Here is a 57,671-nt window from a genome sequence, read left to right as displayed (position 1 = left end):
GTCATCATTCGCCAAGCAGATGGGCAGATCATCGGGAGCACGAGATTTTTAGGGATAGCGAAAAAGGATCGCGGATTGGAAATCGGGTTTACATGGCTGACCCCATCCGTCTGGAAAACGGGCGTCAATACAGAATGTAAATGGCTTCTCTTGCGTCACTGCTTCGAACAATTGGGGTGTATACGCGTACAGCTCAAAACAGATTCGCGCAATTTGAATTCGCAACGTGCCATTGCCCGAATCGGTGGCATTCGAGAAGGAGTCCTGCGCAATCATATGGTGTTGCCAGATGGATACATTCGCGACTCGGTATACTTCAGCATACTTGACTGTGAATGGCCAGAAGCCAAGCAAAAGCTGCAATTGTTGCTGTTTGGTGAATAAAGGCTTGGATTGATTGAAGGGCGTTCAGCGCATGTGTACAATAGGGGTGAACCAAGAGGGTTTACTCTGACAAGACCCGGAAAAGAGGGTATACATGAGACTGCGTTTGTCGCCACCGGGCTATTTATTGTTGCTCGGGGATCTGATCGCCTTTGTGCTTTTTGTTTATTACGGAAAAATCATTCATAGCTACCCTGTCACGGTCATGGGGATTATCGAAACATTAGCCCCTTTCCTGGTGGGATGGATCATCGCGATTCTGCTTTTCAAGAGCTACGGACAGCGAACGTATGATTCTGCGGGCCGACAATTGTTATCTGCACTGATTACGTGGACAGTAGCTGCACCAATTGGCTTACTGATCCGCTCCTGGTGGACAGGTGTACCGACTACGCTTATTTTTGCAGGTGTGACTTATTTCATTACGTTGGCCTTTTTGCTCGGGTGGCGTGTACCGTTCGCCATCGGATACGCGATCTACAAACGTAAGAGACTACTCGCAACCAGCTAATAAAGTGACCCGAATTGGTTACGCTATCCTATGAACGACTTAGGAGGTGAATCAATTGGGAAAGAACAACAACAGCAAGGACCTCGGAAAAAACCGTGGCAAAACGCTGGATGAAAAAGATCGCAACACAAATTTACGACAATCGAACCATAATGATCGAAATGAAGGAACTTCAAAAGACCGCTGAGCAATCAGCGGTTTTCTTCATTGATACAGGTCATGATGTGATATAATAGATTTTGTTTTTTTCTAGTGAGTGGAGGGAAACGTATGACGGAACCGATGCAGAATGTACAGCCGGTGACCTTGTCGTCACAGGCGTTTTTACTTTTGTGCAGACTATATGATGGCTGCTATGACGATTTGAAGCAAAATGAGCAGGTTCACGAACTCGTGGAGTCCATCGGTGATATTTTGCTGGCGGGTGTGGAGACATTGGAGAAACAGGAAGCCAAACCGAAAAATATTACCTTTCCACTTACCGTGCAGCAGGCATTTTTCTTGCGTCGGCTCGTGGTTGAGCTGTTGGCTCAGTCGCCGACGGACAAAGAAGACCGAACGACGCAATGGCTACAGGAGTGTGTGACAGCACTCGCTGGAGGCGGTGTCCAACCTGATGTCGAGCACTCGTGAGCTGCATGTGATTACGAGCGGTCGGCATTCGCTCGATGAGGCATTGCGAATGGCAGAAGCTGCTTATGCAGGTGGTATGAACTTTCTACACATACGGGAAAAGCAGCGTACCGCAAAGGAATGCATGGACTGGGTAAAGGCATTGGCGAATGTCATCCCCCTTTCGGCCTTGATGGTGAATGATCGGGTGGACGTGGCTGCTGCGTCAGGTTGTGCCGGTGCTCACCTGGCATACCATAGTCTGTCTCCTGCGGAAGCGAGAATGGTGCTGAAGAATGGTCAAAAAATAGGGCGTTCCGTCCATTCCGTGGAGGAAGCACAGCAAGCCATTGCCGCACAAGTCGATTATTTGCTCTACGGGCATATTTTTGCGAGTGGTTCGAAGTCAGGTCTAGCGCCAAGAGGAACAACAGAACTTGCGCAGATAACAGCACGATGGGATACACCGATCATCGGACTCGGTGGCGTCACACCGGATCGGACGGCGCAAGTTTTGAAAGCAGGGTGTGCGGGCATTGCTGTCTTATCGGGGATCACCGAAGCAACTGATGCCAAGTCAGCAGCCAGCGCTTATCGAGAGGCATTGGATCGTTGGGAGGGAAAATAAAGCATGCGAGATATACAAAAACTTCGGGAAAAGATGGGTGTCTACTTTGTCGTTGGTACGCAGGACTGCGGGTATTCCAGCGAAAAGACCGTGCAAATTGTGGAAGCAGCATTGCGCGGAGGAGTAGGCACGCTTCAGTTGCGTGATAAAGGAAGCAAGCTGACCGCTGAGGAACAATATGAGCTGGGCAGACAACTGCAACAGCTATGCCGTGACCATGATTCCGTATTTTTTGTGAATGACGATGTAGATCTGGCGATTCGCTTGCAGGCAGACGGCGTTCATGTCGGGCAAGATGACATGGCGTTGTCGGAGGTACGGGCTAAAGTCGGCTCCGAGATGTACATCGGTGTTTCGGCAGGTACGGTCGAAGAGGCGCTCACTGCCCAGAACGGTGGCGTTGATTGTATTGGTGTAGGAGCGATGTTCGCTACCCGTTCCAAGGCAGATGCTGGCGAGCCAATCGGACCAGATGGGCTAGAGGAGATCCGTAAGGCAGTCGGTCATGACTTGCCTATCGTCGGGATTGGTGGCATTACTTTGGAAAATGCTGCTGAAGTGCTTGCTGCCGGGGCCGATGGAGTCGCGATTATCAGTGCGATCAGCCAGGCCGATTCACCTGAAGAAGCTGCGCAAGCGCTACAGCGAATTGTACGATCTCGTTAGCACGGACAAAGCGACGATTACATATGGTAGGGTAATAGAAACAAACCAGGATGATGCAATATTGGTGATCAAAAGGAGGTGAAGCCGATGAAAAATCGGATTTACCGTATCGGATATGAATGGGTGAGCAAACGGGAATTGCTCGAGCGATTGTTCATGACCGATTGCATTCTTATCGAACACAAGCGAATGCATCCCCCACCGGAGGATCAAGATACGGAATTGCCACCAGAAAAGGAAGTTCATGCTGTTTTGGTTCGCAGCCAGCGCCGCCCGGGTGAATGGGTGACGTTTAACGGGCTATACGAAATACAGTCGAGAGAGCCCATCCCCTGGATAGATTCACCGCTGGAGTACCATCAATTCGGAGTAGAGTTGATTCCTGGCAATATTCGCAGGGAAAAGGCACCTCAAGGCAGGATACCCGCAAGAACCAAGCTGCAGATCGCAGCAGTGCGACAAGATACGGTATTTGTCACTGTTCCTGGGCATCCATCGCGGCGCTACGAAATGTCAATGGCTCACGCGCGTTTTGCCAAGGATAACCCGACAGAAATGGAAATGAAGCTGCAAGTATACGCTTTTCCTCCACGCAATGATATTTTTGTGGATTGGTTATTGAAAGAAGGGCGTAAAACAGGAATCATTACGCGCCCCAATCAGGAAAGGGTAGAGAAATCAGCTTTTCAGGTGTGGGAGGATCTACGCCAAGAATACGGCATTAGTGTCAGTGCGGCATTGATTGCGATTAAACAGGCACTCATTGTTCTGGATCGTGCTGGTGTCGAGACTGACTTCCCATACCCGGCCCAAGAACGATCGGATTTATCTTTGTTCAGCGAATCGGAGCGAGATGCCTTTTATTCCTACCAATCCGTTCGCTGCGCGATGGCCGCAGTCGCTGCGCTTCTGACGCTAGACCCCAAAGATCCATTGCAAGATACACTCTTGATGGATATCATGCTCGAGCAACAAATCAACCGCAGGCGCGAATAGCGTTTGCGGTTATTAGGTTTTTCACCAAAAGTAGTAGTATAATGGGAGTTGGTAGATGAACCCAATGAAAAGGATGTGTGACCATCATGTATGTATCCATGAACAGACTGACTGTACCAGCAGACTACCAATCCCATTTGGAACGCGCATTTGGTAATGGGGGAGAACGGATGAAGGAGGTTCCGGGTTTTTTGGAGTTCCTTTTCCTGGCACCAACGGAAGGTGACGAATACATCGTTTTTACGAAATGGACAGATGAGGAATCGTTTAAAAATTGGACAGAAAGCGAAGCTTTCAAGCGCGCGCATACAGGAACCAACCCAAATAGCCCGGTAAAATCAGATTTGCGCAATTACGCTGTCAAATCCCATTCATAAAGCGAAAGCATTTGTCTCTACGGGGGCAAATGCTTTTTGGATAATTGAATAATAAACATCCTTTACCATTTTATGCTCGATCGTGATATGATAGAAAATGTTGGGAAAGCGGTTTCAGTCAAACGTGATCAGGAGGTGAAGGGTCCGAAAAAGGTAATAGATAACGCGCGATAATAGGATGCTAGCCGAGATTGTTTGTCTGTAAGGATAAGAAGAGAACCAGATTGGATGGTGTCATTCTCTGCACGAGGATATCATCAAGCCGCTTTACATCTTGTCTCATTTACGTCCATAATAGAGCCTATACATACTTGGGAAAATAGCCTCAATGAAGCACGGAGAAAAGGAGCCAGAGTGTTTTGAAAAATCGAATAAGTAAGTATCTTACTCATTTGGTCCCTGCGGCGGTGGCCAAGACGTTTTCCTTTCTTTCAGATCATCATTACTCTGCTTTGCTTCTAGAAGACCGCGAAAATACAGAGGCTTTGTTTGTTCAGCAAATCACGAAATGGATTGAAGTAGTAAATGTAATCGACACGTATGCATTCGAACGAGAATTGAGCGAAATTGCGTATAAATTTTCGTTACTCGGAATGAATCTTACGTATTTACAGCAATTTTTGCGCAAGTGTCGCGACGTTATTATGGAAGAAATGAATATCAACTCATTTTCTCTTGCCACGACGGAAATGGAGCGAGTAGAGCTTTTGCAAGGACAGATTCGTCTCTATCAATCGATGGACTACATTTTGCATCAAATGGACGATGTCTTTAACAAAAATTCGCATCAATTTCCAGTTGAAAAAACACAAACTTCTCCTGAAACTTCGGCCAAAGGAGAAGATGTTACAATGCTCGCTGAACAGGAGCTTGTTCAATTGGTTCTGCAATCCAGCGATATTGCCGTCTTGATGATCGATCGCCAGTTAAGAGTCATTGAAGCGAATTACGCCGTCTGTCATTTATTTGGCGTAGATCGGAATCAACTCATTGGTCAAAACATTGATCATGCCCTCCGCCCGCATATAAGCGAGCGTTTTGTTCAGTGGGTAATTGAACGCGGGCAGTCCGGCCATTATGTTGCGGAATACAGAGGCAAATGGACGACAGTGAGTACGAGCCCCATTTATTACGGTGGAGAGATGTGGGGAGCGATCGCCGTTCTTCGGAATGTTACGGAAAGCAAAAAGTACGAAGAAGAATTGAGCAAGCGAGAAGCACTGGCAGCCGTTGGGCAGCTGGCTGCTGGGATGGCGCATGAGATTCGGAATCCACTGACAGCCATCAAGGGCTTCATTCAGTTGTTGCGGGAGCAAGGGGAAGCAAATCGTAGTGAATCTTATTTTTCAGTCATCTTAACGGAAATTGAACGCATTGATGGGCTATTGAACGATGTCCTTGTTTTGGCCCGGTACAGGGATGATAAAATCGTATCGGAACGTTTCTTAGTGATGGATGAGTTACATGGAGTCATTCGTTTACTGGAGCCAGAAGCAAATCGAAGAGGAATCAAGCTAGAGCTGGACATTGCACAAGGCGAGTGGCATGTGTTTGGTCATCGTTCGCGAATCAAGCAAGCCATCTTGAACATCTTGAAAAATGCCCTTGAAGCTTTGATGACCCAAGGCAACCTCGTTCAAGTGAAAGTGTACTCATCTCTCAATCAAGTCATCATTGTTGTGGAAGACAACGGACCCGGTCTATCAGATTCTTGCCTCCAAAATTTATTCGTTCCTTTTTATACGACCAAACAAGAGGGAACGGGGTTAGGATTGTCTACGACACAACGAATCATCGCGGATCACGGTGGCGAACTCTATGCGGAAAACTCTCCGAAACTGAAAGGAGCTCGTTTTGAGATTCGTTTACCTCTTTCCATTTCCTAAAAAAACAAAAAAGGATTGTGACTGTAGACGGATCGGATATCCGTCTTTTTTTATGTTCGATTGAGTAGATGGTCCTATTAGCAAAAAAGTTGCAAGTCTTTCGAATCAATCTCTTTGTAAGTTGTTGTCAAGGCGTGTCGATCAGTGGAATAATTTACAAAACGGTTACAATTTGAACGGAGTTGAACAACGGTGATTCGGATGCTGAAAAGAAACGAAACGAGGTGGAGCTACTGGGAAGTTTGGTATGAGGAAACGGAGCATCTTTACACCGTTCATTACGGATATGTCGGAGAAATTGGTGACTATTTTGCTGTAGTAGCGGAGCAGATCGAGGGAAGGCCTGACGAAGTTTTGCAGAACTGGGCAGAAGAGATGAAAGAACAAGGATATCAGGTCATGAAAGAGAACGATTTCCATCCGATGATCATTCGCTTTCCCCATTTATGTGAGTCAGAGATTGAGATGCGCTATTTGATCGAACAGCTGTTGGACGAATGCTTGGGAAAGACAGGGAATGGCCACAGCGACGGTGGGGAAGACAGCGAGAGGACGTTGGCAGTCATTTGCCGGGTGATCGATACAAAGAAAGCGGCTGCTGCTGTATTTGAAGCGATGTCCAGCGCACAGTTGGTCGGAGGGTTTTCTATCAGCATAAAGCAGGAGGATGGAAACTTGATTCCACTTAGTCCTCCTGCCTAAAACTGTCTGATTTATTTCACGATTTTGTGCCGTAGAGCTTTGGCCACTGCCTGGGTACGATCCTCGACACCCATTTTTTGCAAAATCCGATGCACGTGTGTTTTTACAGTGCCTTCTGATATAAACAAGTTTTGCGCAATCTGATCATTTCGATAGCCATCTGCGATCTGTTGAAGTACATCTAACTCTCGATCCGTCAATTCATCTAGTAAGACTGATTGGGAAGACGTAGTCGAATCAGGTGTCTCACGTTGACCTAGCAGAGCTTCGGCAAGGGCTTTTGCAGCTGTCACGGTGTGGAAGAGGGCTTCTCCCTGGTGGGCTCTGCGAATGAGGTCAAGCATTTCCTGAGAGTCGGCATCCTTTAGCATATAACCGACGGCTCCAGCACGAATCCCTTCCACCACATAATTGTGATTGTCAAAGGTGGTAAGAATCAATACCTTTGTGCGAGGATGCTGCTGCATGATTTCTTTTGTGGCCTCAATGCCAGATTTGTTGGGCATCTGAACATCCATCAAAACGACATCAGGTGCGAGGGCGCCAATCAATTCAACAGCTTCCACGCCATCGGAAGCTTCTCCAATTACTTCCATATCGGATTGCATTTGAATGACATAACCCAACCCTTGGCGAATCATGGTTTGGTCATCTACTAGGACCACGCGAATGGCTCCTTCTTTTTGTTTACCGGTCATGTTCGCATGCTCCTTTCAGGTTCAGTCTGGCGAATCGGAAAGCTGAAATCGAGTTGGAATCCGTGAGGCTCTCGAATGCGATACGCGAGAGTTCCGTTCAATAACTGAATTCGTTCAGATATGCCAGTTAGGCCAAAGCCAGGTTTGATTTTTTGGTCGCTCGTGATGCTTCCATCGTCTCGAATGGACAACAAAAGGATGTCCTTCTTTTGTTCAATGATGACGAGAATTTCTTTTGCGTCAGAATGACGTAGTGAATTGGTGATCGCTTCTTGCAAAATTCGATAAAACGTTATCGTCATTTCTTGAGAGAGCGGAATGTCCAGATCGGAGCATATCAACTCCATTTTTATTCCTGTATGCTTTTGAGCCTGCGATAAGAGAGCTCGCAGAGGCGTAAGCCCCAAGGAGGTTTTATCCAGGGCCAATGTATGGACAGACGTGCGAATATCCTCCAGACTTTGCTTGGCAACACCAAGCATGTTGCGCACGGCTTCTTGTGCGTTGTCAGGTCCATCTTGCAACATATACTTCAAGGCATGTAGCTGGACAATGAGTGAAGTCAAACTATGGCCCAATGCATCGTGAATATCACGGGCAATTCTCGTTCGTTCCTCCAGAACCGCTACTTGAAGGGAATGAAGTGCTGCTTCTTGAAGTTGTAAGTGCGCCTCTTGCAACTCTGTATGTGCTTTTTGCAGCTGCTCCAGGTGCTGTTGGTTGGTTTCGTACGCTTCAGTTTGAATCCGATAGCCACGTGCGCCGATATAGCAACCCACATACGTAAGGATATATGAGATGATGTGCGTGAATTTCAGGCTTTCTTCAAAATATAAAAAAAGCGTACTGCACGTACCAAAAAAAGTAGCATAAGCCAATGCACGGCGTCCATGAATGTGAAAACCGATAAAAACAGCGAGTGGGAGCATCAAGCCGAAGCCCTCTCCACCCAAGATGAGGGATTTTAGTAACGAGACAATTCCAAGCACGACTGTCACTAACTCGAATTGGAAAGGCTTCCATTTTTTCTTGGAAGTCCAAAATACCACAAGGTAACAAATAAATAGTACAATGGTAAGAGAAAATTGCAACGGAGTTTCCCGTTTAAATGAATCAGGAAGCAAAGCTAATACAATTAAGATGGAAAACCACATGATTAGTAAACGTTTTTGTATGGCTTTCATCATTATCTTCAACAATGAGAAGTCCTTCTTTCTCTGCCGAATAATCACTTAACTTCATTCTAGCATGCGTTGTCGTCTATCTCCAGATAGATAAATCCCTGTCAGAAATCTACCCCTGGGTAGACTTCACTACATATACATTTCAGTAGAATTATTTTTGGGAAATAAACGATTAGTTATGGGTGTGAAGTGGTTAAGTAAGGATGGCAAGGGAGGTTCTCATGAAAGAACTGATTCAGTTGGCAAAACTCCTGCAAGAAGCCAGTGTTTTGTTTACCACGATTTCTGAGCAAGAGCTGGATACAAGCGATGTAACTTGGCAACAGGTCTTGATTCTGGAGCAGCTTGGAAATGGGCCAAAAACGATGGGGGACATAAGTAAGACTGTCGGTCTTTCATACAGCACAACTTCCGGTCTCATTAATCGGTTAGAGCAGGAAAAACTGGTACGCAGGTTCCGAGACCAATCAGATCGACGAGTTGTGTGGGTGTCACTGACAGAGCGTGTATACCAACAGCGAGATGTGAAATGGGGAAATTCACAAACCGTTTAAAAATGGTTTGTTTCATCCCTTGATATTTCGTTAAACGAAATGCTACTACGAGGTTCACCTTATTCATTTCGTCATGCGAACTATTACTCACAAAGAATTAGCAGATATATAAAGAAGAGGTGAGTGGATTGAATCTTTCTGAACTATCGATTAAACGCCCGGTCACCATGATTATGTTGACTCTGGCCATGATGATTTTTGGTTTCGTTTCACTGCCTCGCTTGTCGATTGATCTCATGCCGGATCTTAACTTCCCGGTTGCTGTCGTGGTTACATCCGTTGACGGCGGATCTCCGAGTGAGGTAGAAAAACTGGTAACGAAGCCGATCGAAGACGCACTTGCAACGGTATCCGATTTAGATAGTATACAATCGGTATCGATGGAAGGCGCTTCGCAGGTTATCCTCATGTTTAACTGGGGGACAGACCTTGATCAGGCGACTCTCGACATGCGGGAGAAGGTAGATCAGGTTCGTGGCTCTTTGCCTGACTCAGCTAGAGCGCCACGCGTACTGCGCATTGACCCGAACAGTACACCGATCATTGAGTTTGCAGTGACGGGTGAGCAAGATATCAACAAATTGAAAAAGATGGCAGAGGATATGATCCAATCACGCCTGGAGCGTATTGATGGTGTCGCATCTGCTTCCATCAGCGGCGGACAAAGCCGGATCATCGATGTTACAGTCGACCCAGCCAAACTAGCGGCGTACGGACTGTCACTTGACCAAGTTCAGCAAGCCCTCCAAACCAGCAACATGTCAGGTTCCGGTGGAGCGGTACGCGAGGGTGACGCCAAGCTCAACATCCGTGTACAAGGTGAGTTTGCTGATGTCGAACAAATCGCGCTGACACCAATCTCTGTCGGTGGAAACTCCATCAGGCTCAGCGATATTGCCGAAGTAAAAGACACGCATCAAGATGTAACGCAAATGAGTTACGTAAATGGAACACCTAGCTTGGGGATTAAAGTGACAAAAGCTTCAGGCGGAAATACCATTGAGGTAGCAGATGACGTAAAAGCTGAGCTGGAGAAAATCAAAAGCGAGCTGCCAGAAGGCGTAGAAATCATTACGACTCTGGATACATCCATCTACATTAAGGATTCCGTTTACACCACCGCTGAACATGCCCTGTTGGGTGGCGGTATCGGTATGATCTTGCTGTTCTTCTTCTTGGGCAGCTTGCGATCCATGGTCATTGCGGTCATCGTTCTTCCAGTATCGATCGTTGCTACGTTCTTGCTGATGTACATGACTGGACAGACGATCAACCTGATTTCCCTCTCCGGTTTGACATTGGGATTAGGATCATTGATTGACTTTGCAGTTGTTATGCTCGAGAATGTTTTCCGCCATCGAGAACAGGGAAAAGGCATGATGGAAGCCGCCTTGGATGGTTCCAAAGAAGTAGGAACGGCAGTTATGGCTTCGGCTTTGGCGCAAATTTGCGTATTCTTGCCGATTGCCCTCACAGAAGGTATTGCCTCTGAGTTGTTTGGACCACTTGCATTGACGGTTGTTTACTCACATATTGCGGCGCTTGTATTCTCTATTTTGCTCGTGCCGATGCTGAGTTCGAGAATTTTGAACAAAATTCCGTCGCATACACATCATGAGAACTATCGTGGAATCAATCCTGTTACGTGGTTTAACATTGGATTTAGCAAAGTAGAAAAAGGCTACCAAAGATTGTTAAAATGGTCATTGGGCCATCGTAAAACGGTCATGATTTCTTCGGTGGTTATGATGGTGGGCTCTCTCGCATTAACTCCATTGATCGGGGCAGAGTTTATCCCGGCCATGGACCAAGGTCAAGTAAATGTCTCCATCAAAATGCCAAATGGTACCGTTCTGGCTGAAACTGAAAAAGTTACCCGACAAGTAGAAGAAATTGTCAACACGGTTCCGGAGAAGAAAATTGTTGCGACTTCGGTTGGTAGCAATGCATCACCGATAGCGAGCACCTTGTCATCCAATCAGGGAACGATCAGCCTGATGCTGGTAGATCTCGACCAGCGCACACGTTCCTCCAATGAAGTTGTAATGGATCTCCAGGAAAAGCTGAAAGATATTGCTGGACCTGAAATCAAGGTAAGCGCACCATCTGGTATGACTACAGGTTCCCCAATCCAACTAAAGGTTAGCGGGGATGATCTGGCCGTATTGAAAGACATTAGTGGTATCATTAAAGGTGAAATTGAGAAGGTAGCTGGTACGAGTAACGTAACAACCAGCTTGGAAGAATCAAGACAAGAGCTGGAAGTGAAGATCGATGCTGGGAAAGCGAGCTTGTACGGCTTGACGACTGGACAAATTCTCTCCAGTGTTCGCACTTCCTTCCAAGGTCAAACGGTAACGTATTATCGTACAGGTGATGACGAGATTGACGTCAACCTCAAGCTGCCGAAAGAGTTTCAGGAAGATATAAACTTCTTGAACAATATGCGTATTTCCGCTCCAGGTGGAGCACAGATCGCGCTGACCTCAGTTGCGACTATCAGTAAAGTAGACGTGCCGGTTTCGATTAACCGTGCCAACTCCAGCCGTGAAGTTCAAGTAACGAGTGATTTGGCAGGGCGTGACCTGAGCTCTGTCACACGGGAAGTGCAAGAGAAAATCTCGAAACTGAATCTCCCGGACGGCTACACAGTCGATTTTGGCGGGCAAAGTGAAGAAATGATGGAATCATTCACTAGCCTTGCTCTCGCGATTGTGCTGTCAGTTGTGCTTCTCTATATGGTAATGGCAGCGCAGTTTGAATCGCTCTACACCCCATTTATCATCATGTTCTCAGTGCCACCGACCGTTACAGGCGTTCTGCTTGGACTATTGGCGACAGGCACAACGATCAGCGTTGGGGTTTTGATCGGGTACATTTTGTTGATCGGTCTGGTCGTGAACAACGCGATTGTATTGATCGACTACGTGAACCAACTGCGCGCAAAAGGTATGGAGCTGTATGATGCGATCCTGCATGCTGGACCGATTCGTCTTCGTCCGATTTTGATGACGACACTCACCACCATTCTGGCGATTGGACCGCTCGCATTCTCTGGCGGTGCCGGATCTGAGACGAATGCACCAATGGCCGTGACGGTTATTTTCGGTCTCGGATTCTCTACACTGATTACACTGGTTCTGGTTCCTGTCGTTGCTTCCTGGTTTGATGATTTAGGGAAAAAGAGACGCTTGAAGAAAAAGTTGAAACTCGAAAAGAAACTTGCTAAGAAACAAAAGACAATCAATCCCGCTTTGGAATCGTAAGACGTTTGTGGGAAGAGGAGGGACATACATGAAACTAAATAAAAAACCCGTCATTTTGGCACTACTGGCCATCTCGCTAGTGGCAGGGTGCTCCAGCCCGCAAGCGGAAACGCCGCCTACGGAAACAGTGGAAGCGTCAACCCCTGTACAGATTGAAACTGTTGCAACGGGAACAGTGGTATCCGATTCTGGTCTCACGGCAAAGCTGGCACCGAGTGAGGAAGTGCAAGTCTCCCCGAAAATGGGTGGGAAAATTTCTTCCCTGCCAGTGAAACTGGGCCAATACGTGACAAAAGGTCAAGTATTGTTCAAGCTCGATGAAAAAGATCTGGTGAACAGTGTCAAACAAGCAGAAGCAGCCTACAACGTATCAAAAGCGAGCTTAAACCAAGCAGGCAGCAGCTCTGATCAAGGCTTGGTTCAAGCGAAAAATAGCCTGAAGCAGGCAGAAACCGCACTTCAGGATGCGAAAGTAAACCAGCAGCGGATGCAACAGCTCTTTTCACAAGGAGCGATTTCCGCTCAGCAGATGGAGCAGGCAAATTCTCAACTGACAACGGCACAGACCTCTTATGATAACGCGCAGCAGGGAGTGCAATCTGCGGGACAAAAAACAAGTGTGCAAGTTTCCGAAGCCTCTGTACAGCAAGCGCAAGTAAGTCTGCAAAATGCTCGTGAGCAATTAGCGAATGCGACTGTGACGTCTCCGATCAATGGATATATTTCCAGCGTAAGCGGCGCAGTTGGTCAAATGGCAGGTCAACAGCCGGTTGTAGTTGTCGTTAACACGAATCCACTTCTGGTAAAAGCGAATCTGTCAGAAGCAGACATCACAAAAATAAAAGTAGGAACTACCGTAAAAGTAAACGTACAATCGACAGGAAAAACGATTGATGCCAAAGTAACGGCGATGAGTCCTGTAATGGATACGCAGCTCAAGGCATATCCAGTGGAGATTACGATTCCAAACCCATCCAATGAGCTGAAGTCCGATATGGTAGTGAATGTAACCTTCCCAACGGTTGGGGAAAGTGGAGCAAAATCGATCGTGGTAACGCGCGGTGCGGTCTTTGATCGCGATGGTAAACAGTATGTATTTAAGCTGGAAGGTGACATTGCAAAACAAGTCGAGGTCACTACAGGGAAATCCTCTAGTGATACGATCGAAATTTTGAAAGGCTTGTCTGCCGGCGATAAGATCGTGGTAAAAGGGCAAACACTGCTTCAAGATGGCGGCAAAGTCACTATTCAGTAAAAAAGAATAGCAGAGAAGGGGCGGAGTACATCCGCCTCTTTTTTGTGTACAATGGAAGTATTCGTCTCACTATTACAAAAGGGGGTGTATTCCTTTGTACTTCCGCAAACCACAGTCTGGTGATTATCCTGCGCAGTTTGAAACCTATATCAAAATCGCACCTGAAGGGAATCTGAATGAGTTGCTTTGCGCTCAGGAGGAAGAAATACTTGCATGCTTTCGATCATGCGGGGAGGAACAGAGCATGTTCCGTTATCAGGAAGATAAATGGAGTGGAAAGGAAGTTCTCGGCCATATTATGGATACAGAGCGAATCATGGGCTATCGCTTGCTGTGTGCTTCCCGCGGAGATAAGACACCCTTGCCTAGGCATCAGGACATGTACGTCAGTCTTACGAATTTTGACCGACGACCGCTTGTCGATCTACTCGAGGAGTATCGGACTGTGCGCTCTTCTACTCGAGCACTGGTAAAAGGGCTTACAGAAGAAGAGTTGAGTCGTTCGGGCGTGATTATTCAGGACAAGACAACTGCAACTGCACTCGTCTATTTTATCCTTGGGCATGCTGCTCATCATCTACATGTCTTCCGAGAAAGATACATGTCACATTTGTCACAAGTCTGATCTATTTTCTAAAGTGGACCAGATCTATCCATCCAATTGTTACGTTTTGTGCTGAGTTTTAAGACATAATGAATATTATGTAAAGTAAATTGTCACGGTTTTAAGACAAAGTGTCATTGCTACTTTTGAAGGGGGAAAAGATTCGATACAATGAGAAGATAGTGGATAAAATACCCACCGGAGGTACATATGACTGGCGATATTACTGTGTTTTTGGCTTTTGCAGCAGGTTTTCTCTCTTTTATTTCCCCTTGCTGCCTGCCGCTTTATCCGTCCTTTTTGTCTTACATAACTGGGGTTACGGTTGATGAAGTGAAGAAAGGGAGAGCTGTTTTTCGCAAGCAAGCCTTCTTGCATACCTTTTTCTTCATAGTCGGGTTTTCGATCATTTTCGTTGCGCTCGGGCTGTCTACATCTTGGATCGGAAGCTTGTTCACTGACCAACAGGACTTGATTCGTCAACTGGGCGGTATTTTGCTTGCTATCATTGGTTTGGTTATGCTTGGCGTGTTTAAAATGGATTGGATGATGCGTTCTTTTAAAATCGATTTAAAATCGAGGCCATTGGGGTATACTGGGTCCATACTGGTGGGAATGACGTATGCAGCTGGATGGACACCTTGTGTGGGACCTATTCTTTCTGGCATTATCGTCATGGGTGTTTCCAATCCTGCAAGCGCCTTGGCCTACACATTGGCGTATACGCTCGGATTCGCCATTCCATTTTTTGTCATGACGTTCTTCATCAGTAAGGTGAACGCGATTGTGAAGTATTCCGACCTGTTTATGAAAATCGGAGGAGCCATTATGATTTTGTTTGGTATTCTTCTGTATACAGATAAACTGACGGATATTACACGCGTTCTTATTCAAATGTACGGAGGCTTTACGGGATTCTAACTCAGTAGGGCAGAGGTGACAAAATGAAAAAGCTGTTGCTCGCGGTGCTCGTATTATTGGGGGTCGGACTTGCTGTTTGGGAAAAGCCTCAAGAAACGGCCGCAATCGTAGCAGAGGTTCAAAAACCGGAAGTTGGCTTTGCGGCTCCTCATTTTACACTGACAGGACTAGACCAGCAGACGTACAAGGTAGAAGGAAAAAGGGCAAAACCAGTAGTCTTGAACTTTTGGGCTTCCTGGTGTGGACCATGCAAGCTGGAGGCGCCAGATTTACAAAAAGTCTACGAAAAATATGGTGGACAGGTTGATCTCTATGGCGTGAACGTCACGAGCAATGACAGCCCGGAAACAGCTATGGCCTTTGTCACTACCTACAAGCTGACATTTCCGATACCAATGGACGTAGCTGGTACTGTGTCGAACCGTTACAAGGTGATGGCATTTCCAACTACTTACTTGATTGACACAGATGGAATCGTACGAAAGAAGATAATCGGAATGGTTGATGCTCCTACACTGGAGCTAGAACTGCGCCAGTTGCTAAGTCCAAAGCCATAGGGAAGGCTCATAAGTCGCTTGGAGAGAATTCTCCGGCGACTTTTTCTATTTGTAGACACGTATGACAAGGCCCATTTTGCAAGTGAATATCTTGATTTTGTATGTTTGCCTAAAGAGCGGGGGTGTTCTCCTTCATAGACTGGAGTGATCTAGGGCAAAGGGAGGAAAACGGATGGCCAAGGGCAAAAAGATCAAAAAGAAGAATTCGCGACAGCACCCCAATCAAGTACAGTTGAAAATCGTAACGTCCCATACATGTCAAGTATGCAAGCAGCAATGTGCACGAGGGTTGGCATATCTGGAACAGATGTCCCAGCCCGGCGCGATCGGCTTAGGTGTACCATGCATCCTCACTAAGCAAAAGCCATAGCTCGTCCTTTTCCATGTGCGGAATATTGGGTTTATGAGAGAGAGTCCCTTCGTGTGGCTCTTTTTTCATTTTTTATGAGGAGTTGAGAGGTGAGTAAATGGGTCAAAAGTGGTTCAGTAGAGCCAACATGTCACAAAGTACTTGATGACGATGTGTAACTGGTGGGGATGACAGCCATGTGACTGATAACCAAGAAAAGATTGGGCTTTCTCTGCCCCCAAAATTCGAGCCAGGAAAAGGCTGGTCTTATTCAAATACGTGATACTGGGGATGCTTATTTGGCAAATAGGCAAGAATGCAGACCAAATAAACGACTTTTTCATCTAGTGGGATTCGTAAACTCCTAATTTCATCTGCTGCCTAGCAAGCTAATGTCATTTTAATCAATGATGTTAGCTTGTTATTTAAAGGCTTCAGAGTACCAGACTTGTATGCTGGCAGGTTTAACGGCTGTGTATTATACTGAAGGGACTGATAAAAGCAAGGGAAAGGGGCAAAAATGACATGCGTCCATTACAAATATCACCAGAGACGGCTGTCAAGCTGTCGGAAGCTCTTCAGGTACCTTTGGAGCGTCTCATGCACATGCCACAGCATATCTTGTTGCAAAAAATGATGGAGCTGGCTAATCAAGAGAAGGAAGCAAACGAAGCAGCAAATAAAAACCAAGAATAGGCGAGCGATACAAAAGGAGGAGAAAAGATGGGGGCAAACGTAGCACATAAATTCCGTACGGGGCTCAAGCCACAGGCGTTTGTGGAAAGCATGACAAAGAATCAGGATACATACCAAAATTGGTCGGATGCATTTTCATGGACGGATGAACAAGACCGTGCGTTTTTTGCTTCGCTCCAGCATCGTGATGACCTCAGATGCTTGATTTTGGCTGCGGACTGGTGTGGCGACGTCGTTCGCAACTTGCCAGTCGTCTTGCATGCTTTGAAAGAAACAGACATGCCCGTGGAAATTATGGTGATGGAAGAACACCTCGATCTCATGGATGAGTTTCTCACGATGGGCGGTCGGGCGATCCCTGTTGTTATTTTTGCGGACACAGGCGGGCATGTTCTGGCAAAATGGGGACCGAGACCGAAGCATGTCCAAGCTGTCATGACGGCGTTTAAACAGCAAAACCCGGATCGAAACGCCCCAGATTATGAAGACAAGATCAAAGTGGCACGTGCCGAAATGCTCGAGCAATATGGAGAAGGTACTGGCTACCAGCAAGTGATTGTCAAAGAACTGAGAGAGCTACTTTCCTCGATCTAATCTATCACATCAATAACAGGGCGGAGTCACGGCTCCGTCCATTTTCATGCAGAAGGGCTGAATAACATGTATTACTACGGGAATGAAACTATTATGTCCTTGGAACAGGTGCTTCGTTTAAAGGCATCGGAAGTTCGAATTCTGGAGTGGGTACGTACCTACGAGTTTTTAGAAAACAACTATGGGATAGATGAAGCCGTTCCCTACTTCTTGGAGATAAAATGCGAAGAAGAGCAAGTGAAGATTCGTAAAAACCGCATACTTGACTTCCCGGAATACTCCTGTGAGGAAGAAGCAATATTTCAAGAAGTAGACGAGGCACTGCGCGTCTTCCACGAGTGGGCACAGGAGATTTTGGCGAAAAAAGAGAGTCAATCCAAATAAATATATTGACGTCAAACAAAGTTCATGGTAAATTAATAAATGTCGCTTCTGGTTGAAGAAAGTAAACGCAGAAGAAAGACAGCACATATTGTGGGGAGATAGTGAAGTGGCTAAACACGGCAGACTGTAAATCTGCTCCCTCCGGGTTCGGCGGTTCGAATCCGTCTCTCCCCACCATTAATTTTCTATTGATGATGTGTTATTTTTTCATAGTTTTACATGCCGGTGTGGCGGAATGGCAGACGCGCGCGACTCAAAATCGTGAGGGAAACCGTGGGGGTTCAAGTCCCTTCACCGGCACCATATTTAAAACGAATGCACACTAACCATGGTGTTTACAGACACATGGAAGGTGTGCTTTTTTCATATACGAAAAAACAATTCAAACAGCGGCGAGTCTAAGACTTGATTTTTAGGTCTTAGGTCGCCGCTGTTTCATTTTCGGGGAACGAAAATAGCTAGCTTAAAAGTTCAATTCTGCAATCGTCTCGCCAAACAGAACCATGCCATTTTTTTGAAATCCGAGTGAAGCGTAAAGGTTTTCGGCTGCGATATTGGCTGGAGCATAACCAATGACAATTTTTTGACAATCGTCTTTTGCTTTCAGTATATCAATGACTTGCGAAATCGCAGCACGTCCGTAGCCTTGGCGTTGATAGTTGGCATCAACTAAGAGTCTGTAAATCCAGTAGTTTCCATCGTCGGGGTCAAGCCCATACATGACAAAGCCAACCATCGTATCCTCATGGTATATGGCCAAAGGGACAAATGTAGTTTGAAACTTTGCTTCGGCTATGGAGTAGAGGTTCGGGGCAACAAACTCACTCTGTTCAGGAGTAGGTTCCAGTTCAATACACTCTTCCCAGTTTTCCAGGGTTACTTCACGAAGTGTCACAGACATCTAATCACATTCATCCTTCCAGGGGGTGTTTTTGCCAATATATTACATTTTATCCTACGTGAAAAGACAGCCAAAATCAATAGTGTGCACAAAATTTTTTCCATTCTATGCAGCGCTAGAAAAAGGAAAAAAGAGATGGAATTCATCTAATTTTCTGAAATAACATTTAATGGAAAATTCATTTGACACTATAGAAGAGTCATCGATATAGTTGGGATGGAAGTATTTGTAATCAATTAGATTTTTTGCCATATCCGAATTGTGATTACATCTGCACAATTCCGAAAGGGGGGAAATGCATTGCATCAGGATAAGAAGCAATGGAATGGCGGATATCCTTTAAGTCATCCACAAAAGCGTATCTGGTATACGGAAAAATTACATCCACAGCTTCCTGTCCATACGTTAGGGGGGATGGTGCGGGTTCAAGGAAAAGTGAAACTGGATGTACTTGAAGCGGCCATTCACCTGTTCATTCAAAAGAACGATGCTTTGCGGCTCAACTATCAGGAAGAAGAGACAGTCCTTCAGTTTGTTGGAGAGTACGAACCGCAGCCATTGCAGGTATTTGATTTCAGACAAGAACCGAATGCCCCTGATCGGTGCAGACAATTCCTGCAAGCTTTGTTTGCAAAACCATTTTCGATCGGACAGGAGCCTCTATTCTACTTTTGTCTGATTCAACTGAGTGACGAAGAAGCGGGATATTTTGTAAAGTTTCACCATTTGATTGCTGATGGTTGGTCCATCTCCATTATGACAGAACAAATTGCTCACTATTATGACACGTTGTTAGCAGGCGGTTCCGTTCATGTAGGAGATGAACACGCTTATCAAGCTTTTGTCGACAGGGAGCATGCCTATTCTCAGTCTGAGAGATTTGAAAAGGACAAGCGATATTGGCGGGACAAGTTTCAGAGCTTGCCTGTGATCACGACATTAGCAAAGGCAACAGATACGACCGAGGGCAAGCGTAAAGTCTATGCATTCAACCGTGAAGATTCGACAAGAATACGCCAATTTTCAGACCAGATGAAATGCTCGCTAAATTCCTTGTTTGTGGCTCTCGTCAGTCTTTACCTTCAGCGTTGTACGAGGCAAGAAGAGATCGTGATTGGTACGCCGCTGTTAAATCGCTCAGGCAAAGTGGAGCGCAAAATATTCGGGATGTTCACCAGCACTATGCCATTTCGTCTGGCAGTTCCGATGGAAATGGATGCCTTCGATTATGTTAAACATGTCAACAGGGAATTGACTTCCTGTTTTTTTCATCAGAAATATCCGTACGATTTGCTGGCTCAAGAATTGGAATTGAAGAAACATGGCTATGACAGCCTGTTTCAGATTTGTGTAAATTATTACAGCACGCAGCTGCCCTTCACCATTGGTGGGTATTCCGTGACGAATGAGGAGTTTTACAACGGTCACCAGTTGTATTCGCTCCAAGTAATTATCAGGGAATGGGCTACAGATGAACGATTGACGCTGGAAATGGATTATAAGATCGCCGAGTACACGGAAAATGATGTTGATCGAATAGCGGATCATCTCGTAAGGCTGCTCAATCAAATGATCGCGAATCCAGAAGTACCACTGTCCAATCTGAACTTCCTTGCTGACGAAGAGTTGGCACTACAGCTCAAAACGTGGAACGATACAGCTGCTTCCTATTCCAGCGAGAAGACGGTTGTCCAGTTGTTTGAAGAGCAAGTTAAACGCTCGCCACAGGGAGTTGCATTGGAGTCAGAGGGGCGCATGCTGACATTCCAGGAACTGCATGATCAAGTAAATCGACTCGCTCAGTCGTTGCGTAACCGAGGAGTTGGCCCTGGCGTTATTGTTGCGCTTCTAGCAGATCATTCGCCAGAGATGATCATCGGGCTGTTGGCCGTGCTAAAAGCAGGCGGGGCTTACCTTCCGATTGACCCTCAACTCCCTTCTCAGCGCATCGAATATCTGCTATCTGATTCTGGAGCGGACCTGTTGCTTCGACACACCTCGCGAACAGAGGTTATTTCGTGGTCCAAAGTAATCCTGGAGCTCGGTGATTCGTCCCTGTATCTAAATGATGGGGCAATCCTGGAATCGGTTAATCAGCCAGAGGATTTGGCCTATGTTATTTATACCTCAGGCTCTACCGGAAATCCGAAGGGGGTCATGGTTTCTCATCGAGGGTTAGTCAACTATATTTCGTGGGCAAAAGACCGTTATCTCTCCTGTCCTGAAGAAGCGTTTGCTTTTTATTCCTCACTGGCATTTGATTTGACGATTACGTCCATTTTTTGCCCGTTGGTAAAGGGAAATCGGATGGTTATCTATCCGAACTCTGATTCAGAGTTTGTGTTATCGCGCATCTTTAGCGATGGACGCTCCCATGTCGTAAAGCTGACACCTGCCCATCTGTTTTTGCTGCAAGAAATCGCTTTGCCTTCTACTACAGTAAAGAGAGTGATTGTGGGCGGTGAGGACTTGAAGGTGAGTCTGGCTGAGGCGATTCATGCGAAATGGAACGGACAAATCGAAATTCTCAATGAGTATGGCCCTACCGAGACAGTAGTCGGGTGCATGATCTATCAATACGATCCAGAGATCGATGTCGAGGGATCTGTACCGATAGGACATCCGATCAGTAACGTGCAGCTCTACATTTTGGATTCATATGGGAAGCCAATTCCGATCGGATCGACAGGAGAGCTTTTCATCTCGGGAGATAGTGTGGCACGGGGGTATCTTAACCGCGAGGAATTGACGCAAGAGCGTTTCCTACCCGATCCGTTTTCGCCAGGAAAAGTGATGTACAAGACGGGCGATCTGGTCCGCTATCGACCAAATGGAGTCATGGAGTATCTGGGACGGGCTGACTATCAGGTGAAGATTCATGGTTACCGCATTGAATTGGGTGAAATTGAACAGCAGCTACTTGGTCATTCTTCTGTGCGTGAGGCAGTGGTGATCGATCGCATGGATACGTGGGGGCGTAAGTACCTTTGTGCTTATTTGATCACGGAAGCATCTTTCCGGGAAAAAGAGCTCCGCGAAGAGCTGGCAAGTCGATTGCCCGCCTACATGATCCCGTCGCAAATCGTGCAGCTTGAACAGTTTCCGCTGACCTCAAATGGCAAGGTAGATCGGAAACAGCTTCCCGAACCGGTCATGGAGCGAAAAGGTGCGGAGGATGAAACCAGTCCTCGTGACGAGTTTGACAAGCTATTGGTAGAAGTGTACGAGGACGTGCTTGGTCGTTCACCATTTGGTCTACATGACCCGTTTTCCCAACTAGGGGGGGATTCGATCAAGGCGATTCAGGTTTCCTATCGATTGCATCAGCGAGGAATCAAGATTCCGGTGAGAGACATCTTGATTTATGACACGATTACAGAACTAAAAGCGAGAAGTGACTGGAGCTGGGGAGTGGAACAGATCTCACAAGAGCCGTGTACTGGCGAGTTGCCGTCATCTCCCATCGTTTCTTGGTTTCTGTCCCAACAGTTCCGCAATGCTGATCATTGGAACCAGTCGTTGCTCCTTGAAAGCAAAGAAAAAGTAACGCTGGAGGAGTTTGAAGCGAGTCTATCTGCACTGGTTAACCATCACGATTGTTTGCGACTCAATTACTCTGCAAAAGAGGGGAAGCTCTTTTACAATGAGAGCCACCTTACCAGCCGAGTGTCAGTGTCTTGCGTCGACCTTGCTTCCTTACCGCAGGAAGAACAGGAGAGTAAAATGCTTGAGGCGATGGGAGCTTGCGCTGTGAGCTTCAAGCTGGAAGAATCTTTGCTGTTTACCGGTTGTCTCTTTGAATTAGGTCCCGATCGACCTCAGCGATTGTTTCTGACGGCCCATCATCTGGTTGTGGACGGTGTCTCCTGGAGGATTCTCCTGGAAGATTTGATGAGTGCCTTGTCCAGTCTTAAACGGAATGAGCCGATCGTCTTGCCGGATAAAACACATTCGATGCAAGCTTGGATAAAGGAAGTCGCCGCCTTTTACCAGTCGGATCAGGCAATCAAAGAAAAAGCATTTTGGGACATGTTTTCCATCCCGGAAGACAAACTTCCTACGGATTACGATTTTGGCGAAGACTTGGTAGAATACAGCGCTACATCTACACGCACACTTTCAGCCGAGATAACGTCGCGACTGTTGACAACGGCCAACCGAATGTTCAACACAGGTCCCCAAGACCTATTGGTTGCAGCACTTACCCGGACATTGTGTGATGTGTTTGAAAGGGAGCGTCTCTTGCTGGTAATGGAGTCGCATGGGCGTGAGTCTGCTATTCATACGATGAACGTAACCAGAACAGTAGGATGGTTTACCAGCATGTATCCTGTTCTTTTCGAAACGAATCCATCCAATCGGACTGATCACCTAAAAGCAGTTAAGGAGAAATTGCGTCAGATTCCGATGGGGGGGCTTGGGTTTGGTTGGCTAAAGCCTCATCTGCTCACGGCAGAGGAAAAATCCCATGTTCGATTCAATTATCTGGGAACCGTTGATAATCAACTGAGTGATGATCTGGTTCTCATGGGAGGAAACTTGGCTGTTGATGCCGGAGTGGGTAATCATTTGACAGCACTGCTTGACGTGGCTGCTCTCATTCGTCAAGGAGAACTCCAGGTTTCTGTTACGTACAGCTTGCGAAAGTATCGCGAGGAGACCATGGAGAAGGTACTCGAGTTGTTTTTCCATGAATTAGAGCAGCTCATAGATCATTGCTGCCGACAGGACGTCCCAGAATTTACTCCATCGGATTTCGAAGATGTGGAATTGACACAAAAAGAACTGGATTTGCTGTTTGGTTAACAAGCGAATCACATGGTTGACCAAGTATTCGAGAAAGCAAAGATGACGAGTGTTTATGAATGAACGGGAGGGATTACATTGAGTGTTAAGGTATTAATGGGAAAAAAAGGATTTGAGGAGTTCGCAACAATTGTCGGCTTTACAGAAGCAGAGAAGGAAGAACGCGGTGCATTACTGGAGCAGTCTTATATGCCATTTAAGGTGACTCGCTATTATGCCGAGTTGATTGCGAGTCAATCAGAGCCTTATCGTACCCAGATGATCAATATCGTGCTTCCGCCACCGGGAGAGAAACCCTATAAAGGGCGCTTTGATCCGTATGGCAACAAGTCGTACCGTCAGGATGAAACAGCTTTCCTGCAACACAAGTACAAAAAGACATTGTTGCTTCACATCGACGACTTTTGTATTGCCAACTGCCAGTTCTGCTATAAAGTGAACGAAATCCGCCATGAAGATATTGGATATACCAATATTATGGAAAAAGCAGAAAGGGCAGTGCAGTATTTGGAAGCTCATCCGTACATCGATAATGTCCTCTTTACTGGCGGAGATCCAGCTTCCTTCCGTAAAAGCTCTGACTTAATCAAGCTGATTAGCACTCTTTTAAGTGTAAAGAGTATTCGACTCGTTCGTTTTGCAACCAAGGCTTTGGCCTATGATCCGGCTCGTTTTCTTGATGGAGAGCTGCTTGCGTTTTTTGACCAAGTTAGACAGACACCCGGCAAGCAGGTAAGTGTGATTTCCCAGTTCAACCATCCCGGGGAAATTAGCGACGTTTCGATCCAAGCAACACAAGCGCTGCTATCTGTCGGTGTACAGATTCGCGGACAGCCTGCCATTATTCGCGGAGTAAACGATTCTGTCGAAACCTTGATCGACTTGCAACGGAAGTTTCTCGATAATCGAATCATTTCGTATTATTTGACAGTGTTTATGCCAGTCAGGGGAGTCGAGCAGTATGCCATTCCACTGGACGAGGCGTTCCGGAATGTGGCCGAGTCCAAACGCAATCTGGGTGGCTTGGAGAAAAAAGGGGTACTCCTTACTTCGCACGACTTTGGAAAATTAGAGATTTGTGGTTTTTATCCGACAGCTGAGCGTCCTGAAAAAATTGTTTTGAAATGGCATCAAGCGGTCGGACCAGACTATCTTCCAGAGCGGTTGAAGGAATTAATTCCAACCCGTTCTGAAGACCTGATGATTTTGGACTACAAGCAGGGGGAGATGTATTGTCTCGACCATGTGTTCAAACACAATGGTTTGCCGTACGTGGATGCAGATGGGGAGATCGTGGAAAACCTGCCGAGTGAAGCTGTTCGGTAAGGGAGTCAGGAGAGAAAAATTGTGATGAACAAGATCGACAAAAACAATATAGCTGACATTTTGCCGTTAAGTCCAACGCAGGAGGGCATGCTGTTTTACTACCGACTCCAAAAGGATTCCAATTTGTATTTCGAACAGCATCGGCTAACCCTTCGTGGCAAGTTTCAGCTGGATTTGTTTACGCAGGCTGTTACGATGGCGTTTGAGGCCAATGAAATGCTTCGTACGGTTTTTCGCTGGGAGGGGCTTCAAGCCCCTGTCCAGCTGATTCTCAAGCAAAAGACATTGGAGATTCCTTATTTCGATTGGTGCGAGTTACCATCTGGAGCGCGGGAAAGAAAACTGTCTGTCTTGTTGTCACAGGACAAGCAAACACCCTTCACGCTTGAGTTGGGCAATACCATTCGCATTCAAGTAGTAAGGATGGAGTTGTATCGTTATGAAGTCATATGGTCATTTCATCACATACTCATGGACGGATGGAGTTCCGGCATTCTCCTAAGAGAGATATTTACAGCATATGGACAATTGTGCTCGGGGCTGTCCCCTGCGATCAAACAGAAGGCGAAATACAAGGAGTATCTGCGTTTCCTCAAAGAAGCATCGAAAGAACAATCGTTATCGTATTGGAAAGATTCCTTACAAGGAATTAGCTCTCCTACACCGCTTCCCTATATGCGGGATCGTAACGAAGAGCCGCGGTATTCTTCTTATCATCTTCGGCTCAGTCAAACGCTAACGGAGACATTGGAGGAAACATCCAAGCGTTACCGTGTGACAATCAGCACACTGTTGCAAGCCGCATGGGGTATTTTGCTGCAAAAATACAGCGATACGCGGGATGCTCTTTTTGAAGTGGCGTACGCCGGACGTCCTGCCCATCTCACTGGAGTAGAGGATATCGTCGGCCTCTTCATCAAGACGTATCCGCTCCGGGTCAAACGGACAGAAACGACAACAGTCAAAGATCTACTGGGTGTCATGATGGAAGAACAGCACCAGATGGCCCCGCATTTGTACGTGCCAGCAGTTGAGTTGAAAAACTGCTCAGAGATGGACGCACAAACCCCTTTGGCGCACAGTTTGTTCGTTTTCCAAAACTATCCCATCGACAAGACGCTGGCCGGATTGGAACTTGACTTCGAGCTGGAGAATATCACTTCACATGAAACAACCGATTATCCAATGGTGCTGGAAGTATCACCAGGTGATGAATGGACAGTCCATGTCAACTACCAGGCATGGAAGTTTCAAGCGAAGGAAATCGAACGCCTGGCGCTTCACTATCTGAGCCTTCTCGAGCAGATTGCGGCTGATCCGGATCAAGAGATTCGTGATCTTACTTTGCTCAGTGATCATGAGCGGCACGAGATGATCGAGGAACAGATGAAGGTCGTGCCAGTTCCGAGTAACTACTGCGTGCACGAGTTGTTTGATCAAGCGGCAGAAAAAACACCGGATGCAGTTGCGCTTGTACAAGGAAAGCAGACTGTGACCTACAAGGAGTTACAAGAGCAAGCCAATCGCCTGTCTTGGGCTCTGCAAAAGGAGGTGACAGATGCAGGTCGACCGATAGTTATCATGTGTGATCGTTCCCCTGAAATGATTACTGCACTGCTAGCTATCCTCAAAACTGGGTGTTACTATGTCCCGCTTGATCCAGACTTGCCGAAAGCGCGAATCGAACAGATCGTAAACCAGATTCAGCCTAGTCTGATTGTGACAGAGGGTAGCTATCTGGAACTCGTCGCTGACTTGCAAACAAGGGTGTTTCGTCTGGATGAACCAGCATGCTGGGCGCAGGAGTTAATTCAAACACCACAGCGAAAAACGGTACCTTCGAGTACTGCGTATGCCATCTTTACTTCTGGTTCGACAGGTACACCAAAAGGTGTGCGTGTAAAGCATGATCAATTAATCAACGCTCTTTGGTGGCACATTGAGTTTGTCGGGTTCGGAGAGCAGACGAGAACGTTGCAGATCGCCACGTTGACTTTTGACGCATCTGTTGTCGAGATATTCTGCACACTGATCAGCGGCGGTACCCTTTGCTTATTGCAGCGACATGAAAACAAGTCTCCGCAAAAGCTCGCCGCTGCCATCGAGAGCCAACAGGCAAACGTGATACTCGTCGTCCCTACGATGTATCACGCTTTGCTTGACCACGTGACTGATGGCTCGATGAATTCGATTCAAAAAGTGTTGTGTACAGGAGAGATGTTGTCTTCTTCGTTAGTGGAGCGACATGCAGCCTTGCTACCTCAAGCGCAGATGTACAACTTGTATGGCCCAACGGAAAATAGTATCTCAGCATCTGGGTATTGTGTACCGCGACAAGGGCCTTTTGAAAACCCGCTTCCGATTGGACATCCGAGTTACAACGTTCGTGTCTTTCTTCTGGACCAAGATTTTCATCTGTTGCCCAAAGGGGTAATAGGAGAAATGTACGTAGGCGGGATGGGAGTAACGGAAGGTTACATCGCTGATGAGGAAAGAACCAAAGCGTCCTATATCCTGACCCCGTTTGGCAGGCTTTATCGTACAGGAGACTTGGCCTGCTGGACGGATGAAGGGCATCTGCAATATTTTGGTCGTAAGGATTTTCAGATCAAGATTCGTGGCAACCGCGTTGAGTTGGAGGGAATTGAAGCTGTCCTGCGCCGTCAGCCTGGTGTCCGGGAAGCAGCGGTCGTGGCCATTCAGGAGTCAAAACGTGATCCTTATTTGGTTGCATGTCTGGTTGCGATGCATCCGATTGAGGAACACGTTCTGCGAGAAGCAGTGCTGACTTATCTGCCTGACTACATGCTACCTGCCTTTTTTGTCCATCTTGATGCGTTGCCTCGGACGCAGAGTGGAAAAGTAGACAAGACTGCCTTGCAACGTCTGGATTACACGCAGTATCGCACGGGAAAGGAAGAGGCCCCGGCAGATGAACTTGAGCAGCAATTGGCACAAATATGGCGAGAACTTTTGGCAGTCGAAAAAATAAGTGTGCACGATCATTTTTTCTCGCTAGGAGGCCACTCGCTGAAGGCCGCTCAACTCGTGACCAGATTGCAAAAAGAGAGTAAAACAGACATCACGATCAAGGATGTATTCCAGAACCCGACCATTCGACAATTAGCTGACCGCATCAGGGGTAGACAGCCGATATCCTACACGCCGATTGATCGGGTAAGTAAAGCGGAGAGATACAGGGCTTCTTCTTCACAAAAACGAATTTTCGTGATGCATGGGATAGAAGGGGAAAGCACCAGTTACAACATGTCGGGTGTAATCGCGGTGAACGGTCATCTGGATGTAAGTCGAGTGAGAAGTGTGTTTACGGAAATCATCCAAAGGCATGAAGCATTCCGTACTTCGTTTGCGGTACAGGATGGAGAAGTGTATCAGTACATTAGCGACAATGTGCCATTTGAGATCAAAACCATTCATAGCGACGGCAAGACATTGGACGAACTGATGGAAGACTTCCGGCAATCTTTTGATTTGACGAAAGCACCTCTCCTGCAGGTTTGCCTAGTCGAGGTCACAGCCACTCAGCATTATCTGCTGTTCAACTCTCATCATATTATTTTGGATGGCATTTCACTGAATGTGTTAATGGAAGACTTCGCTAGATTGTATGTGGGTGAAGAGCTGCCTGCATTGCCAATTCAGTACAAGGACTACGCAGACTGGCAGTGGCAGAAGCGGGGGAGCGATCAGTGGAATCAGCAGGAAAAATACTGGGTGGATGCTTTCAGCGACCGAGTCCCGATCATGTCTTTTCCGCTGGATTTCCCGCGTCCTTCTGTTAAGACATTCCAGGGGGATCACCATACGTTCTTCCTTACTGATTCTACGTACGGTGATTTGCATGCATTTGCCAAGCAGAACGAAGTGACTGTCCATGCTGTTTTGATGTCAGCTTATTACGTGTTGTTGATGAAATACACGTCTCAGGAAGATTTCGTTGTCGGTTCACTCGTAGCTGGACGAAACCATCCCGATTTGGAGCGGATCGTCGGTGTCTTTATCAACTTCCTTCCGATACGCAATCGTCCACGTGCCGATCTTGTGTATACCGATTTTGTACAAGAGGTTCAGCGCAGTCTGCTACTGGCCTACGAACATCAGGAGTATCCGTTTGAAGAGATCGTTGCTCGTAGCGCCGCAGGCATCCAGCAAACGCAAAATCCATTGTTTGATACGATGCTGATCTTCCATAACCAGCGGGAGCAAGAAGTGCAGTTTACAGTGGGCGACGCGCAATTTGAAGAGGTTCCGCATGAATCGAAGACGTCGAAGCTTGACTTTAAGCTGGATATTACACCGCTTGCTGATCAATTCAGGTGCGTGCTGGAATACGATACCCAGTTGTTTAAAGCGGAGACAATGGAAGGCTTCGCGGACAATTATTTGCGTGTACTCACAGCGCTTCTGAAGCATCCGAAACAGCGATTGGATGATGTTGAGATCGAATATCACCAAACAGAAAAAGAGGGCGTGATGAACCGCCTTCATCATGTCGGAGTTGCAGTTCCAGAACTGGGTCCGGCTCAAATCATGTATGGCACTCTTGGATTTGATGCAAGCGATTCCCTGCATGATCCAGAACAAAACGTGTATCTCTCGATGTGCATGAAACCGGGCTGTGTGCCAATCGAGCTAATCGCGCCTGTCGATGAAACGTCACCTTGTGTTCGTTTGTTGGAAGAGAAGGGGACGGGTCCGTACCATCTATGTTTTTCTGTTTCCAATATTGATCATTTTTTGAAAAAATTAGTTGATGTTGGCTTCAAATACGATTTGGTCAGCGCTCCAAAGCCAGCGGTACTTTTCAATCATAGACTCGTTGCCTTTCTCTTTCTGGAATCAGTTGGCTTGATTGAACTTGTAGAGAGCGAGAACATGACGCATGACAAATGGCAAAGCAGCGATCAGCGATCTGCTGTCCGGTTACTTACATCAGATGCTGAAAAGGCACTGTCGTTCTATACGTTTATGGGCTACCGTGTTCACGAGAAATATCTGGATCGGCAATCGCAAGCCAGTATTATCACACTTGGCAAAGCGAGAGAGAGCAGCATCCAGTTAGTCGAGCCTCGAATGGAGCACACACAAGAACAACGCGAGCTCATGAAAAGTGGTTCTGGCGTTTACCAAATCGAGGATCGGGTAGCGAACCTGATCGAACGGATCGACACCTTGATAGCATGCGGCATTCCCGTTTCTTTTGCAGACCGGGCAGGACGTATTCTGCAACTGACAGATGCCCCCTACCTACTTTTAACTGACGGGAAATCAGCTGCAGAAAGAACTAAGCCGATTCTAGGCGAGTTTCATTCGGAAACAACGCCCATCTATTCCTTCGTTCAGGAACGTTTGCTCAAGCAGGAACAAGAAGATGGGATTGTGGCTGTCAGATGTTTTGACATCGAGCTTCGAAGCAGAATCGAACTGGCGTATATGCAGCAAGCATGGCAAACTCTTGTGCGACGTTTTCCTCTGCTATCGCCCCAAGGCTTTTCCGAACCGATTCCGCTTGCGCTATGTGATTTACAGGAGAAAAGCGAGGCAGAGGCAACGATATGGTTGCGAGAACGATTGGCTGCCGAGCAAAAGAGGCCGTTTAAGGACAAAGCAGGAAGTTTGGCTCGTTTTGAACTGATAAAGCTGGCTACTGATCGCTATCGATTGATTGGAAGTCTTCACAGCTCCTTTAGTGATTGGCGAGGTCTCGGACTTCTCATGGAAGAATGGGAGGCTCTGTATCAGGCGATTGCAGAAGGGCATGAGCCGACTGTGGAAGAACAGCCTCGCTACGAAGCATTCGCTGTTTGGCAGAAAAAAATGCTTTATTACGGGCATCTCGAGGCCCAGCGTCACGAGTGGTTGACAGTAGCAAATCCACATTCTGCTCAACCATTTGGTGCGGGTGGGGTAGCGACGCGACAAGTCGAGCAGTCTATCGACCCGATAGGTCACGCTGATTTGCTGCATGTAGCTACTCATGCCGATCAAGAGCTGGGAGATATCTTGCTTGCCTCCTATCTGCTGTTGCTTCGACAGGTCACCCAATTGCCGAGTTTGACGCTTGGGGTAGTGACAACGAATCGGACGCAAGATGTGCTGGAACAAACGCTAGGCAACTTTGACAACATCGTACCACTCACCGTCGATATGCAGACGATCAGTTCGTTTTCACAATTATTGGATCAAACGAAGCAAGTACGTGCCCGAATGCAAACGCTCGCTTTGTATCCGTCAGAGCACTGGCAAGCGACGACGCATATGGAATGGCCGACACTTTTTGTCAACCAGACGATTCCGTTCAAAGCTCAGTCAGCTACTTGGAAACGTGAAGTCAAACGTTCAGTTGAGCCAGAAATGGCTGGAAGTCCGTTAGTTCTTCAGGTAGCAGAAACTTCGAAAGGTATCCATGTCGTTTTTACCTATGATCCATCTATGCTTCAGACGGCATATGTTGAATCGCTTTCGGATCGCTATGTGAAAATCCTAAAAATGTTAGCAGAAAAATCCAAAATAAAGTAAAAGGGGTAGGAAAATATGGAAATCAGATCCTCTATTAATTTTCACGACGAGCGCTTTTTGATGTTTGTACTGGACCAGATGGCAAATGAGCTTGAGAGAAACGGTGGAGAAGCAATCCGCATGACTCTTGGGAAGTCAGAAATGCCGCTGCATCCCGAAATTATCAATTCCATGCAACAGGCATTGAACAGCTTTGAAAAATATTCGCTCGTGTATCCAGGTGGGCTGCCAGAACTGAAAGATAAGCTCGCGACCCACTATAAAACAAAATACGATGTGTCAATCAAACCGGAGAATTTCGTGATCAGTGTCGGTACCAGCACACTCTTCCGTAACCTGTTCTACCTCCTGCTTAAAGAGGGCGATGAAGTGTTGTTGCCACTTCCGTACTACTCGCTTTACCATTTCTGCGCGCTGCTAGTCGGAGCGAAAGTTCGTTATTACAAAATTGATATGGATACATTGAGACTTGATGTGGAGTCGTTTAAAGAGAATTTTACAGACAAGACGAAAGTGGTCGTGATCAACACGCCAGGAAACCCGTTGGGAAATATTCTTACAAAAGACGAATTGTATACGATCGACAGTATCGTAGATGGTCGTGCGGCTATTATCAATGACGAAATTTATGCGAATACCTACTTCGATGACGAGTGCGAATCCGTGATGCAGCTGAAAAATACCAAGTCTACGTTCATCACAACCGATGCGTTTTCCAAAGCATATCGGATGTATAGCAGACGTGTCGGATATGCGATCGTACCAGATGAGCTGGTACAGCCACTGACGGTCATTCAGCACCACACACTGCTCACAGCTGACCCAGTCGTACAGTTCGGAGCAATGGCTGCGCTTGATTACCAGCATGAGGTTGATCATTTGGTCAAATTGTACAAAGGTCGTCGGGACTACACGATCGATGCTTTCCAAAATGTAGCGGATGTCCGTGCTCTGCCAGCGAGAGGCAGCTTCTACTTCACGCTTGATTGCGAAGCATTTATGAAGAGAAAAGGTATCAGCACCTCGCTTGAGTTGGCTACGCAAATTTTCGAAGCTACACATGTGGCAACTGTACCGGGTTCTGACTTTGGTATCCCGAACACACTGCGCCTCTCATACTCTGCCGCCAAGTATAACGAGGGAATTAATCGTTTGCGGGATTTTTTCACCACCACCTAAAAAGGGGAAGAGTCGCAATGAATGGACGTATGCAGCTCGATCTGGATCTGAACGAGTTTAACCTGCTCACTGATGATGAAGCGAACTTGTTAACCCGAGTCAATCAGACAGACAAACCGTATCCCAACAAAGTAACAATCGCTGAACTGTTCGCCCGGCAAGCGGAAAAAACGCCTGATAGAGTCGCTGTGGTAGAGGCGGATCGAGAAAGAACATACGCAGAACTACACGCGGAAGCAAACCAGCTAGCCCGTATCCTAAAAGATGCGGGTGTAGTTCCTTCGCAACTCGTAGGAATACTCGCAGACAGGAGCTCCCGTTTGGTAGCGGCAGTTCTTGCAATCCTCCAAGCAGGTGGGGGATACGTCCCGGTTGATCCGCATTATCCCCGAGCTAGAATTCGGTATCTTTTGCAGGATAGTCGCTGCAAGGTGCTTGTAACAGAATCTATTTATCTCGATGAGATCATACCCGACCTACCTGACAGCATCGAAACGATCATTTGTTTGGACGAGACTTCCTTCCAGCACGAAGGATACAAGGTCTATACAGCGCTCGATATTCGCGGTCAAAAGGATGAGGCGATAGCCCCGGCAGGTTCAGAGGATGATGTTGCTTACGTCATCTACACATCTGGTTCGACCGGTGCACCGAAGGGCGTCATGATTACGCACAAACAGGTCCTGAATACGTTGTTTTGGCTAGAGGAGACATTTCCGCTAAGCGAGACAGACGTAGTTGCCCAAAAAACCTCGATTTCTTTTACGGACTCGGTGTGGGAATTGTTTTGGCCGCTGATGGTTGGATCAAAGCTGTCTATTTTGAAAGAGGAAGACGGGAAAGATCCGGGAGCGTTGTATGACTGGCTGCAAGAGCAACGCATTACAGTCACCCAGTTCGTACCAGCGATGATGAATGTGTTTCTGGCTCATGTGCATTCTCGTAATGAACCAGATCCGTTGCCCCATTTGAAGTGGGTCTTTAATGGAGGAGAAGCACTGACGGCTAATCTGGTTCGCGAATGGAATCGTCTGTTCCGTATCGCGCGAATCGCCAATATTTACGGGATGACAGAATCAGCGATATACGCCTCTGTCTATCTTTGCACAGAGCAGCCCGCTGAAGAAACACTCCGAATCCCTATTGGTGTTCCCATTGCCAATACTCATATGTTCATCCTTGGACAGACGGGGGAAATTTGTCCCCCAGATGTCAAGGGCGAGATTTGTATCGGAGGCATTGGCATCACCGACGGATATTTGGGTAAGCCTGAGTTGACCGAGAAAGCTTTTACGAATCATCCCATTACCGGCGAGCGCCTTTACCGTACGGGAGATGTCGGATTACTCAGCGAAACGGGCGTATTTGAATATCTAGGGCGGATGGACGATCAGGTTCAAGTGCGCGGCTATCGTGTGGAACTGAAAGAAGTGGAACGCGCTGTCCTTCAGCATCCTGCTGTGAATCAGGTAGCTGTATTGGCTATAACTGATCAAATGGGCATGACCGAACTGGCTTGCTACTATGTAGGGCAAAAGGATGGCGTTCAGCCAGATGGGCTTCGTACGCACCTGCTAGAGTGGCTCCCCGGATATATGATCCCGAGTTACTTTATGGAACTGTCCGAGATGCCGCTTACCCCGCATGGAAAGATCGATCGTAAAGCTTTGCCTGCGGTAAAGCCCGGCGTCAGTAGTGATTACGTGCCTCCGGCAAATCCTATCGAACAAAAGCTGGCTGAGTTGTGGTCGGATGTTTTACAGATTCCATCTCCTGGTGTACTTGATCATTTTGTCGGACAGGGAGGACATTCGCTGAAGGCCATTCAGCTTTTATCCCGGATTGAAAGTGACTTTCAAGTGAAGCTTTCCATGCGCGACCTGTTTGATGCGCCAACGATTCGTGGTTTGGCGACAAGGCTCACAGGCAATCTCCAAGAGATGGAGCAAAAACCGATCGTCTTGCTCTCTGATCAGGAATATTACCCTGTCACGCGCGCACAAGAGCGGCTGTACCTGTTGTGGCAGTTGGAAGAAGATGCTACCAGCTATCATACACCGGGAGTTATGCGGATCAACGGTTCCCTTGATTCAGGGCGTCTTCAAGACGTTGCGGATCAACTCCTCGCACGACATGAGGCGCTGCGCACCTCGTTTCATTTAATGGAAGGTCAGGTGAAACAAAAAGTACACAGTGACCTGTTTGTACAGATCGAGACATGGAAAGCAGACGAGGAAGCTGTGGAAAAGACAATCGAACGCTTTTTCCGGCCATTCGATTTAAAGCAAGCCCCTTTGCTTCGTATCGGTGTCATTGAGGTTTCATCAGAGGAGCATCTGTTGATTTTCGACATGCACCATATCATTTCAGATGGCATATCGAAGTCCATCTTGCTTGAGGAGTTTTGTACCCTTTACCAAGGACACGTGTTGCCGGAATTGTCGGTACAGGCCAAGGAATTCGCTTGGTGGCAAACAGAACAAGCTGCCGAGATTGGTTGGGCTGAGCATGAAGCCTACTGGTTGGATGCATTTTCCGGGCAGCCGCAACCGTTGACAATCCCGACCGATTATCCTCGCCCCCAAACCATGACATTTGATGGAGACGAGTTGCTGACAGAGCTGTCTGGAGAGTGGTTGGAAAAACTCGACTCGTTCACCCGTCAGAGTTCTGCGACGCTGTACATGCTTCTTTTGGCCGTCTATTCTGTTTTGTTATCCAAATACAGCAATCAGGAAGACATCGTCATCGGCTGCGACATGGATGGTAGACAACGTGCGGAGTTTGCCCCTGTTGTCGGAATGTTTGTTAACACCTTGGCCTTGCGAAACAGGCCGAAGAAAGAATTGACCGTCCAAGAGTATATCGGGCAGGTACGCCAAAACGTGTTAAGCGGTTTTGAGCATGGAGACTATCCATTCGATCAACTCGTAAGCCAGATTCAATTGTCTCGCGATCCAGCAAGGAACCCGTTGTTTGACGCCATGCTGACCCTGCATCATGCAGCAGAGCAGCAAAAGGTTCATCTCGATCAAATCGAGTTTGCTCCGTACGAGTTCAGACGCAAAGCCGCCATGCTCGATTTGGCTTTGGAAGTGGTTAAGGCTGAGGATCACATATGCATGCACTGGCAATATAACACGAACTTGTATCACAGAAGAACAATCGAGAAGATGGCTCAAGACTTTGTCATTCTTCTGGAGCAAATGGTAGCCCACCCGAACCGAACCATCGGACAACTTCAGATCGGTCATGGAGTAGTACAAGTAGCACAGGGACAAGTGGACGACGATGACTTTGCTTTTTAAGAAATACATGACGGACAGAAAAGAGGGATTGGCTTGACAACGATAACTGCACAAAACATCTTGCTGGCCAGTGGGCAGTTTGATCGCGAAAAAGACTATTGGATGGAGAATCTCTCTCGAGAGTTTCATTCACTCGACCTTCCAACAGACTCTCGGGCCTCGTTTCAGCGTCAGTCTGAACTTCGTGAGCTGACTATCGTGTTTCCGGACGAGCTGAGCAAGGCACTGATTCATTTGAGCAATGGCTCGGATCAGCGTTTGTTCATGGCTTTGCTGAGTGGATTTGGCATCTTGTTGTCCAAATATACGGGACATCAGGACATATGCGTTGGAACGGCTATCTTTCGTCAAACAGAGCCGGGTGAGTTTTTGAACAAGGTACTGCCCTTGCGTCATCAGGTACTCCCGGAATGGAGCATCAAGGAGCTGCTACAAGAAGTTCGGCAGATCTTAAAGGTCGCTGTGGAACATCAGAACTACCCAATCTTGCGGTTGATCGAGGAACTGCAAGTACCGCAGCAGGGGAACAGCACACCGTTTTTTGAGGCGACTTGCTTATTGGACGTCCTTCATGATCAGGACAGCCTGGAACAGGTTTCGAGCGAGTTGCAATTCCTCTTTTCTAAAAAGGGAAACTCGCTCGAATTACTCGTGCGTTACGTGGGGCAAAGATACCAACTACCTATGATGGAACGGATGATGGAGCATTTAGTCCGTATCTATCACGTTATCGTAACGCAACCGAATCAGAAGATCGCTGAGATAGCGTGCTTATCTGAGGAAGAGGTTCGGGAGTTAGTTCTTTCATTCAACGACAACCGGGTTGATTTTCCGCGCGATCAGAGCTTTGATCGCCTCTTTGAGGAGCAAGTAAAAAAGACTCCTCATCGCAAAGCGGTGACAGACGGAAAAACAACCTTAACCTATCAGGAATTAAACGAGCGATCCAATCGACTCGCGCGCCATTTTATCCAGCAAGGATTACGACCTGGCACGAAAATCGGTATCTATATGAAGCGCAACGTGGATACGCTTGTTGCGATACTCGCGGTGTTCAAAGCGGGGGGAGCCTACATACCGATTGACCCAGACTATCCGCAGCATCGGATCTTGTACATTGTGCAGAAGAGCGAGATTGCAGGGTTGATAACTCAGCCCGACTTGCTAGATGGACTGGAGTCGATTCAAGCATCCTCACCTGAGCTGAAGTATCTCTATGTCTTTGGTCAATCCGACGAATCAGTAGAGTCACTTTCGGGAGAGGACATCGATCGGGAGAGTGCGGGAACAGACTTGGCTTACATCATCTTCACTTCGGGCACGACCGGACAACCGAAAGGCGTTATGGTGCACCATCGTGGAATGATTAACCACATTTTCGCTAAAATCAACGATCTATCCCTTTGCGAGGATGATCTTGTCGCACAAACGGCTTCCCTTTGCTTCGATATTTCTGTTTGGCAATATCTGGCTGTTTTGCTGGTGGGTGGCTCTGTGCAAGTGGTCGATACAGAGACGGTAATGGATACGCAGGCCCTTCATAACGTACTGTGTTCCAACCGCGTCACTGTAGCGGAAGTGGTACCATCTCTGCTCTCTGTGCTGCTCGATCTCGTTCAAGAATGGTCCGACTCCGAACGTAGCTTCCCTGATCTGCGGTGGATGGCAGTGACAGGAGAGGAGTTGCCTGCTCCTCTGGTACGGCGCTGGTTTGCCTGCTATTCGGAAATTCCATTGGTGAATATGTACGGGCCAACAGAAGCATCCGATGATATTACCCACCACATTATCAGGGAAATGCCGAGCGATCAGCAGATTGTGGTTCCCATCGGCATACCGATCCAGAACACTCATATTTACATACTCGATCAAAATCAGTGTATCTGCCCGCGTGGCGTAAAAGGTGAAATAGGTGTGGCCGGTCCGGGAGTTGGATACGGCTACTACAAAGATGAGGAACGGACGCAAAAAGTTTTTCTAGCAAATCCGTATGCCAGTTGGGTAGAAGACCCTGACTATCATGTCCTCTACCGAACGGGTGATGTAGGCCGCATCACGGAGGACGGATATATTGAGTACTTCGGGAGAATGGACAATCAAGTCAAGATTCGGGGTTACCGAATCGAATTGAGTGAGATTGAACAGGTTATGCGCAGACATCCTGCGGTCAAGGATGCAGTGGTATTGGCACTTTCAGAGGACACGGGTGCAAAGTACTTATGTGCCTACGTCGTTCCCCTGGAGGAATTTTCCACCCGAGATGTGCGTGATTATCTGTTTACTGTGCTTCCGGAATACATGGTGCCGATGCACTATGTAAAACAAAATGTATTGCCACTTACCCCTAACGGAAAAGTGGACAGAGGCGCTCTACCGATGCCTGGCATACAGGATCGGATAGACACATCTATTTTTGTGTCAGCTACAACCGAGACGGAAAAAGCACTCACCCACATCTGGGCGCATGTGCTACAGCTCGATCCAAAAACAATCAGCGCCCGGGACAATTTCTTCGCTCTAGGGGGGCACTCGTTAAAAATCAACGCCGTGGCTACGCAGGTTGCACAGCAGTTTGGCGTACAGCTTCCACTGCGAACCATGTTTAATCACCCAACTATTCAGGATCTTGGCAAGGTGATTGATGGAGCAGACAAGACGATTATGAAAAGACGATTCCCGGTCGAAGCCAGATCGTACTATCCTGTTACGGCTGCCCAGCGTAAGTTCTTTATTCTTCAGCAGTTGAATCCGGCTGACACAAGTCTTCACATTACGGCTGCCCGCTTCATCGAGGGTGATTTGAGCCGTGAGAAGGTAGAGTATGCTTTTCAAGGATTGATTGACCGCCATGAATCTCTTCGTACCTTGTTTGATTATATAGATGGGCAAGTGGTTCAAATTGTACATGATTCGCTAGTCTTCCGTCTGGAAGTGAGCGAAGCAAGTGCAGAGCAGTTGGAGGCCAACCTGGCAACGTTTGTACGGCCATTCGACTTGCGTCAAGCGCCCTTGCTGCGTGCAGGGCTAATCAGGATTGCACCGGAAAAGCATCTCTTGTTGTTCGACATGCACCATATCGTTTCAGACGGTGTATCTATGGACATTCTTGTAGAGGACTTTGTTCGACTCTATGCAGGCGTGACGCTTCCTGCATTGGAAGTTCAGCAAAAAGAGTTTGCTGTTTGGCAAGAATCTGCACTCGAGTCAGGGGAGCTTCAAGCTGACTATTGGGCAGACTTGTTTACCAGCCCGGCTCCACTTCTATCGATTCCGACTGATTACGAAAGGCCAGAATCTATTACGTTTCCTGGTGAGACGATTGAGTTCGAGATATCGGCAGAAGAGAAGCAGCGGTTGCAGGACCTGGCAGCACAGGAACATGCGACACTTTACATGGTGCTGTTGTCGGTTTACAACATGTTGCTTGCCAAATACAGCGGCCAAGAGGATGTTGTTGTCGGAACTCCAGTAGCTGGGCGTAAATTTGCAGAGTTTGATGAAGTAATCGGAATGTTTATCAACACCATTCCCCTACGCAATTATCCAAAAGGCGAGAAAACGTATCGCGAGTTTCTTGCGGAGGTCCGTGAGCATACGCTAGCCTCTTTTGAACAAGCGGATTACCCGATTGATCTATTTGTCCAGACTCTTGGTCTTGAGCCAAATACAGGTCGTCAGCCCCTTTTTGATACGATCTTCGTCCTGCAAAACATGGACAATCCGGAAGGGGAGCTGGAGCTTGAGGACATGATCGTCAAAAACTATCCACTGCAAAACAACACGGCTAAGCTTGACCTTCATTTGTCGGCTTATCCTGTTTTTGACAGACTTACATGTAAGCTGGATTACCGCAGTGACCTGTTTAGAAGAGAAACGATGGAACAGTTTGTGAATGACTTCAAAAGCTTGTTGCAGCAGGTGATGGAAGATCCCGAGCGCCTCCTGCATGACTTTGAATTGACCCGTGAGGTAGCCCTCATTCAAGCACAGGGCGTCGATTGGGATTTTGAATTTTAGAGCAAGCGGTGAGTAAGAGGGGGAGGGCATATGGAGACTACTATTTCGCAAAACATTCTGCTAACCAGTCGAAAATTTAGCCGGGAGGAGCACTACTGGCGCGAGAAGCTACAGGGGGAGTGGACGCTCTCCCTCCTTCCAACCGAAGAGACGGAGAAGGAGGGCGATGGGGAGGAGACAAAAGAAATATCTTTTGTATTTCCAGATGATTTGAACGCTGCCGTTGCGGCCCATTGCGATCATCATCCGATGAAGCTCTACCTGTTCCTTCTGTCGACGTTTCAAATCATGCTGAATCGGTATAAGCAGACAGACGACATGATCATTCTCACGCCCGTCTTTCAGAATCCGCTTCCCCCTAATGCTTGGAATCGGGTACTGCCGCTTCGTGTACGGATGCATCAAGAAGCTACTTTTGCAGAAGTGGCGAAAGAGGGTAAGCAGCTGGTCAAAGAGGCAATTGAGCATCAGAACTATCCGTTTTCGCAAATGATGCAATGGCTTGATCTATCCGACACCGATCTGATGACACTGACAGATACTGCTTTCGTACTAGAAAACATGCAAGATATTGCTGCTTTGGAAGGCCTGTCCCTGCAAGTGGTGTTTGCATTGAAGCAAACAGAAGATGGAATCACAGGTCGCGTACGGTATGCGGGCGAGCAGTCCCAAGAGGCTGTCATCGAACGCATGATCAGCCATTATCTACAAATTCTTCGTGAAGTGGTCGCCGATCCCAAGCGGTTGGTTCGCACAATCGATATGTTGACAGAAGCAGAGCGGACTGATCTGTTGTATACCCGCAATCAAACAGATGTTCCTCATTCTGCTCCAAAGCCGATTCATCAACTGATTGAAGAACAGGCAGCGCGTACTCCTCACCTAACAGCAGCTGTGTTTGGCAATAAAACTCTTACCTATGCTCAACTTAATGGGAAAGCGAATTGCCTAGCACACATGTTGAAGGACAGCGGCATTGGAAAAGGAAGCTATGTTCCGGTCTTGATGAATCGTAGCTTGAATTTGGTCATTTCCCTGCTAGCCGTCATGAAAACAGGTGCGGCATTTGTCCCGCTAGACGTGCAGAGTCCGAACGAACGGAAAAAGCAGCTACTGGATGAATTGGATTGTCCGGTGACGCTGATCGGACCAGAAATACGTCAGGAACCATCATTCGTACAATTGACACGTGCTGTAATCGTCGATGCGGATGAAATCCGGGAAGAAGGGGACTTACATGTCCAGGTCGATGTGGACGACCCGATTTATGTGATCTATACATCTGGTTCCACCGGCAAACCAAAAGGTGCTGTCGTTCCTCATATCGGTATTTTCAATCGGTTTCGCTGGATGGATGAACACTACGGTTGTACGGAACAGGACGCCATTTTCCAGACGACTCCCCATCACTACGACAGTTCGGTCTGGCAACTATTTTGGCCGCTCTTGCATGGTGGCCGTACGGTATTGCCGATTCCTGAATTTGAGATGACGCTCGATCAAGTGTTGCACGCCATTTCAACCTATCAGATTACGATTACGGACTTTGTGCCGTCGGTCTTCAACCTGCTGGTGGATCAAATGGAAACACGGCTGGACATACACGATTCACTATCTTCGATTCGCCACCTGATCTTGGGGGGAGAGGAAATTACGGCTCACACCGTGCATCTGTTTCTTCAGCGGTTTCCCCACGTTCGTATTACGAATCTGTACGGTCCGACGGAGACGTCTATTGGTGTCATCTACTTTGAGATTGACCATACCCATCAGGGACCGATACCGATCGGAAAGCCGATAGCCAATACGAAAATTCTGCTGCTGGATTCAAATCGCAAACTAGTTCCGGCGGGACATCAAGGGGAGATTTATATAACAGGCTTGTGCTTGGGACACGGTTACTTGCACGATCCTGAGAAAACAGCAGCCAGCTTCGTTGACAACCCTTATCCGGAAATTGGTTATCAAAAGCTTTACCGGACAGGCGACCTTGGGCGTTATCTGCCGAATGGCAATATCAAGTTCTGCGGTCGCATCGATCATCAAGTAAAAGTACGCGGGCACCGAATTGAGCTTGGCGAGATTGATGAGGTTCTATTGTCCCACCCGCTAGTAAAAGAGTGTGCCGTGCTATTTCAAGAAGAGAAGGCTCGATTGTGCGCTTACTACGTACCGAATGCTCAGGAATTGACCGCAAGTGACTTGCGTGGTTATCTCAGCGAACGGCTTCCCGATCACATGATTCCTTCCTTTTTTGTCAGCATTGAAAAAATGCCGTTGACAGCAGGGGGCAAGATCAATCGCAAGCTACTGCCAGAAGTGGATGAACAACAGGCGTCCGATGCTGACTATGTAGCCCCACGAAATGAGAACGAAGAACAGCTGGTTACCATCTGGAAAGAAATCTTGGGAATCGAAAAAGTGGGGGTACACGACAGCTTTTTCCAGCTGGGGGGGAATTCCCTGCTGTTGCTCAAAATGCATGCGCAAATTGTAAAACAAGTGGATAGCGAGATTAGCGTCGCACATTTGTTTTCCTACTATACGATTGCTATGTTTGTGGATTTTCTCGAACAAAGAAAACAGGATCAGTTTGCATCAATGGAAGATCAAGGCGATGATGATGAATCCCTTCTGGAATTGCTGAGGGAGGTCAAGGAGGGAGTTCTCTCCGTAGACAAGGGTGCCGAACTGATCGACAAAAGGAAGGGGAAATAGGATGAGTTTGCTAAAAAAATACATCTTGCAGCAAGTGGCTGCTCATCGACTGCAAGAGAAGGAAGCACTTCCTTTGCTGAAAGAACTGTCCTCTGCCAACGTAAACACTCGCCAAGATATCGCGATCATCGGTATGGCTTGTCGTTTTCCCGGAGCCAGCAGCCTCGAAGAATACTGGAACAATTTGCAACAAGGGCACGATTCAATCAGTGATATCCCTGCTGCAAGGCGTCCAGATGTCGAGAGGGTAGCGAGAGAATTTTTTAACGACACAGATTTTACGTATGAGCGGATGGGTTATCTCGATCACGTGGATTTATTTGATCATGCGTTTTTCGAGATATCACCTGCAGAGGCTCGAACCATGGATCCTTATCAGCGGATGTTTCTCGAGTTGGCATGGGAAACATTTGAACATGCCGGGTATAGCGAGAAGATGATCAGCGGTTCTCCTACAGGCGTATTTCTGGGATATTGTGACAATGAATCACAATACCAGCGTGTGCTGAAAAACGTTGATTCGTCCTCGCTGGCTGGCAACGTTGCAGCAATTATTGCTTCACGAATTTCCTATTTGCTGAATCTGTCAGGTCCGAGCCAACTGATTAATACATCTTGCTCTTCCTCCTTGGTCGCTCTGCACCAAGCATGTCAGGCCATTGGAAATAACGATTGTCGAATGGCTCTCGTAGGTGGAGTGAACCTTTCCCTATTTCCGATTCAACAAGATACTGACTTTGGCATCGTTTCTGTAGAACGCAAAACCAAAGCATTTGATGACTTTGCTGATGGAACAGTATGGGGAGAAGGTCTTGGTGCTGTTCTTTTGAAGTCATACGATCAAGCAGTCAAGGACAACGACTATATCCATGCCGTGATTAAAAGCACAGCGGTCAATTGTGATGGACGTTCTACTAGTATTACAGCGCCCAATGCGATTTCCCAGTCTGCTTTGCTGCGAACAACGTGGGAGCGGGCGCGAATCAATCCGGAGAGCATCTCCTACATTGAGGCACATGGGACCGGTACAAGATTAGGCGACCCTGTCGAGATTGAGGGGATCATGCATGCCTTTCAGAAAGTTTCAAAACGTAAGCAATTTTGCGCAATAGGCTCGGTCAAAAGCAATATCGGGCACACGATAGCGGCATCCGGTGTAGCTGGGATCATTAAGACGGCTTTGATGATGAAGCATCGTCAGATTCCGCCGACGCTACATGTAAAACGTCCGAATACCTTAATTCCTTTTATAGATTCGCCTGTTTATATAAATGATGTGCTAAAGGCTTGGGATGTAGAGGCTGACCAACCTGTGAGGAGAGCCGGCGTAAGTGCATTCGGCCTGAGCGGGACAAACGCCCACGTCATCTTGGAAGAGCCTCCTAAGCGCGAGGCGATAGCCGTTCCAGAATCTGGCAATTACCTATTTACGTTATCTGCCAAGACAAGTGAGTCACTATGGGATTTGCTTGAGAAATACCAAGCATTTTTATCAGCGCCTTCTGAGCATTCCCTTCTTGATATGTGCGCTACTGCCAATACTGGGCGCGGACACTATCGGTATCGCCTTGCCTTTATCATCAACAGCAAAGAGGACCTTTTGCAGAAGATCCATCGCCTGTGCGCGGGAGAACGGATGGAGGACGGTGCTCCGCTTGTTGATGGGAACCAGGTGTTCTACGGGGTATTGAATTCCCGTGGTGAAAGTTCATTGCCGATCAGCATGCAATTAGACAGCTCTGACCTAGTAGACATGGCGAAACAGTACGTGCGAGGGGTGCCAATCAATTGGCATGAATACTACCGTCCAGTTAAATGGAAAAAAGTACCTTTGCCAACCTATTCCTTTGCCAAAACCCGCCACTGGGTGCAATCGGATCAACCTGTAAGCGAAACAATTGAGCGGTCCGCTGCTGTAGCAACTGAGGCGGCACATGAGAACGAAACTGCTGATGTTCATAAAATTGCTTCCACCTTCTTTACGTTTGGGGAAACTTTACTGAATCAGGTGAATGTCCAAAAGCAAACAGGCTTGGAAGAGGATGAGACTTTTTATTCCGGCTTGTCATCGCTTGAATGCTTCAATCAACTGGGCGTTTTCCACAAGCAGAGTCAAACGTATTCACTGGAAGAATTGCGTGAAGCTGTAAGGTTTGACGGAAGGAATGAACATCTCTTCCAACTCATGCTTGGGCTCGTCGTTCAAGCGTCCCTTGTTGAACAAGTTGCAGGAACATATCGACTTGCTGCTCAAGCAGAGGGTCTCGATGCGGAAACGTTTTATCAGGATTGTCTAGATCGTTATCCGAATGAGCGTGAGACGTTCACCCAGTTAAAAACGTGTTTTGCCCATTACTCAACCATCATGACAGGGCAGACCGTACTTATGTCGGACGATACTTCTGACTTTTTCAAGCTGTATGCGGATCGCATTACTCTTGAAAACCCTTCTGGACTTATGGCAGTGGAAACAATTGCCCAATACATCCATTCGTATAGCCGTCCTGTCCGTATTCTGGAGGTTGGAGGCGGTTCAAGCAGTCTTGCACGCCTCTTGCTGCCGAAGATTGAAAATCAAGCAGTCACTTATCTGTTTACGGATAGTGTCCAAGGGACTCTCGATGAGACAGAAAAAGAGTGCAAAGAAGTGTATCCATTTGTGGAGTTCCGCCTGTTCAACATGGAGAAGGCCCCAGCCGAACAAGGATTCGATCTACACGCATACGATGTGATTATCGCTAATCATGCTATACACAGGACGAAGGATGTTCGGGCATCCTTATCGATTTTGCATCAGTTGCTTGCAGAGCAGGGCGTGCTGTTTGCGATTGAGCTCGTGAAAAATCGTTCAACGGCAAATGTGATCGGGGGGCTTGCCGCAGACTGGTGGCAGTACGAAGACACCGATCTGCGACACCAATCCAGACTGATGGATGCCTCACGCTGGGAAAAGGCTCTTCGGGATACGAACTATCAATCGGTTGCCATGTATCCGTCGTCAACAGCGCTGCTTGATCTGTCTGATTCAGCGTTATTGGTCGGGCACTCAGCGTATACGCCACAAGAGTATCGAGAGTGGCTCTACCAGATCAATTGGCAAACGAAAGAGCTAACAACCAATCATCAGTCCCAGCGTTCAGGGATCTGGTTAGTGTTTCAAGATGAAGGCGGTGTAGGAGAAACTCTTGCTGACGCGATGGCATCGGAAGGACATGAAGTGTTCATACTTCGCAGTGGAGAAGCTTTTGCCTCCGTTTCTTCCCACGAGTTTATCCTAGACCCCAGCCAGCCAGAAGATCTGCGGCGTGTGTTCGAGAGACTCGGGGACAAAAAGGAAAAGCTGACTGGGATTATCCACTTATGGAGCTTGACCTCGGGCGTCCAACAGCCAAATGGTCTCGGAGAGCTTGAAGCTCTGGAGTCAGCGCAACATCTTGGCGTTTACAGTCTGTTCCATTTAACACAAGCGTTGCTTGAGCTGGATCTGAAGCAGGTGCTAGATTTACGGATCGTTTCGAACTACGCACAAGCAGTAGATGACAACGGCCCTGTTTTTCCAGAAAAGGCGCCCTTGTTCGGTCTTGCCAAGGTTATCTCGCAGGAAAATCCAAAACTGCAATGCTTTAGCCTGGATCTCGCAACAGAGGGGCGTTCAACATCGCAGTTGGCTGGTCAGCTTCTAGCGGAAATTCGTTGCAATCGGGATGACACTTTGGTGGCCTATAGAGGAAATCGCATCGTACCAGAAATGAATCGCTGCGATATCGATCAAATTCCGAAACGGCCTGTAGAGATACGTGAAAATGGCGTTTACTTGATCGCCGGAGGTACCGGAAAACTGGGACTGGCATTTAGTAAGCATCTAGCCGTTCAAAAAAATGTGACGCTCGTGCTGATTAATCGTTCTCCACTTCCACCTAACCACGAGTGGCAGGAGCGTTTACAGCATCCAGACTGCAGTGCTGCTGAGGCACGAAAGTTGAGAGAACTGATTGAGCTAGAGGAAATGGGAGCGCAGGTAGTCTGCTACGCAGCCGACGTGTCCGACCGTCAGCAGATGGAGGATATTTCCGAGCAAGTCCGCGCCCGCTACGGACCGATCAACGGTATTATCCAATCCGCGGCGCATATCACCTTCGAGACGATTCAGACGAAGTCGTTTTCCCATTTTCAAAATGGTTTGAAAGCGAAGATGGCGGGCACAGTCATCCTCGATCAAATAACTGAACCGGAGCATCTGGATTTCTTTGTGATCTTCTCATCACTTGCTTCAATTTGGGGTGGAGCGACAGGCAGTGACTATGTCTCGTCCAACTGCTTCCTGGATGCCTATAGTGCAGCTCGCAATCGAACGGGAAAACCAACGATCGCTTTGAACTGGTATGCGTTTGAAGGCATAACAGGTCCTGGTTTTATCGGTTACATGCCAATGGATGGGGCGATACAGGCCTTTGATGCTTCGCTGTCTTGCCAAACTGAGCATTTGATCATTGGACAATTTGATTTGCAAGTGCTGAAGGAATGGGCACCGTCGCTGAAAGTAAAGCTCGGAGACACGATCTTTGCAAGCGTGAAATCTCATAAGGAACGCGAAGTACCATCCGCAGTTACCATACAAAACCGTGTTGTTTTGTCTGGCAGGGAGGAAGGCGATCAGTACACGGTGTTGGAGCAAGACTTGGGTCAGATTTGGTCCGATGTGCTGGGTTACTCCGAATTGAGCATTGACGACGACTTCTTCAGGCTGGGTGGCGATTCGCTTTTGGCAATCGGTATCGTTTCCCGTGTCACCAAGCAGTTGCAAAAAGAGATGACAATCACCGACCTGTTTCAGACTCCGACAATCCGTCAATTGGCTGTGTTACTGGCTCCGAATGAAGAAACAGCTGTGTCAGCGATTCCTGTAGCAGAGTATCGGGAAGCTTATCCCGCCACATCGTCTCAGCAGAGAATTTATGTATTGGAACAAATGCAGGAAGGGGCAGTTGCCTACAACATCCCTACAGTCATGATGCTTGAAGGAGAGCTGGACAGAGAGGCCTTCGAACGTGCATTTGTCTCGCTGGTGCAGCGTCATGAGTCGTTGCGCACCTCATTTTCCATCGTGGATGGAGTTTTGATGCAAACCGTTCAACCGAGCGTAGATTTTACGTTGGCGTATGGTGAAGTCGACGAGTACGAGGCAAAGAGAACAGTCGAACAATTCATTCGACCATTTGACTTGTCAAAAGCTCCGCTTGTTCGCGGTATGCTTATTCGCATGGATGTCAACAAACACTTGTTGCTGTTCGACATGCATCACATTATTTCCGATGGAGTATCCATCAACATTTTGATCCGTGAGTTCTTCCAATTGTATCAGGGACTCGAGTTGCCCGAGCTGCGGATTCAATATAAAGACTACAGCGTGTGGCAGTCAGAGCAGCTGGGCAATGGGGTATTGGCCGCTCAGGAGAAATTCTGGCTAAAAGAGCTGGATGGAGAACTTCCTGTGCTTAATCTGCCTACGGACCACCCTCGACCGTCCGTCCAGAGCTTTGAGGGAGATGTCCTGACCTTTGAGATTCCTCAAGAGATGACAGAGAAGATACTGGCACTGGCAAAAAACAATGGTTCAACCTTGTACATGACGCTTCTGGGAGCGCTCACCATTATGCTGTCGAAATACGCTGGCGAAGAAGACATTATCATTGGATCGCCAGTGGCTGGTCGTCATCATGCAGACCTGGAAAACATCGTTGGTGTCTTTCTGAACACACTGGCGATGAGAAACTTCCCGCGAAGCGATCGAACCGTGACAGATTTCCTTCAGGAAGTAAAAGAACGGGCACTGGCGGCGCTCTCTCATGCCGATTATTCGTTCGAAATGCTGGTGGATCGTCTGACGCTGCCAAAAGATACGGCGCGCAACCCACTGTTTGATGTGATGTTCATTTTGCAAAATACCGGCGATGCGAAGGGAAGCATGAGTGCAAATGGGTTGACGCTCTCTCCTTATCCATTTGAACAGCGCTCTGCCCAGTTTGATCTGACCTTTGACATCATTGAGCGAGAACAGCGCCTGATTGTCGATATCGAATACAGCAACAAGCTGTTCAGCAAAGAGACGATCGCGTCGATGTCTACACACTTTCAGAAGATTCTGGAGCAGATGGTGGAAGATCCTGAACAATTGATCGGCAAGATGTCCATGCTAGCAGCAGAAGAACGCTTGCTGCTGATTGAGCAATGGAATGACACGAGTTTGGAATATTCTCGTGAAAAAACAGTCGTCCAGCTCTTTGAAGAAGTAGCGGCAACACAGCCGAACGCGTTAGCTGTCACATGCGGAGATGAGAAAGTCACTTATGCGGAATTAAATCAGCAAGCAAACCAAGTAGCTCGTTTGATCAAGCAGCATGACGTCACTGCTGATACTTGCGTGGGCCTTTTGACGAATCGCTCTGTGGAAATGATGGTCGGACTCTTGGCGATCTTGAAAGCGGGGGCCGCGTTTGTTCCGATTGATCCGCACTATCCAGAAGAACGGATCTCCTATGTTTTGGAAAACAGCATGACTCGCCTCGTCTTAACCCACGATTCTCTGGCAGAGAAGCAGTGGGGAAGTGTTGTCCGAGTAGACGTAAACGATTCTCGGATGGAGATGGAAGACGACTCCAATCTTCCGCCACAGGCTACACCTGGCGATCTCGCCTATGTTATTTACACATCGGGTTCTACAGGCAAGCCTAAAGGCGTTATGGTTGAGCACGGCAATTTGATGAGCTTCTGCTCGGGAATCGGCGAACACATCGATTTTGCCAGCGCAGACAAAATGCTGGCTGTGACAACGATTTCGTTTGATATTTTTCTGCTTGAAACGATTGTACCGCTGGCGAAAGGGATGACCGTAGTCATTGCAACCGAAGAACAACAAGCAGACCCGCAAGTGCTCAAGGAGTTGATTTTGCAGGAAGAAATCACTTTCCTTCAACTGACTCCATCCCGTTTACAGCTCATGCTGGAAGAGAAGAGCAACTTGCACGCACTTGACTGCCTGAAAGCGATCCTGCTTGGAGGAGAAGCCCTTTCGGCGACTTTGTTCCAACGGCTTCGCACACAGACGAAGGCGAGACTTTACAATCTGTACGGTCCAACTGAAACAACGATCTGGTCTACGGTGCAGGACTTGACTGAGGCAGAGGAAGTAACGATTGGCGCGCCTTTGCCCAATACACAAGTCTACATCCTCGATGAGCATCTGCAAGTGCAGCCGATGAAGATCACTGGCGATCTTTACATTGCAGGGGATGGGGTAACGAGAGGCTACTTCGGTCAGCCAACACTGACGGCTGAGCGCTATATCCCTCATCCGTTTAAACCTGGTCAACGCATGTACAAAACAGGTGATCTCGCGAGATGGCTGCCGGATGGACGTATTGAATATGTGGGACGATCCGATTTTCAGTGCAAAGTACGCGGTTATCGCATCGAATTAGGTGAGATTGAAAGTGCCCTTTGCCAGCATCCGGATATTACGGAAGCGGTAGTCAGTGTGCGAGATACCGCTAGCGATCCTTACCTGGCTGCTTACTATATGGCAACTCGAACGTTGGACAGCGATGAATTGCGAGCTATGCTGAGCAAAAGTTTACCCGATTACATGATTCCACATTTCTATACGCATATGAGTGTGTGGCCGCTGACACCAAACGGAAAACTGGATCGCAAATCATTGCCAGAGCCTGATGCCCTTCAAGACAAGCACACCGAATATCAAGCTCCTGCTACCAGACTGGAAGAACAGATGGCTGACATTTGGCGGGAAGTGCTTAAGCGTGAAACGGTCGGTATGCAGGATAACTTCTTCCACATAGGCGGTAATTCGCTTTTACTGGTGCAAGTTCATGCCAAGCTTGAACAGCTTTACCCTGGACGGGTTCGAATTGCCGATTTGTTCGCCCATCCTACGCTGTTTGGCCTAACCAACTTTTTGAAGAACACCGCTTTAGATGTAGCAGATGAACAAGAGGAAACCGATACGACCACTTATTGGTTGAAGGAGTTGGATCGTGTCTCGCTGATCGAGTTGCCGTCTCAGTATTGGGCTAGTGGAGAAGCGAATTCGGACACAAACTGGGTCCAATTCTCACTTACGGATGATCTGTTTGAGAATGTGCAGCAGGTAAGTCAAATGGAGGCTGTTGAGGTTAGAGACGTTCTGCTTTCGATGTATCTATACCTCATGGCTGAATTGACGGGACAGCAGGATCTTTATATGGAAGTGGCTGTCGCCAAGGAGCTGCAGATGAATGCCTATCCATTCCGGGTGAACATGTCAGAGGTCAATACCTTCTTCGATCTATTCAAGCAGGTGCAGCAGAAGCGACAGTTCATCGAGAAAATGACGGGAGAAGCCTCGTTGTGGCTAAAAAAATTGCGGACGGATCGCAACGACGGAACCATTATTCCATTCTTCGGCAGTGTCAATGAGTTTACAGATGCATCATTCACACACCTTGAACATGAGCTTACTTTCTGGATCAAGGAAGGAAAAGACGTGATTGATATCGTGTGTGCATTCGACCCAGATTGCCTCCGCGCAGAAAAAGTCACGGAGATGACTCAGGATTACCAGCAATTGCTCAGGATGCTAGTGAATGAATACATGACGTAGAGAAGGGTGATCAAAAATGGACAAAATCGCACTCTTATTCCCGGGACAAGGTTCGCAATATGTTGGAATGGGTCAAGCATTATGTGAGGCCCATCCCATTGCCGCTCGCACCTTTGAAGAAGCAAGTGATGCGCTTGGATTTAACCTGCAATCCCTTTGTTTTGCAGGGGATGTACAAGAACTGACCAAAACAGAGCATGCACAGCCAGCAATCTTGACGGCAAGTGTCGCAGCCTTCCGCGTTTATTCAGAGGAAATGAACATCGAACCGAAGTGGGTGGCTGGACACAGTCTGGGCGAGTTTACGGCCCTGACTTGTGCCGGTGCCATCCAGTTTGCAGATGCCGTCCGCCTTGTCTATCGCCGCGGTCAGTTCATGCAGGTGGCCACACCGCAGGGTGTCGGAGCGATGTCAGCAATCTTTGGGTTGAATGTTCAACTTGTCGAGGAGATTTGTCGGGAACATTCTCGTGACGATGCGATCGTCGTGGTCGCCAACCATAACTCCGCTGATCAAATCGTCATCTCCGGCCATGCACATGCGGTGCGGCAAGTAGAAGAAGCGTGCAAGCAGCATGGATCGACTTCCGTAGTCAGCCTCAAGGTGAGTGCGCCTTTCCATTCACCACTCATGGTGCAAGCAGCCGAACAATTACATGAAGAACTGAAGCGATACACGTATTGCGATCCCAAATGGCCTGTGATTTCCAATGTGACAGCACAACCCTATGCCCATGCTGATCAACTTGTCGATTTGCTCACAGCACAGACAACCAGCCCTGTTCGCTGGCAATCTACGATGGATTACTTGGTAAAACAGGGAGCGAATACCGTAATTGAGCTCGGCCCTAAAAATGTACTGACAAATTTGGCCAAAGGATATCCCCTTCGCGCCTTTGCCTTTGACAAGCAGGGGGAGATCAATCGTTATCAGCAAGAGCTTCAGGATGCCAAAGCGCGTAATCAAGCAGCAATTGCCCAACTGGTCGATTCTTGCATTGCGATTGCTGTTTGCACGAAAAATCGCGGTCTTGATGAAGAAGCGTACCAGCAAGGGGTGATCGCTCCCTATCAAGCGCTACAACAACTGAGACAACAGCTGGAACAAGGAGAAAAAGAGGGGGGCTACGGAGATGTACGCGAAGCTTTTTCTCTGCTTCGTTTGATCTTCCAAACAAAAAAAGCTCCTGACGCGGAACAAGCCATGCGCTTTGATCAGCTGACCAGCAAATCGGACTTGCAACAGCGATTTCCTGAGATCGGCAACGAATGGCAAGCTAGCTAAGCCAAACCAGGTGAGCAGAGGAACCAAGGAGGAAGAATGCAGTGAGCAAGCCATTAGGACTGAACCGAGTCAAACTGAATAAACAGCAGACGGATGCTCATTCAACAGACAGCAAATCCAATTCACACGATATTGCGGTGATTGGTGCTGCTTGCAGATTCGGAAGCGCAGAAAACCCGGCAGACTTTTGGCGTCTGTTGCAAGCTGGTCAAGATTGTGTGCGAGAGCTGCCCAGAGAGCGCCAGAACGATTTGATTCCTTTGTTACTCGCCAAAGGCTTGACGATGGAACAAATTCAATTTCGAGAAGCTGCCTACCTGAATGAAATTGATAAATTCGATCCGCAATTCTTCGGTCTTTCTCCGAAGGAAGCCAGCCAGATGGACCCGAACCAGCGCTTATTTTTGCTGACATGCTGGGAGGCGATTGAGGACGCGGGGTATGGTGGAACGATGCTCGCTGGTAGCCGTACAGGTGTATATCTGGGGTTTAGCAGTGATTTTGGTGAAGAGTATAGACGAATGATTCGAGAGCTGGAACCAGATGCGCTGTCCACCTCAATCATTGGCAATATGAAATCGGTCATCGCTTCTCGCATCTCCTACCTGTTGGATCTCAAAGGTCCGAGCATGCTTGTGGATACGTCCTGCTCCTCATCGTTGATGGCTGTTCATCTGGCATGCCAAGCAATTCGTCGAGGAGAATGTGAGATGGCGCTGGCCGGCGGTGTCAAGCTCATCTTGCTGTCTTTACAAGATGGAAGCAATGATTTGGGAATATTATCGCAATCTGGGCGTACTCGCCCTTTTGACAATAATTCAGACGGTACGGGTGTCGGTGAAGGCGTTGGCGCCGTTTTGCTAAAACCGTTGACAAAGGCTCTTGCAGACGGGGATTCGATTTATGCCGTGATCAAGGGAAGCGCCGCCAATCAAGACGGTCATTCTTTCGGGCTTACGGCGCCTAATTCATTGGCACAAGCCGAAGTGATTCAGCAGGCATGGAAAGACGCGCAGATAGACCCCGAAACCCTTTCCTATATCGAGGTGCACAGCATAGGCACTAAGCTGGGTGATCCTATGGAGATGGACGGATTGGAGAGAGCGTTTCGCCCCTACACAAACCGTCGCCAATTTTGCGGGATCGGATCGGTAAAAACGAACATCGGTCACACCGACCACGTAGCAGGTATGGCTGGTCTTTTCAAGGTGATCCTGTCTCTGAAACAAAAGCAGATACCTCCGCATTTGCACTTTCAGCGCGCGAATCGGATGATTCCTTTTGAACAATCTCCCATTTACATCCATGACACATTAACAGAGTGGGAACCAGAGCAAAGCGTGCGACGGGCTGGAATCAGTTCGTTTGGGATGAGTGGAACGAATGTGCACCTCGTAGTAGAGGAAGCACCATTCATTCAGCCTCTCAAGCAAGACGAAGGGTTTCAGGCAATCGCTTTATCCGCTAAAAGCAAGGAGAGCTTGCTCAACCTGTTGCTCCGCTTTCAGAAGTGGACCAGCAAGCCTGTGGAGGAATTGCCGACATTGGAAAGTCTCAGCTTTACGGCAAATACGGGCCGTAGTCACTACGGCTACCGTTTGCTGCTGATTTGCAGGGACATGGATGATTTTTTTGCAAAAATCTCCAAGTTGTGCGCGAGCGACTGGACAACACTTTCTGAACCAGATATTTTCTTTGGCTGGCACAAGGTAATCTCGCAGGAAAAAGCGGATAGAGAGCCTGGGATACTGACTGAGGCAGAACAACAAGCGATGAATAAGGCATCTAATGCACTTTTGCAAAAGCTTTTATTGGCGCAAAGCAAAGAGTTATCTGATCTGAAAGAGCTCGGCGAATTGTATGTGAGTGGGGCAGATGTACGCTGGAGTGCCATGTATACGTTTAAAAAGCCGCGCCGCGTGCACCTCCCTGTTTATCCGTTTGAGCGTAAGCGTTGTTGGCTGGACATCTCTTCCCTTCATTCTCTTGACAAGGATGCCGGGAGAGAAAAAGACAATGTTGCACCGCAAATATCTGGAGAAGCGAAGCTGCCAAACGTGGTGGTACGTGGGAGACAACAGGATACCTTCACCGTTTTAGAGCAAGAGCTGGCTAACATTTGGGGATATGTTCTGGGGCTTGAAGAAGTAGACGTCCATGACAATTTTTACGAGCTGGGCGGGGACTCGATCATCGCGATTAGAATGATCAGCGAAATCTCAAAGCGGATGAACCGAGAAGTAGAAGTACAAGACCTGCTTACCCATTTGACGATTTCCGATTTTGCTGCCTATCTTGATGCTGCTGGGCATGAAGTTGAACAGGTTGCGAAAGCAGAGGCAGCTGCTACTGCCGTCCAAACTGTTCAACCACGAAACACAAAATCATTGCATGGTACGCAAATCAAACGCAGCTCGTATGCCGATGTCAGTCAATTATCCTGGCGTCAATGGAATTGTTATGATCGCGGCCTCGCTTTATTAATGGAAGAGCAGGATGCCCATCTGATTCCGTATTTTAAGCTTTTTCTAGGGTTGAAGCGCGGCTATCAGCTTGATGCTGAGGGGTACCCCTATTCGTATCGGGAGCATGCTGAGGTTATGGGATATTTGTCGGATGAGGAGATGCTTTACAAATTTGGCTATCGAGTCAAACTCGTGCCTGTCGCTCGTCTGGATGAATTGCATGAGTCGATCATACACCAGTTGGATCAAGGCAAGCCAGTAATGGTTGCGTTTGACGAGTACTACACCTTTTACACGCCGCAATACCAGAAGGAACATACCGATCATCTCACCGTCATCACTGGCTATGACCATGACAAGCAGGTTTATACGATCATCAATCACAATCATTTGACTCGCGGGCAGGCTCAACGAATCCAGTACGATAAATTTTCCACCACGTATCAAACGCTTGAGGAGATTTATGCGAATTTAGAGCCGCAATCCCGGCTGATCATGGTGCTCGATCGCGTTACAGATGACGAAGCAATCTTACGTACCAGCGCGGAACAGGAGTTGCTGTGTTTACTAAAAGCGGTTGAGAGTAAACAGCAAGTTGGCCGTGAGCTTACGCTGTTGCTGTCACTAACGGAGCAGCCAGACAACTATTTTCATGAAGCCAATTTAAACGAGCTCTACGTTCAATTAGGCGGGAAAGAACTGTGGATGGAAACATTAGTGGACTGGTACATACCACAGGCGGATCAGTCTGTACGCGAAATGGCGGAGGAGATTTTGCAGGCATCCAATCACGTGGTGAACCGCTATGCTCTTAGCTTATACAAAGAAAAAATGTTGAAGCGATCCGATATGGAAGCTGCTGTCGATAAGGTGAGGTCTCTCACTAGTCAATTTTTGCAACAAGTATTTGCCTTGCGAGAACGTGATTCGGATATCCGATAGTCGCATGTGTTTACCATTACGATAGACAGGAAGGAGAGTGCTCATGTCACTCACCGAGATTCAACCGAGCAAGCATCCGAACCTGGATTGCATCGGTGCTTCTATCTACACAGTTCTGAAATACCTGAACTTTTCCGCCTTGGAAACAGCATGGAAGCAGTGCGGTGCCATCTATCTTAAAACGCAGGATTCGCCTTATGGAGATATAAATGGTCAATACATGAGAACAGTCGATGAGTTGAAGTGGATTCACAATATCCGCGTAGAAGGACGGGCTGAACCAGAAGACGACCTATTTTTGGCAAATATACAAGATCGTTTGGAACGGGAGGTACCGACAATCGTCCTCTGCAATATGGCAGAACTCCCGTACAACCCTTATTATCAGGACCTGCCAGAAATGCATAGCATCATTGTCACAGGTAGAGAAGATAACCAGCTTCTGATCGTCGATGATTACTACCGCTACAAAGGACTGTTGCCCATCGAGCAATTTTTACAGGCTAGTAACTCTTCCTATCGGGATGCAGGTACAGGTGAATGGTATCCACTCCACAATCGTTCATTTGAATTGGTACTTTCCGATTCCCTGCATCCGACGCCCGATCAGTTGATAGAAGCAGTCAGAAGCAATCTCAGCGTACTAGAGGGTCGTTGCGAAGTAAGTCAAATCAAGCGGGAGTTGGATGTACCCGACGATGTCAACGTCGAGGTTGGGTTGAAATCGCTTGATCCTTTTCTCAAAGACGTAGAGGCTTTTCTCGCTAGCGGAGTGGAGATTACAGACGATCATCTCGATATCCTTAACCACAGCTTGATCAGCATGGCCCAAACACGAGCGATGTATGCCAATGTCCTGCAGGCGATCAGTGAGAAGTACGAAAACTTTGCAGATCTTGCCGAGCAGTATCGCAGTATCGGGCATCAATGGAAAATTACGACCAATATGATTCTTAAGGCTTTTGACAGTAATCGCAGTGACATGGTTCATCGCGTTCTCCAAAAAATCAGCAGCATACAAACACAGGAATATGAAGCGGTCGTTAAAACAAGAGAAGTACTGGAACGAGTTGGCGTTGTTGTGTAAGCATCTACCACTTGGAGGGACTCCTATGGAAAGGGAAAACGAAGTATACGAGACGCTCCTCCGGTTGTTTTCTGAGTACGTGAACGAAAGCGGAGAACTTACGGAGTACATTGATTCCTTGACCTTTATCAAGTCGGTCGTAAAGGTTGAAAAGGAGTTTGGCATTGAATTCGATGATGACATGCTCCATTTGGAAAACTTTCAAGATATGAAAACGTTGGCAGGTTACATCCAGCAAAAAATGGATGAAAAATCTGCCTGATCGAAGGGCCAAGATGTATATAGTCAATCGGACGAAGACGGGAAAAATCGGGAGTGAGGGCTCAATATGCTAACAAAAATGATGGCCATAAGTCACATGATTGGCAATACGCCTTTAAACAAACTTGAACATGAGCACATCAATCTGTTTTGCAAGCTGGAATACAACAACCTCATGGGAAGTGTAAAAGTGAGGCCGGCCTTTTACATATTACAGGAGGCGATCAAAAGAGGAGAGATCACGCAGGAAACTACTGTAATCGAATCTTCTTCGGGAAATTTTGCTATCGCTTTGGCGACTTTGTGCAAGCGACTCGGAATTAAATTTATTCCAGTCATCGATCCAAACATCAATC

The 57,671-nt window shown here is 47.5% G+C and carries 36 protein-coding genes and 2 tRNA genes (2 of these 38 cut by a window edge); 35 read left to right on the top strand and 3 right to left on the bottom strand.

Annotated elements, in window-relative coordinates; genetic code table 11:
• From HPY27_RS00770 to HPY27_RS00730, 10 genes are all read left to right on the top strand, one after another.
• Positions 1–384: the 3' portion of a GNAT family N-acetyltransferase gene (locus tag HPY27_RS00770; protein WP_017249098.1), read on the top strand. The gene continues 207 nt to the left of window position 1, outside the view; the window shows 384 of its 591 coding nt (coding positions 208–591); its start codon lies beyond the left edge, outside the window; it ends in the stop codon at positions 382–384.
• Positions 385–478: 94 nt separating this feature from the next.
• Positions 479–895: a DUF3054 domain-containing protein gene (locus tag HPY27_RS00765; RefSeq protein WP_017249097.1), complete on the top strand. Its 417-nt coding sequence runs from the start codon at positions 479–481 to the stop codon at positions 893–895.
• 55 nt (positions 896–950) lie between these two features.
• Entirely contained in the window at positions 951–1,082 is a 132-nt protein-coding gene (locus HPY27_RS30285; RefSeq protein ID WP_017249096.1) for a hypothetical protein, read from the top strand.
• 83 nt (positions 1,083–1,165) lie between these two features.
• Complete coding sequence (locus HPY27_RS00760; protein ID WP_106833256.1) at positions 1,166–1,528, top strand: hypothetical protein; 363 nt, start codon at positions 1,166–1,168, stop codon at positions 1,526–1,528.
• Positions 1,512–2,135, top strand: coding sequence for a thiamine phosphate synthase (locus tag HPY27_RS00755; protein ID WP_174224156.1), 624 nt, complete (start codon positions 1,512–1,514; stop codon positions 2,133–2,135). The genes HPY27_RS00760 and HPY27_RS00755 overlap by 17 nt, the downstream gene beginning before the upstream one ends.
• A gap of 3 nt (positions 2,136–2,138) precedes the next feature.
• Positions 2,139–2,801 carry a thiamine phosphate synthase gene (thiE, locus tag HPY27_RS00750; protein WP_174224155.1) on the top strand — a complete coding sequence of 221 codons (663 nt, stop codon included), beginning with the start codon at positions 2,139–2,141 and terminating at the stop codon, positions 2,799–2,801.
• Positions 2,802–2,888: 87 nt separating this feature from the next.
• A complete protein-coding gene (locus HPY27_RS00745) occupies positions 2,889–3,797 on the top strand; it encodes a hypothetical protein (RefSeq protein ID WP_069844785.1) in 909 nt (302 codons plus the stop codon).
• An 86-nt stretch (positions 3,798–3,883) separates the two neighbouring features.
• Positions 3,884–4,174, top strand: a complete 291-nt coding sequence (locus tag HPY27_RS00740) for an antibiotic biosynthesis monooxygenase family protein (RefSeq protein ID WP_007727197.1) — start codon at positions 3,884–3,886, stop codon at positions 4,172–4,174.
• Between the two features lie 359 nt (positions 4,175–4,533).
• On the top strand, positions 4,534–6,060 hold the full coding sequence (locus HPY27_RS00735) for a two-component system sensor histidine kinase NtrB (protein WP_174224154.1): 1,527 nt from the start codon (positions 4,534–4,536) through the stop codon (positions 6,058–6,060).
• A 192-nt stretch (positions 6,061–6,252) separates the two neighbouring features.
• A complete protein-coding gene (locus tag HPY27_RS00730; RefSeq protein WP_174224153.1) occupies positions 6,253–6,762 on the top strand; it encodes a hypothetical protein in 510 nt (169 codons plus the stop codon).
• Positions 6,763–6,773: 11 nt separating this feature from the next.
• On the opposite strand, the gene HPY27_RS00725 is transcribed toward HPY27_RS00730, so the two are convergent.
• Both HPY27_RS00725 and HPY27_RS00720 read right to left on the bottom strand, forming a co-directional pair.
• Positions 6,774–7,460: a response regulator gene (locus HPY27_RS00725; protein ID WP_017249088.1), complete on the bottom strand. Its 687-nt coding sequence runs from the start codon at positions 7,458–7,460 to the stop codon at positions 6,774–6,776.
• Complete coding sequence (locus tag HPY27_RS00720; RefSeq protein WP_069844787.1) at positions 7,457–8,692, bottom strand: sensor histidine kinase; 1,236 nt, start codon at positions 8,690–8,692, stop codon at positions 7,457–7,459. The genes HPY27_RS00725 and HPY27_RS00720 overlap by 4 nt, the downstream gene beginning before the upstream one ends.
• Before the next feature lie 155 nt (positions 8,693–8,847).
• On the opposite strand from HPY27_RS00720, the gene HPY27_RS00715 reads away from it, so the two are divergent.
• The 12 genes from HPY27_RS00715 (at position 8,848) to HPY27_RS00660 (ending at position 18,127) form a co-directional block, all read left to right on the top strand.
• A complete protein-coding gene (locus tag HPY27_RS00715) occupies positions 8,848–9,198 on the top strand; it encodes a MarR family winged helix-turn-helix transcriptional regulator (protein WP_017249086.1) in 351 nt (116 codons plus the stop codon).
• Between the two features lie 128 nt (positions 9,199–9,326).
• Complete coding sequence (locus HPY27_RS00710) at positions 9,327–12,464, top strand: efflux RND transporter permease subunit (RefSeq protein WP_173623581.1); 3,138 nt, start codon at positions 9,327–9,329, stop codon at positions 12,462–12,464.
• Positions 12,465–12,492: 28 nt separating this feature from the next.
• Positions 12,493–13,719: an efflux RND transporter periplasmic adaptor subunit gene (locus HPY27_RS00705; RefSeq protein ID WP_017249084.1), complete on the top strand. Its 1,227-nt coding sequence runs from the start codon at positions 12,493–12,495 to the stop codon at positions 13,717–13,719.
• A gap of 94 nt (positions 13,720–13,813) precedes the next feature.
• Positions 13,814–14,344, top strand: coding sequence for a DinB family protein (locus HPY27_RS00700; RefSeq protein WP_174224152.1), 531 nt, complete (start codon positions 13,814–13,816; stop codon positions 14,342–14,344).
• Between the two features lie 189 nt (positions 14,345–14,533).
• Entirely contained in the window at positions 14,534–15,244 is a 711-nt protein-coding gene (locus tag HPY27_RS00695) for a cytochrome c biogenesis CcdA family protein (protein WP_017249082.1), read from the top strand.
• A gap of 23 nt (positions 15,245–15,267) precedes the next feature.
• Positions 15,268–15,801: a TlpA family protein disulfide reductase gene (locus HPY27_RS00690; RefSeq protein ID WP_017249081.1), complete on the top strand. Its 534-nt coding sequence runs from the start codon at positions 15,268–15,270 to the stop codon at positions 15,799–15,801.
• Positions 15,802–15,973: 172 nt separating this feature from the next.
• Complete coding sequence (locus tag HPY27_RS00685; RefSeq protein ID WP_069844792.1) at positions 15,974–16,171, top strand: hypothetical protein; 198 nt, start codon at positions 15,974–15,976, stop codon at positions 16,169–16,171.
• 504 nt (positions 16,172–16,675) lie between these two features.
• Positions 16,676–16,846, top strand: a complete 171-nt coding sequence (locus HPY27_RS00680) for a YycC family protein (RefSeq protein WP_017249079.1) — start codon at positions 16,676–16,678, stop codon at positions 16,844–16,846.
• A 27-nt stretch (positions 16,847–16,873) separates the two neighbouring features.
• Entirely contained in the window at positions 16,874–17,440 is a 567-nt protein-coding gene (locus HPY27_RS00675) for a thioredoxin family protein (RefSeq protein ID WP_017249078.1), read from the top strand.
• Positions 17,441–17,506: 66 nt separating this feature from the next.
• Positions 17,507–17,824: a hypothetical protein gene (locus HPY27_RS00670; RefSeq protein WP_017249077.1), complete on the top strand. Its 318-nt coding sequence runs from the start codon at positions 17,507–17,509 to the stop codon at positions 17,822–17,824.
• Between the two features lie 92 nt (positions 17,825–17,916).
• Positions 17,917–18,001, top strand: a tRNA-Tyr gene (locus HPY27_RS00665).
• Between the two features lie 44 nt (positions 18,002–18,045).
• A tRNA-Leu gene (locus tag HPY27_RS00660) sits at positions 18,046–18,127 on the top strand.
• A gap of 160 nt (positions 18,128–18,287) precedes the next feature.
• Here HPY27_RS00660 and edeQ read toward each other — a convergent pair.
• Positions 18,288–18,725, bottom strand: a complete 438-nt coding sequence (gene edeQ, locus HPY27_RS00655) for an edeine self-resistance N-acetyltransferase EdeQ (RefSeq protein ID WP_017249076.1) — start codon at positions 18,723–18,725, stop codon at positions 18,288–18,290.
• 300 nt (positions 18,726–19,025) lie between these two features.
• On the opposite strand from edeQ, the gene edeP reads away from it, so the two are divergent.
• The 13 genes from edeP to sbnA all read left to right on the top strand — a co-directional run.
• Positions 19,026–23,531, top strand: a complete 4,506-nt coding sequence (gene edeP, locus HPY27_RS00650) for an edeine non-ribosomal peptide synthetase EdeP (RefSeq protein WP_174224151.1) — start codon at positions 19,026–19,028, stop codon at positions 23,529–23,531.
• A 78-nt stretch (positions 23,532–23,609) separates the two neighbouring features.
• Positions 23,610–24,857: a lysine 2,3-aminomutase gene (locus tag HPY27_RS00645; protein ID WP_017249074.1), complete on the top strand. Its 1,248-nt coding sequence runs from the start codon at positions 23,610–23,612 to the stop codon at positions 24,855–24,857.
• A gap of 24 nt (positions 24,858–24,881) precedes the next feature.
• Positions 24,882–31,397 carry an edeine non-ribosomal peptide synthetase EdeN gene (gene edeN / locus HPY27_RS00640; RefSeq protein ID WP_174224457.1) on the top strand — a complete coding sequence of 2,172 codons (6,516 nt, stop codon included), beginning with the start codon at positions 24,882–24,884 and terminating at the stop codon, positions 31,395–31,397.
• A 15-nt stretch (positions 31,398–31,412) separates the two neighbouring features.
• Positions 31,413–32,576, top strand: a complete 1,164-nt coding sequence (locus tag HPY27_RS00635) for a pyridoxal phosphate-dependent aminotransferase (protein ID WP_174224150.1) — start codon at positions 31,413–31,415, stop codon at positions 32,574–32,576.
• A gap of 17 nt (positions 32,577–32,593) precedes the next feature.
• A complete protein-coding gene (edeL, locus tag HPY27_RS00630; protein WP_174224149.1) occupies positions 32,594–35,884 on the top strand; it encodes an edeine non-ribosomal peptide synthetase EdeL in 3,291 nt (1,096 codons plus the stop codon).
• Between the two features lie 33 nt (positions 35,885–35,917).
• A complete protein-coding gene (gene edeK / locus HPY27_RS00625; RefSeq protein ID WP_174224148.1) occupies positions 35,918–39,901 on the top strand; it encodes an edeine non-ribosomal peptide synthetase EdeK in 3,984 nt (1,327 codons plus the stop codon).
• A gap of 30 nt (positions 39,902–39,931) precedes the next feature.
• Positions 39,932–42,619, top strand: a complete 2,688-nt coding sequence (gene edeJ / locus HPY27_RS00620; RefSeq protein WP_174224147.1) for an edeine non-ribosomal peptide synthetase EdeJ — start codon at positions 39,932–39,934, stop codon at positions 42,617–42,619.
• A 1-nt stretch (position 42,620) separates the two neighbouring features.
• Entirely contained in the window at positions 42,621–51,275 is an 8,655-nt protein-coding gene (gene edeI, locus HPY27_RS00615; RefSeq protein ID WP_174224146.1) for an edeine biosynthesis hybrid PKS-NRPS EdeI, read from the top strand.
• 16 nt (positions 51,276–51,291) lie between these two features.
• Entirely contained in the window at positions 51,292–52,560 is a 1,269-nt protein-coding gene (gene fabD, locus HPY27_RS00610) for an ACP S-malonyltransferase (RefSeq protein WP_174224145.1), read from the top strand.
• Positions 52,561–52,601: 41 nt separating this feature from the next.
• Positions 52,602–55,967 carry an edeine polyketide synthase EdeG gene (gene edeG, locus HPY27_RS00605; protein ID WP_174224144.1) on the top strand — a complete coding sequence of 1,122 codons (3,366 nt, stop codon included), beginning with the start codon at positions 52,602–52,604 and terminating at the stop codon, positions 55,965–55,967.
• 43 nt (positions 55,968–56,010) lie between these two features.
• Positions 56,011–57,054 carry a BtrH N-terminal domain-containing protein gene (locus HPY27_RS00600; protein ID WP_173623570.1) on the top strand — a complete coding sequence of 348 codons (1,044 nt, stop codon included), beginning with the start codon at positions 56,011–56,013 and terminating at the stop codon, positions 57,052–57,054.
• Positions 57,055–57,079: 25 nt separating this feature from the next.
• Positions 57,080–57,316 (top strand): phosphopantetheine-binding protein, encoded by a 237-nt coding sequence (locus HPY27_RS00595; RefSeq protein WP_017249063.1) that lies wholly within the window; start codon positions 57,080–57,082, stop codon positions 57,314–57,316.
• A 66-nt stretch (positions 57,317–57,382) separates the two neighbouring features.
• A protein-coding gene (gene sbnA / locus HPY27_RS00590; protein WP_173623569.1) for a 2,3-diaminopropionate biosynthesis protein SbnA crosses the window boundary here: on the top strand, positions 57,383–57,671 show its beginning. 680 nt of this gene lie beyond the right edge of the window; the window shows 289 of its 969 coding nt (coding positions 1–289); the start codon lies at positions 57,383–57,385; its stop codon lies beyond the right edge, outside the window.

Source organism: Brevibacillus sp. HB1.1, from assembly GCF_013332445.1.
GTDB lineage: Bacteria > Bacillota > Bacilli > Brevibacillales > Brevibacillaceae > Brevibacillus > Brevibacillus porteri.
This window is presented reverse-complemented; position numbering and strand designations above follow the sequence as displayed.

Coding starts and splice junctions, on each gene's coding strand:
- HPY27_RS00765 (WP_017249097.1), top strand. CDS start 479: ATGAGACTGCGTTTGTCGCCACCGGGCTATTTATTGTTGCTCGGGGAT.
- HPY27_RS00760 (WP_106833256.1), top strand. CDS start 1,166: ATGACGGAACCGATGCAGAATGTACAGCCGGTGACCTTGTCGTCACAG.
- HPY27_RS00755 (WP_174224156.1), top strand. CDS start 1,512: ATGTCGAGCACTCGTGAGCTGCATGTGATTACGAGCGGTCGGCATTCG.
- thiE (WP_174224155.1), top strand. CDS start 2,139: ATGCGAGATATACAAAAACTTCGGGAAAAGATGGGTGTCTACTTTGTC.
- HPY27_RS00745 (WP_069844785.1), top strand. CDS start 2,889: ATGAAAAATCGGATTTACCGTATCGGATATGAATGGGTGAGCAAACGG.
- HPY27_RS00740 (WP_007727197.1), top strand. CDS start 3,884: ATGTATGTATCCATGAACAGACTGACTGTACCAGCAGACTACCAATCC.
- HPY27_RS00725 (WP_017249088.1), bottom strand. CDS start 7,460: ATGACCGGTAAACAAAAAGAAGGAGCCATTCGCGTGGTCCTAGTAGAT.
- HPY27_RS00715 (WP_017249086.1), top strand. CDS start 8,848: ATGGCAAGGGAGGTTCTCATGAAAGAACTGATTCAGTTGGCAAAACTC.
- HPY27_RS00705 (WP_017249084.1), top strand. CDS start 12,493: ATGAAACTAAATAAAAAACCCGTCATTTTGGCACTACTGGCCATCTCG.
- HPY27_RS00695 (WP_017249082.1), top strand. CDS start 14,534: ATGACTGGCGATATTACTGTGTTTTTGGCTTTTGCAGCAGGTTTTCTC.
- HPY27_RS00690 (WP_017249081.1), top strand. CDS start 15,268: ATGAAAAAGCTGTTGCTCGCGGTGCTCGTATTATTGGGGGTCGGACTT.
- HPY27_RS00685 (WP_069844792.1), top strand. CDS start 15,974: ATGGCCAAGGGCAAAAAGATCAAAAAGAAGAATTCGCGACAGCACCCC.
- HPY27_RS00680 (WP_017249079.1), top strand. CDS start 16,676: ATGCGTCCATTACAAATATCACCAGAGACGGCTGTCAAGCTGTCGGAA.
- HPY27_RS00675 (WP_017249078.1), top strand. CDS start 16,874: ATGGGGGCAAACGTAGCACATAAATTCCGTACGGGGCTCAAGCCACAG.
- HPY27_RS00670 (WP_017249077.1), top strand. CDS start 17,507: ATGTATTACTACGGGAATGAAACTATTATGTCCTTGGAACAGGTGCTT.
- edeQ (WP_017249076.1), bottom strand. CDS start 18,725: ATGTCTGTGACACTTCGTGAAGTAACCCTGGAAAACTGGGAAGAGTGT.
- edeN (WP_174224457.1), top strand. CDS start 24,882: ATGAACAAGATCGACAAAAACAATATAGCTGACATTTTGCCGTTAAGT.
- HPY27_RS00635 (WP_174224150.1), top strand. CDS start 31,413: ATGGAAATCAGATCCTCTATTAATTTTCACGACGAGCGCTTTTTGATG.
- edeL (WP_174224149.1), top strand. CDS start 32,594: ATGAATGGACGTATGCAGCTCGATCTGGATCTGAACGAGTTTAACCTG.
- edeJ (WP_174224147.1), top strand. CDS start 39,932: ATGGAGACTACTATTTCGCAAAACATTCTGCTAACCAGTCGAAAATTT.
- edeI (WP_174224146.1), top strand. CDS start 42,621: ATGAGTTTGCTAAAAAAATACATCTTGCAGCAAGTGGCTGCTCATCGA.
- fabD (WP_174224145.1), top strand. CDS start 51,292: ATGGACAAAATCGCACTCTTATTCCCGGGACAAGGTTCGCAATATGTT.
- HPY27_RS00600 (WP_173623570.1), top strand. CDS start 56,011: ATGTCACTCACCGAGATTCAACCGAGCAAGCATCCGAACCTGGATTGC.
- HPY27_RS00595 (WP_017249063.1), top strand. CDS start 57,080: ATGGAAAGGGAAAACGAAGTATACGAGACGCTCCTCCGGTTGTTTTCT.